The organism is Parapedobacter sp. 2B3 (assembly GCF_041925275.1).
GTDB classification, from domain to species: Bacteria; Bacteroidota; Bacteroidia; order Sphingobacteriales; family Sphingobacteriaceae; genus Parapedobacter; species Parapedobacter pyrenivorans_A.
Genome location: NZ_JBHEUZ010000016.1, coordinates 57,672 through 115,342 on the forward strand (window position 1 = coordinate 57,672; position 57,671 = coordinate 115,342).

General features: G+C 52.5%; 39 protein-coding genes and 1 tRNA gene (2 of these 40 cut by a window edge). 23 read left to right on the forward strand and 17 right to left on the reverse strand.

All coding sequences use genetic code 11. The features are described from left to right. The 17 genes from ACEVG1_RS16750 to ACEVG1_RS16830 all read left to right on the forward strand — a co-directional run. Positions 1-321, forward strand: the final stretch of a protein-coding gene (locus tag ACEVG1_RS16750) for a DUF6695 family protein (protein ID WP_374744872.1). 741 nt of this gene lie to the left of the window's left edge; only the last 321 of its 1,062 coding nucleotides appear in the window; its start codon lies off the left edge, out of view; the stop codon is at positions 319-321. A gap of 29 nt (positions 322-350) precedes the next feature. Continuing rightward, positions 351-719, forward strand: a complete 369-nt coding sequence (gene panD / locus ACEVG1_RS16755; protein ID WP_374744873.1) for an aspartate 1-decarboxylase — start codon at positions 351-353, stop codon at positions 717-719. 304 nt (positions 720-1,023) lie between these two features. Continuing rightward, complete coding sequence (locus ACEVG1_RS16760; protein WP_374744874.1) at positions 1,024-4,215, forward strand: PVC-type heme-binding CxxCH protein; 3,192 nt, start codon at positions 1,024-1,026, stop codon at positions 4,213-4,215. Positions 4,216-4,546: 331 nt separating this feature from the next. Continuing rightward, a complete protein-coding gene (locus ACEVG1_RS16765) occupies positions 4,547-7,246 on the forward strand; it encodes a c-type cytochrome (RefSeq protein WP_374744875.1) in 2,700 nt (899 codons plus the stop codon). Positions 7,247-7,248: 2 nt separating this feature from the next. Next, positions 7,249-8,334: an aldose 1-epimerase family protein gene (locus ACEVG1_RS16770; RefSeq protein ID WP_374744876.1), complete on the forward strand. Its 1,086-nt coding sequence runs from the start codon at positions 7,249-7,251 to the stop codon at positions 8,332-8,334. Positions 8,335-8,364: 30 nt separating this feature from the next. Next, positions 8,365-9,582 (forward strand): hypothetical protein, encoded by a 1,218-nt coding sequence (locus ACEVG1_RS16775; RefSeq protein WP_374744877.1) that lies wholly within the window; start codon positions 8,365-8,367, stop codon positions 9,580-9,582. Between the two features lie 150 nt (positions 9,583-9,732). Then, on the forward strand, positions 9,733-10,761 hold the full coding sequence (locus ACEVG1_RS16780; protein WP_374744878.1) for a sugar phosphate isomerase/epimerase family protein: 1,029 nt from the start codon (positions 9,733-9,735) through the stop codon (positions 10,759-10,761). A 17-nt stretch (positions 10,762-10,778) separates the two neighbouring features. Further along, positions 10,779-11,831, forward strand: coding sequence for a ThuA domain-containing protein (locus tag ACEVG1_RS16785; RefSeq protein ID WP_374744879.1), 1,053 nt, complete (start codon positions 10,779-10,781; stop codon positions 11,829-11,831). Between the two features lie 33 nt (positions 11,832-11,864). Then, positions 11,865-12,722: a sugar phosphate isomerase/epimerase family protein gene (locus tag ACEVG1_RS16790; RefSeq protein WP_374744880.1), complete on the forward strand. Its 858-nt coding sequence runs from the start codon at positions 11,865-11,867 to the stop codon at positions 12,720-12,722. A 117-nt stretch (positions 12,723-12,839) separates the two neighbouring features. Beyond that, positions 12,840-14,078, forward strand: coding sequence for a sugar MFS transporter (locus ACEVG1_RS16795; protein ID WP_374744881.1), 1,239 nt, complete (start codon positions 12,840-12,842; stop codon positions 14,076-14,078). A 134-nt stretch (positions 14,079-14,212) separates the two neighbouring features. Continuing rightward, positions 14,213-15,367, forward strand: a complete 1,155-nt coding sequence (locus ACEVG1_RS16800; RefSeq protein ID WP_374744910.1) for a Gfo/Idh/MocA family protein — start codon at positions 14,213-14,215, stop codon at positions 15,365-15,367. Further along, positions 15,364-16,128, forward strand: a complete 765-nt coding sequence (locus ACEVG1_RS16805; RefSeq protein ID WP_374744882.1) for a DUF1080 domain-containing protein — start codon at positions 15,364-15,366, stop codon at positions 16,126-16,128. The genes ACEVG1_RS16800 and ACEVG1_RS16805 overlap by 4 nt, the downstream gene beginning before the upstream one ends. A gap of 66 nt (positions 16,129-16,194) precedes the next feature. Further along, positions 16,195-17,022, forward strand: a complete 828-nt coding sequence (locus ACEVG1_RS16810; protein WP_374744883.1) for an alpha/beta fold hydrolase — start codon at positions 16,195-16,197, stop codon at positions 17,020-17,022. A 120-nt stretch (positions 17,023-17,142) separates the two neighbouring features. Continuing rightward, a complete protein-coding gene (locus ACEVG1_RS16815; protein WP_374744884.1) occupies positions 17,143-18,153 on the forward strand; it encodes a bifunctional oligoribonuclease/PAP phosphatase NrnA in 1,011 nt (336 codons plus the stop codon). Between the two features lie 19 nt (positions 18,154-18,172). Next, positions 18,173-19,141, forward strand: coding sequence for an FKBP-type peptidyl-prolyl cis-trans isomerase (locus tag ACEVG1_RS16820; RefSeq protein WP_374744885.1), 969 nt, complete (start codon positions 18,173-18,175; stop codon positions 19,139-19,141). Between the two features lie 111 nt (positions 19,142-19,252). Beyond that, the gene (locus ACEVG1_RS16825) at positions 19,253-20,020 is read left to right on the forward strand and encodes a TatD family hydrolase (RefSeq protein ID WP_374744886.1); all 768 of its coding nucleotides are present in this window, start codon (positions 19,253-19,255) and stop codon (positions 20,018-20,020) included. A 34-nt stretch (positions 20,021-20,054) separates the two neighbouring features. Further along, positions 20,055-21,071: an asparaginase gene (locus ACEVG1_RS16830; protein ID WP_374744887.1), complete on the forward strand. Its 1,017-nt coding sequence runs from the start codon at positions 20,055-20,057 to the stop codon at positions 21,069-21,071. A gap of 5 nt (positions 21,072-21,076) precedes the next feature. Here ACEVG1_RS16830 and ACEVG1_RS16835 read toward each other — a convergent pair whose 3' ends face one another. From ACEVG1_RS16835 to ACEVG1_RS16900, 14 genes are all read right to left on the reverse strand, one after another. After that, positions 21,077-22,384, reverse strand: a complete 1,308-nt coding sequence (locus ACEVG1_RS16835) for a folylpolyglutamate synthase/dihydrofolate synthase family protein (RefSeq protein WP_374744888.1) — start codon at positions 22,382-22,384, stop codon at positions 21,077-21,079. A gap of 31 nt (positions 22,385-22,415) precedes the next feature. Then, complete coding sequence (locus ACEVG1_RS16840) at positions 22,416-23,237, reverse strand: energy transducer TonB (protein ID WP_374744889.1); 822 nt, start codon at positions 23,235-23,237, stop codon at positions 22,416-22,418. A 62-nt stretch (positions 23,238-23,299) separates the two neighbouring features. Beyond that, the gene (locus ACEVG1_RS16845) at positions 23,300-23,710 is read right to left on the reverse strand and encodes an ExbD/TolR family protein (protein WP_374744890.1); all 411 of its coding nucleotides are present in this window, start codon (positions 23,708-23,710) and stop codon (positions 23,300-23,302) included. A gap of 37 nt (positions 23,711-23,747) precedes the next feature. Next, positions 23,748-24,446: a MotA/TolQ/ExbB proton channel family protein gene (locus ACEVG1_RS16850; protein ID WP_374744891.1), complete on the reverse strand. Its 699-nt coding sequence runs from the start codon at positions 24,444-24,446 to the stop codon at positions 23,748-23,750. A gap of 47 nt (positions 24,447-24,493) precedes the next feature. Further along, positions 24,494-25,474 (reverse strand): SPOR domain-containing protein, encoded by a 981-nt coding sequence (locus ACEVG1_RS16855; RefSeq protein WP_374744892.1) that lies wholly within the window; start codon positions 25,472-25,474, stop codon positions 24,494-24,496. 71 nt (positions 25,475-25,545) lie between these two features. Next, a complete protein-coding gene (locus tag ACEVG1_RS16860) occupies positions 25,546-27,264 on the reverse strand; it encodes a hypothetical protein (RefSeq protein ID WP_374744893.1) in 1,719 nt (572 codons plus the stop codon). Between the two features lie 36 nt (positions 27,265-27,300). After that, on the reverse strand, positions 27,301-30,330 hold the full coding sequence (locus ACEVG1_RS16865; RefSeq protein ID WP_374744894.1) for a tetratricopeptide repeat protein: 3,030 nt from the start codon (positions 30,328-30,330) through the stop codon (positions 27,301-27,303). 150 nt (positions 30,331-30,480) lie between these two features. After that, entirely contained in the window at positions 30,481-31,419 is a 939-nt protein-coding gene (locus tag ACEVG1_RS16870) for an aspartate carbamoyltransferase catalytic subunit (RefSeq protein WP_374744895.1), read from the reverse strand. Positions 31,420-31,450: 31 nt separating this feature from the next. Beyond that, on the reverse strand, positions 31,451-32,002 hold the full coding sequence (pyrR, locus tag ACEVG1_RS16875; RefSeq protein WP_374744896.1) for a bifunctional pyr operon transcriptional regulator/uracil phosphoribosyltransferase PyrR: 552 nt from the start codon (positions 32,000-32,002) through the stop codon (positions 31,451-31,453). A 175-nt stretch (positions 32,003-32,177) separates the two neighbouring features. Then, positions 32,178-32,642 carry an RES family NAD+ phosphorylase gene (locus ACEVG1_RS16880; RefSeq protein WP_374744897.1) on the reverse strand — a complete coding sequence of 155 codons (465 nt, stop codon included), beginning with the start codon at positions 32,640-32,642 and terminating at the stop codon, positions 32,178-32,180. A 2-nt stretch (positions 32,643-32,644) separates the two neighbouring features. Further along, complete coding sequence (locus tag ACEVG1_RS16885; RefSeq protein WP_374744898.1) at positions 32,645-33,085, reverse strand: antitoxin Xre/MbcA/ParS toxin-binding domain-containing protein; 441 nt, start codon at positions 33,083-33,085, stop codon at positions 32,645-32,647. An 84-nt stretch (positions 33,086-33,169) separates the two neighbouring features. Continuing rightward, a complete protein-coding gene (locus ACEVG1_RS16890; RefSeq protein ID WP_374744899.1) occupies positions 33,170-34,189 on the reverse strand; it encodes a WD40/YVTN/BNR-like repeat-containing protein in 1,020 nt (339 codons plus the stop codon). Continuing rightward, positions 34,189-37,218, reverse strand: coding sequence for a protein O-mannosyl-transferase family (locus tag ACEVG1_RS16895; RefSeq protein ID WP_374744900.1), 3,030 nt, complete (start codon positions 37,216-37,218; stop codon positions 34,189-34,191). Before ACEVG1_RS16895 ends, ACEVG1_RS16890 begins: the two co-directional genes overlap by 1 nt. Before the next feature lie 118 nt (positions 37,219-37,336). Beyond that, positions 37,337-40,366, reverse strand: a complete 3,030-nt coding sequence (locus tag ACEVG1_RS16900; protein WP_374744901.1) for a DUF2723 domain-containing protein — start codon at positions 40,364-40,366, stop codon at positions 37,337-37,339. Positions 40,367-40,568: 202 nt separating this feature from the next. Between ACEVG1_RS16900 and ACEVG1_RS16905 the strand changes: the two genes are divergently transcribed. The 6 genes from ACEVG1_RS16905 (at position 40,569) to ACEVG1_RS16930 (ending at position 44,847) form a co-directional block, all read left to right on the forward strand. Further along, positions 40,569-40,639, forward strand: a tRNA-Gln gene (locus tag ACEVG1_RS16905). 113 nt (positions 40,640-40,752) lie between these two features. Next, the gene (locus tag ACEVG1_RS16910) at positions 40,753-41,697 is read left to right on the forward strand and encodes a ribose-phosphate pyrophosphokinase (RefSeq protein WP_374744902.1); all 945 of its coding nucleotides are present in this window, start codon (positions 40,753-40,755) and stop codon (positions 41,695-41,697) included. Between the two features lie 84 nt (positions 41,698-41,781). Next, positions 41,782-42,366, forward strand: a complete 585-nt coding sequence (locus ACEVG1_RS16915) for a 50S ribosomal protein L25/general stress protein Ctc (protein ID WP_374744903.1) — start codon at positions 41,782-41,784, stop codon at positions 42,364-42,366. Between the two features lie 108 nt (positions 42,367-42,474). Next, a complete protein-coding gene (gene pth / locus ACEVG1_RS16920) occupies positions 42,475-43,044 on the forward strand; it encodes an aminoacyl-tRNA hydrolase (RefSeq protein WP_374744904.1) in 570 nt (189 codons plus the stop codon). Positions 43,045-43,183: 139 nt separating this feature from the next. Further along, a complete protein-coding gene (locus ACEVG1_RS16925) occupies positions 43,184-44,470 on the forward strand; it encodes a citrate synthase (protein ID WP_374744905.1) in 1,287 nt (428 codons plus the stop codon). Between the two features lie 11 nt (positions 44,471-44,481). After that, positions 44,482-44,847, forward strand: a complete 366-nt coding sequence (locus tag ACEVG1_RS16930) for a DUF2200 domain-containing protein (RefSeq protein WP_374744906.1) — start codon at positions 44,482-44,484, stop codon at positions 44,845-44,847. 103 nt (positions 44,848-44,950) lie between these two features. Here ACEVG1_RS16930 and ACEVG1_RS16935 read toward each other — a convergent pair whose 3' ends face one another. From ACEVG1_RS16935 to ACEVG1_RS16945, 3 genes are all read right to left on the reverse strand, one after another. Beyond that, on the reverse strand, positions 44,951-55,339 hold the full coding sequence (locus ACEVG1_RS16935) for an FG-GAP-like repeat-containing protein (protein ID WP_374744907.1): 10,389 nt from the start codon (positions 55,337-55,339) through the stop codon (positions 44,951-44,953). 597 nt (positions 55,340-55,936) lie between these two features. Next, positions 55,937-56,830, reverse strand: coding sequence for a PorP/SprF family type IX secretion system membrane protein (locus ACEVG1_RS16940; RefSeq protein ID WP_374744908.1), 894 nt, complete (start codon positions 56,828-56,830; stop codon positions 55,937-55,939). A gap of 52 nt (positions 56,831-56,882) precedes the next feature. Further along, a protein-coding gene (locus ACEVG1_RS16945; protein WP_374744909.1) for an MBG domain-containing protein crosses the window boundary here: on the reverse strand, positions 56,883-57,671 show its end. The gene runs 7,041 nt beyond the window's last position; only the last 789 of its 7,830 coding nucleotides appear in the window; the start codon falls outside the window, past its right edge — the gene reads right to left on this strand; its stop codon occupies positions 56,883-56,885.

Sequence of the window (57,671 nt, forward strand, 5' to 3'; positions counted from 1 at the left end):
CGCGAGCCGGGCAACATAGCTGAACCCGAAAGACCGGCCAGGGTACCCGTTGCGGCACAGTGGTTGGGCGGTATCGGTGAAGGCGCTTGGTTTATCCTCGAACGGGATACAGACCGCGATACGCTGTTGGTAATCAAGTATGCCAGCAACGGACGTGAAGAGTACCGGGTCGCGTGCGCCGCCGATCACCCCGTAAACCCGGACATGCCATACCTATTTACGTACCAATGCCACCACAAACGCCATACGGTAACGCAGTACGGCAAGGAAATTGTACTGGAAACAACGGAAAAGCCAAATAAACAGGCAAAGACAGCATAGCAATCAACACAAAGGAAACACACAATAATATGGAGTTAACTATTTTAAAATCAAAAATCCACACGGTTAAAGTAACGGAAGCGAATGTAGCATATAACGGGTCTATAACCGTAGACGCCGACTTGTTGGATGCAGCTAAAATAAAGAAGTACGAGCAGGTCTACATCAATAATGCCATCAATGGAAGCCGCATTATGACCTATGTGCTTCCCGGCAAGCGCGGAAGCGGCGAAGTATGCATGAATGGCGGTGCAGCACTCCACGCCAAAGTGGGCGACACCGTTCACATCCTTAGTTTCTTCAAAGTAACCGAAGAGGAGGCCGACAGCTATCAACCGGTATTGGTATTTACCAAAGACAACAACCAGATAGACAAGATAGACAAGTACACCTATTGATAATGAGATGAAAGGATGAGGGGTGATGATTTTTCTGAGCCCCTCCTTTATTCCTCCTTCAGCCTACCGCCCCCCAAGCCCTCCATTTTTACACCGCTACCGTTTGCATATCAACGCTTCTTTGAGTAAGTTTGGTTGATTTAATTCACCAATTGCCATTCAGGACAGTACAGGATGCTGTTTCATCACAAAAAAAGTAGCATTGTAATCTCCAAATAGCGGCTGTAGATGTTACCCAGCCCGATTATAACACTTAGATAATAGCATGCGAATCAATGCAAACGTCAATAAATTGATTAAATCAATGAGCGTTAAACATAGCATAGGCGGTCGATTCAAACCCTTGGTTTTTGCTGGTATGGTGGCTATGGCCAGTTGTGCCTACCAATGCAGTGCGCCCACGGCACCCCCTCTGGCACTGCGGCAGGGCGACCACATCATCCTGGTGGGCAACAACCTCGGATCGCGCATGATGGACTACGGCTACTTTGAAACCGAGCTGCATCTGCGCTACCCCGACAGCCTGCTGTACATCCGCAATATGTGCGACGGCGGCAACACGCCCGGCTTCCGGCCCCATTCGGGGCGCCCCTCCCCATGGGCTTTCCCTGGCGCCGATACGCTGCAGTCTGACACGACGCTGCTGAACGACCCCGATATGCAGGGCCACTGGGAAATGCCCGATGAGTGGCTGGCCCGGCACAAGGCCGATATCATTATCGCGTTTTTCGGTTACGTTGAATCCTTCCGTGGCGAAGCGGGGGTGCAGCGCTACCGGGAGGAACTCGACGCATTCATCAAGCATACCCTCCAACAGCATTACAACGGCCACACGCCGCCCCGGCTTGCCATCGTCTCTCCCATCGCCTTCGAAGACCGCTCGGCAGACTACGACCTGCCAAACGGCACGGAGGAAAACAAGCGCCTAGCGATGTATACCGAAGCGATGGCGGAAGTAGCCCATAGCAACGGTGTCCTTTTCGTCAACATGTACGGTCCTTTCAGCAAACTATTCCGCCGCAGCGACAGCCCGCTCACCATCGACGGTGCGCAGCTCAATGATGCGGGATACCGGCAATTCTCTACCCAGCTGGCGGATGCCGTATTCGGCCCAAAGAAACAGGTGGACGACGCCCACCGCGGGCTCGTCAACGATGCGGTGATGGAAAAGAACTGGCTCTGGTTCCAAGATTTCAAGCACCCCAATGGCGTGCAGGCCTTCGGGCGCCGGTACGATCCATTCGGCCCAGACAACTATCCTGCCGAATTTACCAAGATACGTGAGATGACCGCCATCCGTGATGAAGCCATCTGGAAAGCGGCCCAAGGGATACGGATGAACCTAGACAGTGCCGACGCGACCACCACGGTACTGCCCAAGGTGGAGACCAACTACCTGACCCGCAACGCCAACGCCCCCCTGCCGAGGTACCTGTACGGAACGGAGGCACTTGCGGAGTTTCACATGGCACCGGGCTATGAAATAAGCCTGTTCGCCTCGGAGCAGGAATTTCCCGACCTCCAGAAGCCCGTACAGCTCACCTTCGACAACCTGGGCCGCCTATGGGTCGCCACCATGCCCTCCTACCCGCACTGGAAACCGGGCGATCCCAAACCTACCGACAAACTGCTCATATTGGAAGATACAGACAACGACGGCAAAGCCGACAAACAGACCGTCTTTGCCGATGGCCTGCACCTTCCCATGGGTTTCGAGCTAGCCCCGGAAGGCGTTTATGTATCGCAGGGGACGAATATGGTACTCCTTTCGGATACGGACGGCGACGATAAAGCCGATAAGCGGGAGGTCCTGCTAAGCGGCTTCGACGACCACGATACGCACCACGCCCACCACGCCTATACGAGCGATCCCTCCGGCGCCATCTACATGGGGCAAGGGGTATTCCTGCTGAGCGACATCGAAACGCCCTACGGGCCGGTGCGCGGCACCAACGGTGGCTTCTTCCGTTATAACCCCGCACGCCGCAAACTGGAATACACCGCTCAGCTCTCCATCCCCAACCCCTGGGGCATTGCCTTCGATGATTGGGGGCAAAACTTCTACGCCGAAACTTCGGGGCCGGATGTGACCTGGATGATGCCGGGATCGCTCAGCCCGGTTTATGGCAAAGCCAATCCGAAGGGCCGCAACCTAATCGAGGATGCCCATCGCGTGCGGCCCACTTCGGGCCTGGAGTTCGTATCGAGCCGCCACTTCCCCGATGAGGTGCAGGGCGACATGCTTATCAACAACACCATCGGCTTCCTGGGCATGAAACAGCATGCAATGGCCGAAGACGGGACGGGCTATAGCAGCCACCACCGCCAGGACCTCATGCGGTCGGACGACCCGAACTTCCGGCCCGTCGATATGGAGTTCGCGCCGGATGGCTCCTTGTATGTAGTTGATTGGCACAACGTGCTGATTGGCCACATGCAGCACAACCAACGCGATCCGCTACGCGACCATACCCATGGCCGCATATACCGGATCACGTACCCATCGCGGCCATTGGTGAAACCAGCCACCATCGCCGGTGCCGACATCGCAGCGCTATTGGATAACCTAACGCTGCCCGAATACCGTACCCGCTACCGTACCCGGCGCGAACTGCGCGGCCGCGATGCCGGCGAGGTGCTTAAGCAGCTCAGCCATTGGCTGGACAAGCTGGACCGGAACGATGCCCGCTATGAGCACCATCTGTTGGAGGGGCTTTGGGTGAGCTGGGGGCTCAACCGCGTTGACCAGCCCCTGCTGCGCAGATTGCTACATGCCAACGACCATCGCGTACGCGCGGCGGCCGTGCGGGTGTTGCGCTACACAGGGCATCAAGTAAATGACCAGGCCGCACTGCTGCGGGAAGCTGCTGCCGACCCGCACGGGCGGGTGCGCTTGGAAGCCATCGTGGCAGCCTCCTGGCTCGACAAGGACAAAACAACACCGATATTGGAGGAAGCCGCCAAACACCCCATAGACAGTTGGATGGCCGGTGCCTACCAGACCGCAGCGGCCCGCATCGGAGCCCCCGCCGCACAGACCGGAACCACGCAGGCCGAAGCCGCCGGCACGGACCTGAAAGGGGCCGACCTCGCCCGCTATAAACAGGGCCAGCTGATTTTCCAACGCGAAGGTTTCTGCATCACATGCCACCAGGCGGACGGTAAAGGGCTACCCGCCTCCGGGTTCCCGCCGCTTGCGGGCACCCGATGGGTGCTGGATGATGACGTTCGCCTCATCAAGCTCACGCTGAACGGTCTGCATGGTCCCATTGAGGTGCTGGGTGAAAAATACCCCGGCCAAGTGCCCATGACACCCTTCGGCGGCCTGCTTGACGACGAAGGGGTGGCCGCCGTGCTCACCTACGTGAAAAACTCGTTCGGCAACACGGGTACGCCCATCAGTCCGGAGCAGGTGAAGGCTGTCCGCGCCGCAATCGCCGGTAAGAAAGGATTCTACTCGCCCGACGAACTGCTTGCGGAACACCCGCTGAAATAGCGGTCTCCTTGGCAGCCCATGGACGAGCCGTGGGCTGCCTGGACCGGTTATTCAGGACAGTACAGGATGAAATTTTACGATAAACATAGTAGCATTGTGGACACCAGTTAGCTATTATTTTATGTTGCCCAATACCAAGTACGATACTAAAATGACATTGCCGGCCACGCGAAAGCCCTTCACGGACATAAAATCCGAAACGAGCCCTTTCCTTCGGAAGAATCGGACTTCCCGCATTCAGGTCGCAAATTATTCGAATTAGTAACAGCTCGCTAGCCGCTTGCCACCTTCAAGGTATTTGTTACACGTATTCTTCATGCTAAACAGATATATGCAAACATTCATTAAAAAGAAAACAGGCCTCGTAACCGCATGTGCCGCTTTGTTGTGCGCAATGGCGTGCCAAACAGAAAACACCGAAAAAGAACCCGTTGCCAAAAAACCGAAAGTGGAAAAAATAACGGTAGCGAATGATTTTGTTGTCGAACACCTCTACAGCCCCTCCGAGAATAAAAAAGGATCGTGGGTGGCCATGACATTCGACGACAAAGGGCGGATGATCGTGTCTGACCAATATGGTGCCTTATATCGCTTGGAAATGCCCGAAATCGGTTCCGACACACTTACCAGCGCGCCCCAGCAACTTGTTTTTCCCGAAGACCAATGGGAAAACGACAGTACCCAAACCAAAATGGGAATGGGATACGCCCAAGGACTTCTTTGGGCATTCAATAGCCTGTATGTGGTGGTAAACCATAACGGCGGCTCCAACTTGGAGAAAAGCAGTGGCCTATACCGACTGAGGGATACGGATAACGACGATCAGTTTGACGAAATAACCCAATTGAAGACATTCGACGGCCACAGCGGTGAACATGGTCCACACAGCATCGTCCTTGCGCCGGACGGGCAGTCGCTCTATCTCGTGTTGGGCAACCATGTGAATGTACCCCAAATGGACAGCTACTTGCTCCCTTCCAATTGGAACGAAGACAACCTTTTGCAACGGATAACAGACCCGCGCGGGCACGCCACGGACCGGATGGCTCCGGGTGGCTTTATCGTCAAGACAGATTCCCTCGGGAAAAACTGGCAGTTCGTGGCCGGCGGGTTCCGCAACACCTTCGATATCACGTTTAACAACGATGGAGAGCTCTTCGCCTATGACTCGGATATGGAATGGGATTTCGGCATGCCCTGGTACCGCCCCACACGTCTATTACACGTTACCAAAGGAGCCGAATTTGGCTGGCGCACGGGAAATTCAAAATGGGCAACTTACTACCCCGACAACCTCCCTTCCTTGCTCAACATTGGCCAGGGATCGCCAACCAACCTGATGGATGGTGGGAAAGCCAAATTCCCGGACAACTACCGCAACAGCCTGTTTGCATTTGACTGGAGCTTCGGCATCATCTACTCCGTACATCTAAAGCAGCAAGGTGCCTCATATACCGTATCGGCCGAAGAATTCCTCTCCGGTGTACCCTTACCGCTTACCGATGGCGAAATCGGACCGGATGGTGCACTCTACTTCCTTACCGGTGGACGGCGGCTCGATTCAGACCTCTATCGCGTATCTTACAAAAACCGCGATAAGGTTCGTGCGGAACCGACGAAAGAAAATGAGATCACCGACGAGATGGCCATCCGAAGAAAGATTGAAAACCACCTCGACCATGCCCCGGACTCGAACATCGTAAACGAGGTATGGCCGTACCTAAACCACAACGATCGCCATGTTCGCTATGCCGCCACCGCTGTGCTGATGCAGCAGCCCGTTACCGTATGGGGTAAGAAAGCTTTCCGCGAAAAGAACATCCGAACAGTGACCCATGCCATGTTGGCCATGGCCAAGACAGACGACTCCATACTCCAGCCAATCATATTCCGCAAATTGATGACCATCAATTTCGGCCGGATATCGAAAGAGAACAAAATTGCCCTGCTACGTGCCGTGGAGGTGGCACTATACCGGATGGGGAATGTAGAACCTGCCATCACCAATCGATTAGCAGCTTATTTCTCTGACCATTACCCGGCCAATGACAACGCACTCAATCGGGAACTCAGCAAGATACTCATCCATATCGAAGCGCCCTATGCCGCCGAACGGACAGTCGCCCTCCTCGAAAATAGCGAAGATGATTCGACGACCACCCAATCAACGTTGACGAGTTCCGCAGACTTGATTTTACGGAACCCCGATTATGGGATGACGATTGCCAATACGTTGGCCAAAACCCCACCGGCCCAGCAAATCTATTTTGCCACGGCATTGAGTAAAGCCTCCGCGGGATGGACGCCGGAATTATACGAGCGTTACTTCAGCTGGTTCCATGATGCCTTTGGCTATAATGGGGGCAACAGCTATGTGGGTTTTGTAGATGCTGCACGGAAAAGAGCACTGGAAAAAGTGCCAGACGACCAACGCGAACACTACAACGTCATTTCCGGCGATTCGCTATTGACCGAATCGGGTAAAGACCTATTCGTCGATATCGTCCCGCCGAAGGGCCCCGGCAGAAATTGGAAAATCGAGGATGCCTTGAAAACCATCGAAGAGGACGAAACAAACGGAACCCGTAGCTTTGAAAACGGAAAATCGCTGTTTGCAGCCGTAAGGTGTGCTTCCTGCCATACCGTACAGGGCGAAGGGGGTGCCATAGGTCCCGACCTTACCCAATTGGGTACCCGATTTTCAGTACGGGACATGCTGACGGCTATCATCAAACCCGGTGATGTGATTTCCGACCAGTATGGCAGCAAGGTGTTCGTACTCAAGGACGGTACGTCCATAATGGGCAGATTAATCAGCGAGGATGACCGTAACTATTCGGTATCGCAAAACCCCTATGCACCGCAAGAGCTGAGGGAAATACCGAAGAAAGAAGTAACAGAAGTCAAGGAATCCACGATTTCGATCATGCCCCCGGGCACATTAAATGTGTTGAACCCCGAGGAGCTCAAAGACCTCATGGCCTATTTGATGGCTGGTGGCAACGAAGATAATCCGGTTTACAAAAAATGATAATGGGTGGCGGCGTAACAGATTGGACAGAAAAAATATCGAATCCGATACAGGTGGGTGGCATCGAAACCGCGGTACTTGATAACGGAACGGGAAGAGGGACGCGGGTTGCCTGGATAAATACCGGTGCAGGGCTCCGGTACAAAGTGGTGATAGACCGTGGAATGGACATAGCCGATGCCCATTTCAACGCCCATGGCCTGGCTTGGATAAGCCATGTTGGCATAACGGCTCCCACACTCCGCCCCTATCGCGGCATCGAGTGGCTCCATGCATTCGGTGGCGGCTTACTGACCACCTGCGGCCTCGACCACGTGGGTGGACCGGAGGCTGATTCGTACGGGGAGCGGGGGCTCCACAGTCAGTACAGTGGCATTCCGGCAACGGTCGAGTCCATCATCCAACCCGACCCCGCTGCAGGCCGGCTCGACATGCAGATTACCGGAGTGGTGAAGCAATCCCAACCCCTTGGTACACAACTCACCCTGCGGCGCACCATTTCAGGCAAGTTGGGCGAAGCCGTCCTCCGCATAGACGACGTGGTTACCAACGAAGGGAATACACCGGCACCGCATATGTTGCTCTACCATATGAACCTCGGGTGGCCGTTAGTAGACGAAGGCGTCGATATCGGTTGGCAAGGCCCTTGGACATCGCGCGAAGGAAATGAAAAGGCGAAGATTTTTAAGGAAGGATTGCCATTTAAAAAGGGTAAAAAACCATTGGAAGATCATATCGGCGGTGGTGAGGAGGCCGCGTTCGTTGACATAGCAAAAGATGCCGACGGCCTATGCCACTGCGGGGTACACAACCCCCGATTGGGAATCGCGTTGGATATCGCCTTCGAAAAAAAACAACTACCTTGGATGACCAATTGGCAGCACTGGGGGCCCGGAGAGTATGTGCTGGGATTGGAACCGGGCACCCACCCACCCATTGGACAGGCACAAGCGCGGCGCGACGGGAGCTTGATCATGCTTCAACCTAACGAACGGAGACATTATGGGATAACCGTTAGGGTACTCAATAACTCGGATCATATCGCTACGTTTCTAAAAAAAACCGGTATGGCAGCAAACAGCAAATAGCAAATAGCAAATAGCAAAAAACAACAAATTATGAATACGAAACAGTTAATTCGAGATGCATTTGATTCCGGTTCGGGCATATTACGGCTGGCCCCCACGTGGGTACCACGCTCCTTTTGCGTGCCAGGGCGGCGCATCAAACTTCATCCCGATGATTATTATGTACTCGGCGGGGTCCGCGGCGGCATAGACGAACGCTGGCTATCGTCCACCACCCCGGCAGAAAACGGACCACTTACCGGCGAACACGAAGGGTTGAGCCAAGTGGTTTACGAAAACGATGGAAAAACGGCGCAGTTCCTGCTCCGTGATGCCGTAGACGAGCTAAAGGGCGAGTTGATTGGATCGCGGATATGGGACGAACACGGCAGCTGGCCCATGTATTCCAAATTTTTTGACAACATGGGTCCCCTGCCCCACCATGTGCACCATAACGATGAGAAAGCAGCGCTTGTGGGTCAAAAAGGGAAACCCGAAGCCTACTATTTTCCGCCGCAACTGAATAACCACGGGGGCGACTACCCTTATACGTTCATCGGTTTGGCCCCCGGTACCACCAAGGAGCAGATACGCGAATGCCTGGAGAACTTTACCAAAGGCGACAACAAGATTACCAATTACTCGCAGGCTTACCGCTTGGAGCCCGGTACGGGGTGGGATGTTCCTCCTGGCCTGCTGCATGCACCCGGCAGCCTGTGCACCTATGAGCCTCAGAAAGCATCAGACGTATTCGCCATGTACCAGTCGCTGGTCAACGAAGCCATCATCCCCGAGGAACTCCTGTGGAAATGTACGCCCGAAGACCGGCTGGGCGACTTTGATGAATTGATTGATGTGCTCGATTGGGACCTCAACCTCGACCCCAATACGATGCAAAACCGATTTATGCCCCCCCTGTCTGTACGCAGTGAGGCAGAAATGAATGCTGCCGGCTACTCGGAAAAATGGATATGCTACAAATCGGATGCATTCAGTGCCAAAGAACTGACCGTATTCCCGGGTGCCACGGTAACCATCCACGATGCGGCTGCCTACGGCATGATCATGATGCAGGGACACGGTAAAATGGGCGTGTGGGATATCGAGACGCCCGCGCTGATCCGCTACGGACAGCTCACCTATGACGAGTACTTCGTGAGCGAACCGGCAGCACAAGCTGGAGTCAAGATTACAAACTTGTCGAAAACCGACCCCATCGTGATGCTGAAACATTTCGGACCGGGGAATCCCGACTTAGTGATATCGTAACAAGGTGGCAACAGACAACTTCCCTTTATATGCAACGTGATTATATTGCATCTAAAAGCAAACTTAACGTAGCGGTTTCATTGATGCCAAAAAAGCAAACAAGCTATCAATAATTTATCTAAGTTTACCTTTCAATAATAAATAGAAGATATGGACGCAACGAACAGCTTTCCGAAATTACACAACGCCACTTGGCCGGGCATCGTGGGCAAGGGGCCCGACTCAGAACCTGTTATCCCCTTCGATGATTTGCTCGCCTACACCGCAGCAGCGGAAGTGGAGGGCATTAAATTCGACGGAGTCGATATCGGGTTACTGGAGCCGCACGTAGACATCAATGGCGGTGCTGATGAAGTGAAGCGCCTGGCCGATAAAGTAGGTGGCTACGGGCTGAACATCGGTTCGCTCGTAGCCCCGATTTGGGCCGGCTCGGCCATGGGTAGCGAAGAAAGCCGGAAAACATTTGTTGAAATGGTACGGAAAGCCTGCCAATTCGGCCAGCGGCTGCGCGACCAGGGCATCCGCCCGTACGGCGTTGTACGCATCGACTCCTCATGCTCGCCCGCGGCGTGGGCGGAAGACCCTGCTGGCAACACCCAGATTATTGCAGAAACCTTTAGGGCCGCATGTGATGTGGCAGCGGACTACGGCGAACAACTCGCTGCAGAGGGCGAAATATGCTGGGGCGGTATGCAGAGCTGGCGTGCCATGCTCGATACCCTCGAAGCCGTAGACCGGCCGAACATCGGCTTCCAGGCCGACATGTCGCACACGTTCCTCTACCTGCTAGGGTATAACAAACCGGAAGACCGCATCCTTCCTGCGGATTTTGAATGGAGCGACCGCGACACACTTACCGAAGGACTGAAAACGCTGACCCGCGCACTGCGCCCGTGGACCATCGACTTCCACGTAGCACAGAACGACGGTACGGTATTCGGATCGGGCTCGCACGACAAAACCGGACGCCATTGCCTACCCAATGATCCAAACGGGAAACTACACATCGCTACAGATGCCGGCCATTGGCTAAGGGACGAGCATGGGCAACTAACCAAAAAGTTCAATCATATCTGCTGGGATGGTTGCATGTTTCCGAATGCCATATTAAACAAGCAAGAAACGTGGAACGATATACTGGCCGCATTGGTAAGTGTGCGCAATGCCCACGGATGGTAAAAAAATAATGTAAAGCAATGCAAAGCAAACTAATCGTTTCCTTTTGTTCGTTTGTGGCCTTATGGCTCGGTTTCATCTGCTGTGCAGGTGAAACCACTTCCAAATCCGAACAACAGCCCCAACCATCGGAACAGTGGGTCACCTACACGGGTGGTGCCGGGCCGGGAAAAGGCAAACAGATCGTGCTGATAAGCGGCGACGAGGAGTACCGCTCGGAAGAGGCCCTGCCCATGCTGGCGCAAATCCTCGCCAGCCGGTTGGGATTTACCTGTACCGTGTTGTTTTCCCTCGACCCCGAAACCGGTGAGATAGACCCCAATCAGCAAGCTAACATTCCCGGGCTCCAAGCCTTGGAAAATGCAGACCTCATGATCATCTTCACCCGGTTCCGAGAGCTCCCGCAGGAACAAATGCACTACATCGACGACTACCTCACGGCAGGGAAACCCGTCATCGGCCTGCGTACCGCCACCCACGCTTTCCATTATACCAGAAACAAGGAAGACCAATACGCCAAGTATGATTTCCAAAGCAATGTGCCGGGCTGGGAAAACGGTTTCGGCAGCCTCGTGCTTGGCGAGACGTGGGTAAGCCACCACGGCAACCATGGCAGCGAAGGAACAAGGGCCGTCATCAACGATGCCCATGCCACACACCCCATTCTGAAGGGCGTTGAAGATATCTGGGGCCCTACCGATGTATATACCGTAGGGCCACTGGACGATGCGACCGTATTACTGTATGGACAGTCTACCAGCGGAATGAGCGCAGATGCACCGATCAACACTGAAAAGGAGATGCTACCCATCGCCTGGACAAGGACATACCAGCTGCCGGGCGGAAAAGAAGGAAAAGCGTTTACGACGACGATGGGGGCCTCGGTAGACCTCCAAAGTACGGACTTGCGGCGATTGCTCGTGAATGCCTGCTTTTGGGCCACCGGGTTGGAAAAGGCGATATCCGAGCAGGTCGATGTATCGGTCGTTTCACCTTATACCCCCACCATGTTTGGGTTTGACGGCTTCAAGCGTGGGCAATTTCCAGCAGACTTCCGTAGGGTCGCAGATTGAAGATGATAAAAGTGGGTTGCTAAACATACAAATATGCTAAAAATAGGAGTTAATACGTTTCTGCTTACCTCGCCATTTACCAGCGAGCAGGTGGATATCTTCGGGCAATTCAAAGCATGGGGATGCGATGCGGTTGAAATAGCGTTGGAGGATGCCTCACATATTGATGCGGCTATCATCAAACGGGCACTGGAAGAATATGATCTTACCTGCTCGTCCATTTGCGCTGCAATGGGCCCCGGCCGCGACCTCCGGGGTACGCCGGCCGAACAGCAAGCGGCCGTTGAATACATTACCCAAGGCATGGAATTGATGGCTCAAATCGGGTGCCCGGTCATGGCCGGCCCCATGTACTCCACCGTGGGGCGGGCCGAGCAAACGCCGGAAGACCAGTACCGCAGGCAATGGGATACGGTGGTGGTCCATTTGAAACAATTAGCGGCCAGGGCCGATGAGCTGGGGGTAAAGCTGGCCATGGAACCGTTGAACCGCTATGAAACCGACTTTATCAATACATGCGAGCAGGCCGTGGCACTCGTAGATGACGTGGGCCATCAAGCCATCGGCATCCTGTTAGACACCTACCACATGAACATCGAAGAAAAGGACTCGGCAACAGCTATCCGGAAAGCCGGCCACCGCCTGTTGCATGTCCATGCCTGCGGTTGCGACCGGGGGGCACCCGGAGGTGACCATATCAATTGGGACAGCATCCGCGACGCACTGAAGGAAGTCAATTACCGCGGAAGCCTGGTCATTGAGTCGTTTACGCCGGCTGTCAAAGTGGTAGCCAAAGCAGCCTCTATCTGGCGCAATTTCGAACCTTCCCGCGAAGATATCGCTATCAAGGGCGTAGCTTTCCTACGTAACCAATTTATGACGGATTTCTAATTTTATGAACAAAATTTAGAAACTGACAATAAACATTGTATTTTCAACGCTTTATTTACATCACAAATCGTATTAGAAAAAAACAAACAAGGATTAACCAGTTAAAACATTAAAAAAATGAACGAAAACGTTAACAGAAGTGCCCTATTCAATGGGTCTTGTTTCGCGCTGATTACTACAGCTTTCACATTCTCCATCAGGGCGGGAATCTTGCCCCAGCTTGGTGCAGAATTTAATTTGACCGATACGCAACTTGGGTTTATTAACTCCATGTTTTTCTTCGGGTTCCCGATTTCCATGATATTGGGCGGGCTGTTTTACCACACGTTTGGCCCGAAAAATATCATGCGGGTGGCGTTCATCGCACACACCATTGGTATTATCATGACCATCTATGCAGGCGGCTATACCACACTTCTCCTGTCCACGTTGTTCATCGGTTTCGGAAACGGATGTACCGAGGCGGCTTGTAATCCGATGATTGCCGATATGTACTCCGGTGTGAAAATGGACAAGATGTTAAACCGGTTCCACATGTGGTTCCCCGGCGGTATCCTGCTGGGTGCGTTAATCTCACAAGCCATGACCAGCTTAAACTTAGGTTGGGAACTGCAAATGTGGATCACTATGGTACCTACCGTTATCTATGCGTTCCTGTTCTTCGGGAAAACGTTCCCCAAACCGCTGGTGGAAGCAGCAGCTTCATTGGGACAGAACGTCCGCGCCATGTTTACCCCTACCTTCCTGTTTATTTTCTTCTGCATGTTCCTTACGGCAATTTCCGAATTCGGCCCCAACCAATGGGTAAGCGTCATCATGGCGGCCAGCGGGGCAGAGCCCATGTTGATATTGGCATTGACCAGCGGACTAATGGCCGTAGGTCGTTTCTTCGCCGAGCCGGTGGTGCGGGGCCTTGGCCAAAACGGCGTGTTGCTGGGCGGTGCCATTCTAACAGCCATCGGCATTTATATGTTTAGTAGTGTCACCGGACCGATGGCTTACGTCGCGACGGTTATTTTCGCCATCGGCATCTGCTGGTTCTGGCCAACGATGATTGGCGTAGCCGCACAGCGCGTACCCAAAAGTGGTGCACTGGGAATGTCCATCATTGGTGGTGCGGGTATGTTCTCGTCAGCTATCTTCCAACCGATTATCGGAAGCTGGATCGATGGCGCCCGAGCGACGAATGCGGCAACGGGACTGACCGGAAACGCACTTGAGCTTGCTACCGGACAGGATGCCATGATGAAGATGCTTATGTTCCCGGCACTCCTCGTTGTATTGTTCCTTATCTTCTTCTTCTGGCAGAAGAACAAAAAATCAAACGCTGTGGAAGAAGCCGCGGCTACCGCGTAAGCCACTTACGCCCAACCGTAAAAGCTCGGTGCGCACGTCGCAATCCGCTTCCACGGTTTTAATCGGATATAACGACTGGTTATTGCCGACGCAATATCGGCAATAACCCAGTTATGCACTAATAAATAAGTATGATGGATACAAAAAAACAATTGAGAATTGGATTGATAGGCTGCGGCTTTATGGGTCGAACCCATTCTAACGGCTATAACCGCATACCGAACTTTTTCCCCGACCTCGAATACCAGCCGGTACTCCAGGCAGTGTGCTCCCGGCGTGAGGAAAAAGTGAAAGCGTTTGCCACGCAATGGGGATTCGCATCGTACGAAACCGATTGGCGGAAGCTCATTGCCCGCGATGATATCGATGCCGTGGATATATGCACACCGAATCACTTACATGCAGAGATTGCCATCGCCGCCGCCGAAGCCGGAAAAATCGTGTTGACGGAGAAGCCGCTGGCGAGAAGCCTGGACGAAGCCAAAGCCATGGTCGACGCCGTAACCAAAGCTGGCGTTGCCAATACCGTATGGTACAATTACCGGCGGCTACCAGCCGTTACACTGGCAAAAAAAATCATCGATTCGGGCAAGCTGGGGAGGATATTCCACTATCGGGCAAACTTTCTGCAAGATTGGACCATCAACGCCGACCTACCCCAGGGGGGTGATGCAGCGTGGCGCATGGATGTAGACGTAGCGGGTTCGGGCGTGACCGGCGACTTGCTTGCCCATTGCATTGATACCGCCATGTGGCTCAATGGCGGCATTACCGAAGTGTCCGCACTGACCGAAACGTTCGTGAAACAACGGGTGCACCTAGATACGGGAAAACTGCAGGATGTCGGAATCGATGATGCCTGTATTTTCCATTGCCGTTTTTCAAATGGCTCGCTGGGGTTATTCGAGTCCACGCGTTACGCCCGCGGCCACAAAGCGTTGTATACATTTGAAATCAATGGTGAAAACGCTTCCCTTCGGTGGGACCTGCACGACCTGAACAGGCTGGAATATTTCGATAACGCCTGCGACTCGGATGTGAAGGGCTGGAGCTCCATCCACGTAACCAACGGCGATCACCCCTACATGGACAAATGGTGGGTGCCCGGCCTGGGAATCGGATATGAACACAGTTTCATCCACCAGGTGGCCGATTTCCTGAAAAGTTTGGAAACCGGCGAACCTTGCCAGCCGGATTTCGGAAATGCGTATGAAACGCAGAAAGTGTGCGACGCAGTGATTGAATCGGCCAACTCGAAATCTTGGAAAAGCACAAACGTAGAACTATGAACATATTGACAATCGGTACAGTTACTTTATCAGCCCTGGTGATGTCTGCCTGTGGCACAGGTAATTCACAAAACACGGAAAATTCATCCGATGCAGCAGAATACATAGCGCTGTTTGACGGCTCCAGTTTAACAGGCTGGCGCGGCGACACCAGCCTGTGGCGGGCCGAAGGTGGTGCCCTGGTGGGCGAAATTAAACCCGGCGGGGAGCTAGCCAACAACTCCTTCATCATTTGGGAAGGTGGACAGCCGGGAGATTTCGAACTGATTGCCGAATACCGCATGACGGGCAACGGCAACAGCGGTATCAACTACCGGAGCGAGGAACTCGCCGAACCCCCGTTCGCGCTGAAAGGCTACCAGGCAGACATCGACGCGGCAAACACCTATACCGGCCAAAACTACGAAGAGCGTGGGCGCACCATCCTTGCGTTCCCTGGGCAACATATGAGGCTTCCGGAGGTCGCTGGCAGCGTCAGCGACTACGCCAAAGGGAATATATGGACGGCAGGGGAAGAAGTAGAATCGCTGGGCAACCGAGATTCCCTACGCCTACTCATTAAGGAAAACGATTGGAACGAAATCCGGATCGTTGCAAAAGGCAATCAACTCGAACATTACATTAACGGTACCCTGATGAGTAAAGTCGTCGATAACGATGCTACCAATCGGAAACTTGAAGGTGCCATCGGTTTCCAGGTGCATGTAGGCCCTCCAATGAAAATCGAATATCGAAACATCCGGTTGAAAAACATCGACTAAGCCACGGAAGGGAAGTTTCGAAAACCAACTGATGCGATTTTTGTTAACAAAAAAACGTTTGTCATCATGCCAGTAATTCAGAACAGAACAGCCACGCAGGAAGTAGGTATCAATTATGTCGATTACGGAAGTGGCCAGCCGGTCATCCTCATCCACGGTTGGCCGCTGAGCCACAAAGCCTGGGAAAAACAAATTGCGGCATTGGTAGACGGTGGTTACCGCGTTATTGCTTACGATAGGCGTGGCTTTGGCCAATCCGATGCGCCTTGGCAGGGATACGACTATGACGTGCTGGCAAGTGACCTCTATGCACTGATTACGCAGTTGAACCTCCCGCAGGTAAACTTGGTTGGTTTTTCGATGGGCGGCGGCGAGGTGATTCGGTACCTGACACGGTACGGTCAGGAAAACATCGGCAAGATAGCGCTTGTTGCATCGATTATCCCACTGGTCAAACAAAAGCCCGATAATCCGGATGGAGTGCCCGAGGCCGGTCTCAAAGATATTCTGCAGGCATTGGAAACTGATCGGTTAAAGTTCTTATCCAATTTCCACCCAGCTTTTTACAACTATAAGGGCGATGGAAAACCAATAAGCGAGCAGCAATTGGAATACGATTTCAGCATCTCATCCCACGCTGCCCCACAGGCCACCATCGAGGCGGCAAAAGCATGGATGGATACGGATTTCCGGGCAGAGTGCAAGCAGATCTCCGTGCCAACGCTCATCATCCACGGCAAGGTAGACGAAACGGTACCGATCGCAACGTCAGCAAACCAAGCAGTGGCGTTAATACCAAACAGCAAGCTCATTGTCTATGAAGATGCGCCCCATGGCCTCAACATTACACATGCCGACCGACTGAACAACGACCTGCTGGCGTTCTTCAAATAACAGTGACAATGGAACACCAAAAAGGCGCAGGAAGGTGCACGAATTTATATTGCTGTTTTCCTGTCCAAAAATTCCGTAATCGGATTTTTTGTAGTAGGTTTGCAACCTTTTAGCAGTTGAATGTTTACACCGGAAACGCTTAGGGAGGAACTGGCCAAACCGAAGCAGATTGTTGTTACCACACACCACAAACCCGACGGAGATGCACTGGGTTCATCGTTGGCCGTATACCATTGGTTGAAAGCCAAAGGTCATGCTGTCCACGTGATCGTACCATCGGATTTCCCGGCATTCCTCAACTGGATGCCCGGTCGGCAGGACGTAACAATATACGCTGAGAAAAAGACGGATAGTGATAGGCGCATTGCGGAGGCAGATTTCATCTGCTGCTTGGACTTCAACGGACTGCCTCGCATCCATGCCATGGCGGATAGTGTGAAAAATACGGCTGCTGTAAAAATCATGATCGATCACCACCTGGACCCCGAAGGCTTTGATGACTACCGGCATTGGGATAGTAGTGCCGCAGCAACCGCGCAATTGGTCTATGATTTTATTGTGAACGTCATGGGCGACCATCAAGCGATTACACCCGACATAGCCACCTGTCTATACACCGGACTTATGACCGATACGGGTTCTTTCCGGTTCCAGACCACTACCCCATCGGTACACCTTATCGCGGCCGACTTGATTACACGGGGTGCCAAAAATTGGGAAATACACGAGCACGTATACAACAGCTATACAGAGAATCGATTGAAGTTTCTCGGATTCTGTTTGGTAAATCGTCTCGAAGTACTGCACGAATACCGCACGGCCCTATTCAGCGTGTCGCGCCAAGACCTCAGTCGGTTCCGCATCACCACGGGCGATACAGAAGGATTGGTGAATTATGCGCTGTCGATTAGTGGCATGAAGCTTGCCGCGTTGATCGTCGACCGTACCGATCAGGTTAAGCTGTCGTTGCGGTCTATTGGTGACTTTCCCTGCAATGAAGTATGCAGGGACCATTTCAACGGTGGCGGCCACCGCAATGCGGCGGGCGGAAATTCGAACGAGCCGCTAGCGGATGTCGTGCAAAAATTCAAAGCTCTATTGCCGGAATATAAAACACGTTTAACACAATAATTAATCACATACAAAAAACATGAAGAAATCAATTTTTAGTTTAGGGCTTGCCATAGCGATTTTGGGTAGCGCCTGCCAGCAGTTCGAGAAGGGAGAAGGCGGCCTGCAATATAAAATCGTGAAAGACAACGGCCAGCCCAAGGCACAAGCCGGAGATTTGCTTTCCATACACCTGACCGTTACGACAGACAGGGACTCCCTGCTGCAAAGCACGTACAAAATCGGGCTCCCTCAAATCATCAACATAGCCCCCGATTCTACACCGGGAGTTTATCCGGGCGATTACAACTCGATGTTCCGGATGCTCGGTGACGGTGACAGTGCGGTGTTTAAGCTCGACCTCGACACCATGGCTGCCAAAACAATGCAGCCTAAACCCGACTTTGCCGACAAGTACGTTATATTCAATGTGAAAGTAAACAAGCACTTCCAAAAGGGTGAGCTGACCGATAGTGCGCTGTATGCTGAAGTGAATACATACTTCGATTCAGAAATTGAAAAATTAAAGACGTCGGAAGAGGGCAAAATTGCCAGCTATATCAAGAAAAACAACCTTGAACCGCTGAAAACGGCTTCAGGTCTGCAGTACATCATTGTAGAAGAAGGCACCGGCGAAAAACCGGTTGCGGGCGATACCGTGCAAGTGAACTATACCGGTGCACTCATTGCCAATGGTGAAGTATTCGATACATCCGTCAAAGCAGTGGCCGAAGAGCATAAAATATTCAATGCTATGCGGCCTTACGAACCGGCCAAATTCGCCATCGGCGTACGTCAGGTTATTCCAGGATGGGACGAAGGCTTGCTGCTGCTCCCCAAGGGAAGTAAAGCAAAGCTGATCATTCCATCCGAACTGGGGTATGGCGAACGCGGCGACGGCCGTGGTGTGATCCCGCCGTTTGCTCCGCTGGTATTCGACATCGAATTGATCGACATCCTGAAACCCGCCGTACCTGACTCATCGGCACAGGACAATACCGAAGAATAAACGAGCAGCAAAAACGCCCTCCCAATAACGGAGGGCGTTTTTGCTTAACGGCCTTGGATACTTGGTTTTGAAGGCCAAGTTAATTAAGTTTGCAGCGACCCGCAATTGACTATGGAACTTACGGATACACATACCCATCTCTATTACCTTTACGGCACCCCCGAATTGGCCGCCCAGATGCAGCGGTGCGCCGACAATGGAGTAAGGTATTGTTTGCTTCCAAATGTAGATAGCGATTCCATCGCCAAGGTCTTCGGTACCGCCGCCGCCTACCCCCACAATTGCTATGCAATGATGGGCTTGCATCCGTGTGACGTGAAAGCGGACTACCGGCAGGAATTGGGCCTGATTGAACAGGCAATTTCCAAAAACAAGATCTACGGAATCGGCGAAATAGGCATCGATCTACATTGGGACAAAACAACGCTTCCGCTGCAACAAGAGGCTTTCTGTATCCAAACGGGATGGGCCAAAGACCTGGGACTGCCCGTCTCCATCCATTGCCGTAACGCGTTCGATGAGCTTTTCGAATTGCTGGAGGAAATCCAGGACGGCCGGCTAACCGGCGTGCTGCATTGTTTTACCGGAAATGCCGAGCAAGCTCAACGGGCGATTGGATTAGGTCTACACCTCGGCATTGGCGGCGTGGTGACCTACAAAAATGCGGGCTTGGATGCCGTAGTGGCCGGACTTGACCTCCGCCATTTGGTATTGGAAACAGATGCTCCTTACTTGGCACCCATACCGTACCGCGGCAAAAAGAACGAAAGCAGCTATTTGCTTTATATTGCCCAAAAAGTTGCAGATTTACACGGAACTACCGTCGATGCCATAGCGGCCGCCACGACGGCAAACGCTAAACGGATATTCGGGATTTAAATTTGCCTTAGCGGGCACTGCTAACACTGACTAAATGAACAATGTTTTTGTAATCTACACAGGAGGAACCATCGGGATGGTCAAAGATGAGCAGACCGATACGTTCATGCCTTTTGACTTCGACCTGATTGCCAAAAACATCCCCGAGTTAGCCCGGCTCAACTACAACCTAACGGTGCACTCCTTTACCCCCATTATCGATTCGTCCAACATGCAGCCTTCGATATGGATCGAAATGGCAAATATCATCAGGGAGAACTACGATACCTACGACGGGTTCGTTATCCTCCACGGATCGGACACCATGGCTTTTTCGGCCTCAGCACTCAGTTTTATGCTAGAAGGATTGCAAAAGCCGGTTATCCTTTCGGGATCCCAGTTGCCCATCGGTGAAATCCGTACCGACGCGAGGGAAAACCTCATTACCGCGTTGGAACTTGCGTCGGCAAAGAAAAAGGACAAATCACTTATACATGAAGTATGTATTTTCTTCGACAACAAACTTTTTCGCGGCAACCGCTCATTCAAATATAATTCGGCCAAGTTCGAAGCCTTCCGGTCGCCAAACTATCCGGTGTTGGTAGAGGCGGGCGTACACCTCAAATACAACCGTGGCGCTTTGCTCGATAACAGTGGCAAGGAGTTTATTTTGCATACCCGGCTGGATAATTCCGTATCCGTGCTCAAGTTATATCCGGGTATCAGCCCCGAGGTGGTACGGGCAGTACTCGAATCGCCCGCCCGGTCGGTTATCATGGAGACGTTCGGATCGGGCAATACCACCACCAACCAGTGGTTTCTCGACCTGATCGACCTAGCTATACGTAGCGGCAAAAATATCCTCAACATCTCGCAGTGTAAAGTGGGCAGCGTAGAGCTGGGACGCTATGAGACCAGTAAGTACTTGAAGGAAATGGGGGTCATCAGCGGGTACGACATGACATTCGAGGCCGCGGTGACCAAACTCATGTACCTACAGGGTGAGTTTCAGGGTCAACGCGAGGTAGCGTACTGGGCTGAGCAGAATATACGTGGGGAAATGACGGTCTAACGACCTTACACCTGAAAACCTTCGGCTACTAACGCATCGGCCACAATAAAAGTACTGCCACCGATGAATATCAGGTCGTTTGCTGTCGCAGCCTGTTTCGCAGCTGATACGGCTGCCGCCACGGTATCAAATGCTTCGCCCTGCAATCCGTACCGGCCAGCGACCGCACGCAGCTCAGTAGCGGGGAGCGCCCTTGGCATGGCCACTTGGCAGAAATGATAACGGGCCCCTTGGGGCAGCAAGGGAAGCATATGGTCCAAATCCTTGTCGCGCATTACGCCGATGACCATGTGGAGTACCTGGTACGGCGTAGCTTTGATATTCACCAACACTTCCCGCCAACCGTCTACATTATGACCGGTATCGCAAATAACCAATGGGCGGACAGCCATTGTTTGCCAGCGGCCCATCAAACCGGTAAGTGGCTGCACATGTGCCAATGCATAGGTTACGTCAGCATCCGCAATAGAAAAGCCCTGGCGCCGCAATTCCTCCACCGCACACAACACCGCGGGCAGGTTCTTGGCTTGGTAACTTCCCGTTAAATCCAATGCGTAGGTCGTACTTTCGGCCCACTGCTGCCGTGCGACCCGTAGACGGAGGTGTTGCCGGCCCCTGCCCAAGGTATCCACTCGCCATTGCGTAGACGCAAATACCAAGGGGCTCTCTTTATGGGCTGCCATACGCTCGAACACATCGGCCACCGCCGATTGCCATTCGCCTACCACCACAGGAACACCGGACTTAATGATCCCTGCCTTTTCACCGGCGATTTCAGGGAGCGTATCTCCCAGCATGGCAGTGTGGTCCAAACCGATATTGGTAATAACGGACAACAGCGGTGTGATGATATTGGTGGAATCGAGGCGACCACCCAGACCCGTTTCCACGACGGCAATATCTACTTGCATTTCCGCGAAATACGCAAAGGCCATCGCTACCGTAACTTCGAAAAATGAAGGTTGGATGGTTTCCATCAACGACCGTTGCGCATCAACGAATACCGCCACCCACTCCCGCGGAATCATTGCGCCATCCACGCGGATACGTTCACGGAAATCCAACAAGTGGGGCGACGTGTACAGACCGGTCCTATACCCCGCCCGTTGCAATACCGCCGCGAGCATATGCGAAGTAGAGCCTTTGCCGTTCGTGCCGGCTATGTGGATTGATTTGAAACGTTCCTGCGGGTTGCCGAGTGCCCCGCAAAGCCGATAGGTATTGGTAAGGTCTTTCTTGAACGCCGAAGCACCGTCGCGCGTAAACATGGGTAACCGCGCATAGAGATAATCAACGGCCTCCTCGTAAGTCATAGCAGATCCGGCAGGTTTGGTAAATGATATACTATTTCAGTTTGAACCGGAAGGGAATCAAGCCGCGCTGCTCCCGTGGGGCGCGCTCGATCTCATTAAACCGGGCAGCCCGCACGGCCCGCTCGCACTTATCCCAAAGCGATTTATCGGTAAGGGTGGTCCCCTTCAGGCTCACTCGTGCAAAAGTAATCCGACCGTCGCGCGCCACACGCACTTCCACCATCACCACCCCTGCCTGCTGGCCGTTGTCTTCGATATCCGGCGCCACAGCCCATCCCCTGTTTTGGATGGAAAGGCCTATATCACCGTCGCCCGATCCGCCATCGCCATAATTCGATGCCAACGGATCGCCCTGGTTACTACCTTGGTTGCCCCCTTCTGTACCGGTACCATCACCCCTTCCAGTCGAATTATTGCGTTTTCCAGTATATAAGGCATTCGGATTGACCGCGGGCTTACTTTCCACCTTCTCAGCCGTAGCCTCTTCCGCATTGGCCTTTTTCTTTTCATTGGCAACCACGGCCGGCGCATCTTCCATATCCTGCGTGGCCACGCTTTGCTCCGTGACCTGCTGCGACGGGGTTTCCTGTATTTCCTGCTGCGGGTCGATCTTGTCGGGCCGCACATTGTTGGCATTGGGGTCCATCGATGCCTCGTCTACCGTCATGTAATCATCGCCCATCCCTACGTCCGAGGTGCCGTAATTCACAATAATACCCCCGGTGCCGATTTCCGGAAATGCCGATCCGATCATGATAAGGAAACTAAGCACCACCAATCCGCCCATGATGCCACTCGATATCCATAGCGCCTTGGGATAATTATTGTCTTCCTGTAAATGATAATAACCCATCTTATTCGTTATCTTTTACGTTTCCTTTAAGATGCTTAACTTAGTTGAATTCCATAATCCACCTATCTATCACGCAATGCCTCGGTAGCCAATACCAACCGTATTTTCAGTTTGTTGGCAACATCCATCACCGAGATGACATTTTGGATAGGTACCGTGCTGTCTGCATATAACATCACCGTAAGTTCCTCTCCCGGTTGTATATACGCTTGCATAGCACCCAGCAGATTTTCATAAGGCACCTCCTCCTTATCAAGGTAATATTTCAAATCCTGGGTTACCGATACCGTGATGGTCTTTTTGGCAACAGATTGCTCTCCCGCACTCGAACGCGGCAACAGCAACTTCACCACCTGCGGGTTTGCCACCGCAGAGGCCAACAAAAAGAATAACATCAAGAAAAACATAATGTCATTCAGGGAGTCGGTAAAGACCCGCACCTCCGATTTATTTCGCTTCGCTTTTAAGTTCATTCGTCAATCAACTTTCTTATGGCCTCTTCGCCACGATTTATGAGCCGGGCTCGTCCAATAAGTCAACAAATTCTATGGCATCCGTTTCAATGCGGAGAATCAAGCGCTCAAGCATGGTGTTCAGCCAGTGGTAACCGGCAAATGCCAGGATACCGATTGTCAACCCTGCCGCCGAAGCGATCATCTTCACATATAAACCACCCGACACACTCGCTATGTCGATACCACCCGCTGCCTCCACATCCCTGAAGATGATAATAACGCCGAAAATCGTTCCCACGAAACCCAACATCGGAGCAACACCAGCGATGATACTTAGCAAGTTGAGGTTCTTCTCCAACCGGGCAACTTCCAACTTACCGATGTTCTCGATGGCTCCTTCGATATCCTTGATCGGACGGCCGATACGCAATAGCCCTTTTTCGAGCATCCTTCCCAGTGCACTATTGCTCGCCCTGCAAACCGACAATGCCGAGTCCAGGCGTCCGGAAAGCACACTTTGCTTTATGTGCGACATCAAGCTCGGGTCGTATTTCGCGGCCTTCTTGATGGTGATATAACGCTCTATAAATATCACAAGCGTAGCAAAAAGCAAAAGCAAAAGGGGAATCATGATCCACCCCGCCTTGAAAAGCAATCCGATAAGGCTTATTTTCTCGTTTGCAAGTTCTACCGTCTGTTGAGCTGCCCCCGCTAACGTGTCAAGCGGATAAATGGTGTCTTGTAAAAGTGACATAAATTGCTGTATGATTTTTCTGTATTGTTTTGTTTACTATATGATCCTTAATTATGCTCCATTTTCGCTATCCATGCGCCAGGTTCAAATGTCTTCTGCACACGCGCAAGTTCCTTATAAGCCTCCTCCTCAGTGGCAAATGACCCCCAACTAATCTTCTTACGATTGCCGGGCATCCGGCTATCAATGGCATGGAGGTCGTATCCTTTCGCTTTCATTTCAGCCACAAACTTATCCGCCTGCCGCATGGTTGCAAAAGAACCGACAATAATCTCATACGTTACCGACGGCTTGGTTGCGGGGGCAATCGCCTCCGACACGCTGTCAATCGGCGTGGGGTCAACAGCGGCAACCGAACTCGAATCGACCATTGCCGAATCTTGCACGGCATCAGCCAATGGCAGGGCCTCAAGGGATGGGGTTTGAGGATCTGCCGGAGGATCAGATACTACCTGCGGGTCGACCAGCGCTGTAAACCATGCGGGTCGGTACTGCCAAATCGCTACCGCGGCTATCAACATCGCAGCCACTGTCCCCCATACAATCCATGGGATATAACGCTTTCGGGCAGGGGTTTCGTCTACTTCCACCTCAGTCGTCAGGCGGACCTCTTCCTCTTCGGCTGCAGAAACTGGCCGGTCCATGACCGGTAACCTTGCGGGAATTGATTCCGGTGCAAACCGGCCGATCTCGAAAGGTTTGAATACAAACGATGCCCCGTCGGCAAACAAGTAACCCAAGCCGTCCAGCAATGCCTCACCGTTCCGGCTGATGGTATCCATCATTTCCGTCACTGCTGCCTCCAGCATGGCCGTAGCCGTAGCCCCATCCACCTGCTGCTGTGCTTTTAGGTAGTCCGTTAGCTGAAAAACATCGCTCGCTTCTCCAACCAGTTCGATATGGTCTGCCGGCGGAAGAAAGGCCGACCGGACCTTATCATACGAGGCCGATCGATGGGTTTTCCTGAACACGCCAATCCCCGGTACGCCGACCGCCGGATACCGTCTCAACAGGTTCGCTATACTCACACCCAAATTCATCTCCTCATTTCATTACTCAGCCTACCTTACAAACCCACTACCTTGCAAGGTTGGTCATTTCAAAATGAAAAATTAACACCCCCGATCACGTTCATGCCCAAACGTGGATAAAACAAATACCGTTCATACGTGGTACCCGTCATATTATTCAACCGCATGTAAATACCGATGCGATCCGTGGCGCGATACTCTACACCGGCACTAAGGTCGGCGAAAGAAGGAATGGTCGTTTTACGCATACCTGCATCGCCCACTTCCGTGATCGCATAGCCAGAAAGGTCGATCGTGGGGTCCTGTACCAGTCCATATGTCTGTCCATGGAATAGCAACTCGCCATCTATATACAGTTTATCGCTGATATTGAAACGGGCATTGGCCGCTAGCCGCATCTTGGGCATATACCAAGCCTCTTCCTGCTGTTGGAGGTCAAATTCATTGAAGTTCACCCGGCCACCCACTGTCACCACCTCCGATATACGCACGTTCAGCTCGCCCTCCAAGCCGATAATGGTACTGGGGTTTTCGCCATCTTCATACAGCATATTAAATGCATAGGGCGTTCCCGGAGCAACCGCATAAAACGGCATGCTCTCGATACGGCGGTAAGACGCCTTTACTTTATAGCCGAAAGTGGCTCCGGCATTTCCCTTTATACCACCGAAGACATTCAAGCGATCCACGGAATTACGGATACCGTTCGTTGGTCCCAATGCCGCCAACCAAGGGTTCTCGCGGGTCAGCATTTTGAACGACGTTTTATTCACATCGCCGTTGATGCCTCCGAAAAGGTGTGCGAATTTCGGGATCAGGGCAAAATCGACCTCAGCGGATGGAAAGATATTGGTCCGCGACGAATCGCCAAATTCCGCAACGAAATTGGCACCCAGCGTGATGTTGTAATTTGGCCCCTGGAAACGGATATACGGATTAACCCGACCGATATGGTTGGCGAGGCTATAGGAGGCGTCCTTTACCGTCGTGAAGTCACCCGAAACGTTGAGTCCCACATTAAACACATTGATTTGCTTATTGATATAACCCGTCAGTGCAAAAGCATTCTCTTTGGTATCGTACGCATTGCCATATGCATAAGCATCTGCCTTCAATGAATAGTCAAAGGCATCTGTAGACTGGTCATCGTAATTGCTGGTCACTTCGCCGGTAAAATAGATATCGTTGAACACTTGTTTCGCCGGATTGACATTCAGTGATGCCCCGTCTAGGTCTGCCACCGTACCATAGAACCGTGTACCATAGCGTTTAAAACCTACTTCGCCATCCAATGTGACGGGCCCATATACCGTGCGGCCGAATACGCCGATGTGCTGCGACGAAAACTTCTGCTCTTGGAAGGTCCCTTGCTGGTTCAAGTGCTTCAAATAACCGCCCACGCGGGTATCTACCCAATAGTCAGAACTGAGGTATACTTCACCTAGCAAGGTACCCAAGTTACCGGCACCGATCTTGGCGTAATTGTTGGTCAAATCCTGGCTGCGCGAAAACGGCATCTCTTGGATGGTCAACTGCTTTGTACCGGTATTGATATCGAGCTTTTTATCGATAATGCCATACGTGAACTCAGGCTGGTAGCGCCTTTTGTTAGTCATATCGGGGCTTTGCCGTATTTTCACCGCATCAGCCAATACCGGCCGGTAATCACGCACCACATCGATAGAATCAATAGTAGCGGGCGGGTCATCACGCCTCGTTTCCTCCTGTGCGTATCCAACCATCACCATCCCCCACAGCACCCCGGTGAGTACAAACCTATATTGCATTGATTTCTGAAAGCTCATAAGCCGTAAAAACTCCTGTTACTTATTATTCAATTTCTGTAAACGCTCCTTGGCCGATGGGATGATATCATCTTCTCCTTCATAGTTTTCAATGATACTCTCCAACGTACTCTTGGCCTGGAAATCATCCCCTTTACCTGCATATGCATCAGCTAGCAGGATAAAGCTCTTTGCTACCCAATACTCGTAAGAGCCCATGTTGTTGATCACTTCGAACGCCGATTCGATGGCCTCGTCATATTTGTCTGCTTCATATTGCAGCTGGCCTACGCGGTAACGGGCTTCTGCGCCCACCACCGTCTGGCTTTTCAACGCGGCAAGATTGAGTTCCTTCAATGCCGGCGGCACCTCCCCCCTGCGCAGCAGCACACGGGCAGTGTACAAATGGGCTTTAGCGATATCTTCTTCCGATGACCGGTCATAGGCCTTAATCAAATCGGCGTATTTAACCACCTGTTCCATATCGCCGATCTTATCATAGCAAACCAGCAGGTTATTCACCGCATAGCCATAGTTCGCTTTGTATTCCGAGGTAAGTTCCAATTTTTTGAGATGTACAATAGCTTCGTTGTACTGTTCAAGCCCAAGGTAAAGTTCGGATACCGTAAGCAGCGTATTTTCCGTGTACTGGCTCGTCCAATCGTTCAGTATGATATTGAGGTCGTGCAACGCCTCCTTCGGATGTCCGGTACGGTACTGGCTTACCCCACGGATATACCGGGCATGCTTCTCCCGCAACGGGTTGGGAAATTTATCGAAATATGCATTGATAGCTTCCACGGAAGCCTGGTATTCGCCCCGGGCGAACAACGTATGGGCCGCTTGGAAAGCCAGGTCGTCTTGCTCCGCCTTTGAAAGGTCACCGATGTTGGCACTGGTGGCATAATTGATATAAGCCGACGCATCTCCACGCTCCAAATAGATATTTTCGATGGAACGCAAGGCCTGTCGTGCCTCATCGGTGGTCGAATGCTCCTCAACCACCTTCCTAAAAGTAGCCATCGCAGCATCGGTATCGTCGTTGTTATATTGCACGAGCCCGATGGTCATCAACGCCCGCGGGGCATAGCTACTGCGCGGATACTGCGCAATCATTTGTTGCAGGCCGCTGATGGCCGTCTCGTAGTCGCCCATCGTGAAGTAGGTGTATGGCACTTCGAAGGCAACGTCATCCGCATAATTGGAATTGGGGAACTGTTCAACAACAGAATGCAATGTGCTGATTTTCGCAGCATTGTTGCCCTGCAACCCCTGGATAATTCCCCGTTGGAACAATGCGTAATCCTGGCTTTGCGCCCGGCTATTGATCAATCGGTCATAGTACTGCATCGCCCGACCGTAATTGCGCATCGAAAAATAGGAGTCGCCCAAGCGGGCAATCGCGTCGTTGCGCACATTGGTCTCTATGGTATTTCCACCTGTTGACAAAAAGCGTTCAAAATAATTGGCGGCGGTATTGAAGCTGTTATTGCGGAAAGCCGCATACGCCAATGCGTAGTTTGCATAGCTGTACACCTCGGTTTCACGGGCAGCCGGAAGCCGTAGGAAACGTGAAAATGCTTGCACAGCTTCCCCGTACTTACGTACTTCATACATGGCTTCGGCTTTCCAATAGGTTGCCAACGCAGCCACGCGGCCATCTATAGGGTATTGCTCAGACCGCATAAACAAGGAAATACTATTCTCGAACGCACGCTCATTGTAAAACTCCAACCCACGGTAGTAAGTAACCCGCTGGTAGGCAGCATCCGCTTCAGGACCGCGGTTACCGATCGATTCGAGGATATCCACTGCCGAGCGGTAGTTACTGGTACCCAGCAATGTTTCGGCATATAGCGTTTTTGCTTCTTCCAGACGCCGCGTGTTGGGATACGTATCCAAGTATTCCTTGGCCGCATCAAGCGCCACTTGGTGGAACTCAAGTTCAGACGACAGCTTTGCATAGTTAAATAGCCCTTCTTCCTTCAATGCCGGGTCGAAGTCGAGCTTCGACGCCTTAAAAAATGCATTGCGCGCGCTCTGCTTGTTACCGGTCTTCAAAAAGGCATCGCCCAACGCTATCATCGCACTTTGATAATAGGCATCCGGTTCCTCCATCTTCTCCAACTCCGAAATGGCCCGTTCATAGTCGCCATTCTTATAGGCAATGTAACCGATTTGGTAACTATCCTGGTTATTCTGGGTTTTACCTTGGTCGCCTGCTTGGAATCGATCATAATACGCCGCCGCTTTCTCAAAATCGTTCTTGGCAAAATAAGTTGCCGCTATGATACGGAACATATCCGTCTCATGGGCCTGCTTGGTCCGCTCCAGAATCGGCAGCGCATAGTCCAGCACGTCATCGTACCGGTTGTCCAGGTAATAAAGGGCTGTAATGTAATAGGGATACGTAGCCTCGTACGTTTTCGATCCCTTCAGTTTCTCAAATTCGGCCAGTGCAGTTTTGAATTCGCGATCCAGGTAACAAAGGTAAGCGTAATAGTAAATGGATGCCTCCTGGTAGGTGCCGCCTTCATCTTTCAATTGCTCGAAGAGCGGTTTCGCCGACGCATAGTCATCCGTTATGAAAAACGAATACGCCATCTTATAGCGGAATTCCTTACTCTCCAAACCGGCCAGATTCCGGCTATCCAGCTTAGTGAACCATTCCAATGCCCGCTCATAATCTTTCTTCGCGAAATAAGACCGGCCTACCTGGAAGTAGGCGGCTTTTGAATTTGCGCTAGCCGGGTAATCCTTGATATACCGGAGGAACTGGTTCTCGGCGTCAGACTCTCCGAGTTCCAATGCACATATCGCTTGGTAAAAACGCGCATTCTCTTTCAGCAGCGTCAACTCGACATGTTCATCCTGCTGCAAGGTCGATTTTGTCCGTATAGCCTCTACTTGATCAAAGAACTTCGCAGCGGCGGCATACTTCCCTTTTTCATATAACTCCATCCCCGTTTTGTAGGCTTGGTTTACTTCCTGCCAAGCACTCTGCTGCGCTACCGCAACCGATACCACCAAACTAAAAATAATGACTAACTGATAGATCCGATTAAACATGCCGTCAAATTATGCTACTGTTTTCCCCAATTCCACGCAAAGTTGGGGCCACAAAATATACCTTACCCAATTTAACCCGCTAAATTAACGGGAAACCCAGAAGTTTTCCTCAAAAGTTGTCCACAAATGTTGATAACGTCGTCGCGACACCTACCCGCGCTTACCCGCAAGGAGGTATAATACCGCCATCCGGACCGCCACCCCGTTCTGTACCTGGTCAAGGATAATCGAGTGGCGGCTATCGGCCACGTCGCTCGTGATTTCCACCCCGCGGTTGATCGGACCGGGATGCATAATAATAATCTCCTTGTCGAGCGAATCAAGCAATTGCTTATTCAGCCCGTATAGCATGGAATACTCGCGCAGCGATGGAAAATAAGCGATGTCCTGACGCTCCAATTGTATACGGAGCATGTTGGCAACGTCACACCATTTCAGTGCGTTAAGCAGGTTATATTCAACCTTCACTCCTAATGACGCAATGTATCTCGGTATCAACGTCGTGGGTCCGCATACCATTACTTCTGCCCCCAGTTTACGGAGGCAAAGAATATTGGATAACGCCACCCGTGAGTGGAGGATATCACCGATAATAGCCACCTTCTTACCTGCTACATCCCCGAGGCGCTCACGGATCGAAAAAGCATCCAGCAGCGCCTGCGTAGGGTGTTCGTGCGCGCCGTCGCCCGCATTGACGATCTGGGCGTCCACATGTTTGCTCAGGAAAACCCCTGCTCCGGGATATGGGTGGCGCATCACGATCATATCGACCTTCATGGCCAAGATATTGTTTACCGTATCGATCAGCGTCTCGCCCTTGCTCACCGACGACGACGAAGCCGCGAAATTAATCGTATCGGCAGACAGCCGCTTCTCGGCCAACTCAAAAGACAGGCGTGTACGGGTAGAGTTCTCGAAAAACACATTCGCAATCGTAATATCCCGCAACGAGGGTACTTTTTTGATGGGCCGGTTCAGCACATCCTTGAAATTGTCAGCTGTTTCGAAAATAAGCTCGATATCGCTTGTTTGGAGATCCTTAATCCCCAACAGGTGATCGGTACTGAGTTGCCTAGTTGATGCTGTCATTTCTTAATGGGAGCGCCATCATATGGTCGCGCTAATTATCTTTTTCTGTCAATAATTCGATACGGTCGTAGGCATCTACCTCGTTCCAACTAACGATTACCCGCTGGGAATCGATCGAATCCACTTGGATACCGATATAATCGGGCTCGATAGGCAACTGCCGCGAAAACCGGCGATCCACCAATACCAGCAACTCGATCTTCGCAGGTCGGCCGAATGCCTGCAATGCATCCATGGCGGCCCGTATCGTACGGCCCGTCCACAACACATCATCCATCAGGATCACTTTTTTCCCTTCCACGATGAAATCCATATGGGTACTGCTCGGCACCAATGGCCCGCTGTCCTTCCGCCGGAAATCGTCGCGGAAAAACGTGATGTCCAATTCGCCATAGGCAACCTCCGATAAACCCGGTATTTGGTGTAACTCCTCGGCTATCCGCCTCCCCAGATAGGTTCCGCGCGGTTGGATGCCAACGATAACGGAATCGGAGAAATCAACATGGTTTTCTATCAATTGACGGCACAGCCGCTGGATGGTGATTTGGAACTTTTGGCCTTCTAATAATATGGATCGTTTCATTCGAAAATAATCTTCCTTTTTGGCCTCATGAAACCTGCATTTTCTTGGCGCACTGCCTACCGCGCTGTCTTGGCAGGTTTCATCTGAGCTGCACTTTCAAATCGGACACGGAATATAGGTGCAAAATTACTATATTTTTTTGATTTTTACGGGCGGGCGGGTATATTTTTACGGGCTAAACCAACCGATCCGAAAGCCGGGCATCGACATCGAATAAGGTGGGGTTGTGGAATTTCACGGCATCAAAGCGGGCAGCCTGTGGATTGATGATGATGTTGCGTTCGGTGGGCACAATTGCCGATGGCACCGAAAACGCCACAAATCCCGGCTCTGCGAGCAGCTGCTTGCCCAACCACTGGGAATAGTCGAAATTAGCAGCCCAATCGGTTACCATACGCGATTCATCCACATGATACACCGAGTCATCGTCAGTTGGTATGTCGATGGATAAAAGCATCAATCCTGTCATATCTTCCTTTCCCCGTGCATGGACGAACTTTTCCAGCAATGCCAACGAAATGTGCGCGCTGGCATAGAGGCAGGCAACACCCTTGGGGTTCCATCTACCGCCGTACAACCGGGCGCCCATTCCCGTTATATCCGCTACATAATCCCGGTATGCCAACCGATAGACCATCATGGCTAGCTATAAACACCGTAGGCCATGCGGCCCAGCTCGTCGAGAACAAGTTGTGCGCCACCGAAAGACCGGAGTGCCTCAAGGCCTACCTCATTGCCGAGAATGTACTTCGGTGAGCGAAGCCAGGCCTCGAAACCCGTAGCGCCCCCGAATACAACCAAACCGATATCGACCAGGGCGTTTAGTTGGTGTAGGTGTTCTGCATGCAGCCCCTCGAAGGGTTTCCGGTCTTTGAGGTACCGTTGCAATGTCCGGTCACTGATATGCAGCATATCGGCCCACTCTTGCTGGGTAAACGGCAGCTTCTTGTTGAGGGCAACGAACTTCGAGACAGGGAATGAACTTACATTGGCCGAAGATAGGTACATCGCCAGTGGCTCAGCCGCCATCAACGGACTGGTGGCGGATGAATCAGGCTTATCGTAGCGGATAGGTTTCATCATTGCGTCTTTTGTTACTCAAATGTACGACAATTATCCGGATTTCCCAATTCATTTTCACTTTTTTTCCAAAACGGCAACTATGTGCTACAAACGGCTTGCTAGGGTAGCTATCCGACCATCGGCTCCGGCAAGGAGTATCCATGAGCCATGTTTTGCCTTACGTACCACGTGGAAAGACTCACCCGATAAGGCATGCCAATGCAAGCCACCATCAAATGAAATATCAACCCCCGATGTCCCACTTGCCACAACGGTATTGGCGTTAAGGTATTCCACCGAAGAGCGATAGCCGTTGGTTCCCTTCCCGGGAGCAACCCAGTTGGTGCCACCATCCGATGTGAGGTACACGGCATCGTTTGTACGCTCATCCCGCTGGTAGTCCCCTCCTACCGCGATGCCTTGCCGGTCGTTCCGGAACGCAATGGAGAAGATACCGGTCGACGCCGATCCTTGGGCCATGGGGCAGCCGTTCGCCGCCCATGTATCGCCTCCGTCTGCGGAATGGAGCAGCCTTGCCCGGCTTCCGCCCGTGGCGATGAATACATGCCCACCATCCAACGTACGGATACCGGTCCCACTGGCGGCGAAACCTGCCTCTCCATCTGCCAACCGGATGTTGGCGGTGTGGCTTATCGTTTGCCAGCTTGCACCACCATCCGTTGTTTTCAATAGCTGCATCACGCCGCCTATCGGGTCGCCATAGGCGATACCTTGACGGTCGTCCCAAAAGTCCATCCCATCAAAGAAAACCTCGGGCCGTTCGTCTCGATGGGTTTCCCGCCACGTTTGGCCGCCATCTTCCGTAAGGAGGATAACCAATGGCGACCCGGCACTGATGATAACGGCTTCATTGCTTGAAAAAGCCTCGATATCCCGGAAATCGGTGGTTTCATAACCCACGGTCCGTCCCCAATGCCACGTCTCACCGCGGTCTGCCGTACGCCCTATCCAACCGTCGCTCCCACTCACCCATGCTACGGAATCGTCTACCACGGATACCCCCCTTATGCTTGTAGACCGTCCTTTTTGCAGTATGGTTAACTCCACATCTTGCGCCTGGCTACCCGTAGCGCAAAGCAACAACGCGGCGATTAGCCGTACCATCACGATTGCCCTCCGAAGAACAATTGCCGATAGTTATCAAACAGGGACTGTAGTTGCTGGTATCGCTTTTCCTCGCCGCGCATCGCTGTCGCGTGCGCGAATTGTTGCAAAGCATACAGGCTATTACTGATTCCCATTTCCTCCGACCGCCCCAACCGATGCGTCTCTGCGATATCAGCATAGTAAGCAAGCTGCTCAGCCAAAAACCGCTGGTTGCGGTCTACAAGCACATTGGCTTTGTCGGTTTCGCCCAACGCGTAGAGCTGATCTGCCAATACGGGGTAGCGCACAGCGATATCCACGTGGCCGATGTGGGTTGGCAGTACCGTTACCGCCCGATTCACAATATCTCGGGCCGCTTCGGTATTCCCCTCGGCAATCAGCATTTCGGCCGTATCAGAAAACACCTTCACGGTTTCCCCGACCATCCCCCGGGAAGTAGGATCTAGATAAGTTGCATCGTTCATGTTGCCCCAACGGTACTTGTGCATAATCGCCCCATAGGTGGCCTCGGTATTGACCAAACGCGCATGCGCTTCCCCACCAGACCCGGCGTTAACCGGCATGAGTCGCAGTGCGAACCCTTCAGACACCAGATAATCTTCAAGCCCCAACCGTTGGCTTTCCGGCACAGTGAACGCAAAATACACCGGCCGTTCCCAATTGTTATGCACCAACACATCCATCATGACAAGCTCAGCCCGGGTAACGATATCCTGGTTATAGGTCCACTCCATGGTATCGACCACCCGATCCTGCCAAGCCGACGGGACAACGTCGTTGGCCACCACCTGTTGCCGGTCCACGGCAAGCTGGAAGCGTTTCGTGGGTAAAAAGTTCCTCGACGAGCCATCCGCATACTGAAGCTGGTCGGCAGGGTTATCAGACAACAGCAAGGCCAGGATTTTCTGCAGCTCCACCGAATCCTGTATTCCATAATCGTGGTAATATAGGTAGTCCCGGGTACCTTTTACGTATTGCCGATCTTCAATCGTCAATGGCAATGCCGGTGCGTCGTTGACAGGGAATTTTAGCTGATCAACGGCCCAATCCATCCCCAGCAAACTGAGGTTAATTACCCGCACATCGGTCCGCACACCCTCCACCTCCTGCAGATACCACAGCGGAAAGGTGTCGTTGTCGATATATGTAAACAAAATCGCATTCGGCGCACACGATTCCAGGTAGTTTCGGGCCATATCGCGCGCCATGTAGCGATCCGACCGGTCGTGGTCATCCCAATTCTGGTAGCCCAGTAGTACCGGTGCCACCATACAGCTTACTACCATCGCCACGGGAACTGCCATACGCGTCCGGAAACGGGTTCGCAGTGCCTCGGCAAGGCCAACCACCCCCATACCGATCCAGATAGCGAATGCATAGAACGAACCCACATAAGCGTAATCACGCTCGCGGGGTTGCAAGGGCGACTGGTTAAGGTAGAGCACGATGGCCAACCCCGTGAAGAAAAATAACAAGCCGATCACCGCTGCATCCTTACGGCTCCGGCGCACCTGCCAAACGAGACCAATCAATCCCAGTGCCAGCGGCAGGAAATAGTACGTATTACGTGAGGGGTCGCTTCGGGCAGCCTGCGGCAATGCCGCCTGCCCGCCCAGCCTTAACTGGTCGATCGGCGTGATGCCGCTTGCCCAATTACCTTCTGTCCGCCCTGCAAACCGCGCCTCCATATCATTCTGCCTACCGGCGAAATTCCACAGGAAGTAGCGCCAGTACATATGGCCAAACTGGTAGGTAAACAAAAACTTCAGGTTTTCGGCAAACCGTGGCTGCTCTCCCTCGCCAAGCCCCAACCACAACCGATAGGCGAATGGATGGCTATCCCGGTTGCTATAAACACGCGGAAAAAGGGTCGTCCGATCGTGAACTGCCCGGTCTGCTGTACCGGCCAACTCGTATTTGGCCATACCTTTGCGGTATTCGTTTGGCCCGCGTTCAATATCGACGACCTTCGAATCGAAAAAGGGACCATTCACCAATGGTTCACTGCCGAATTGCCCCCGGTTCAAATACCAAAGGAAAGAAAACATATCATCGGGAGCGCTGTTGTTCAACGATGGATGCGCATTGGCCCGTATGAGCACCATGGCGAACGATCCATAGCCAAATACGATGAATCCCAAACATACCAATGCGATGTGAAGCAACGGTTTAACCTTGCGTATGGCATACCAAATGCCGTAGGCGATACTCCCGATCAATAAAACGGCAAACGCCACCGCTCCCGCACCGAAACCCAACCCAAGTGTATTGACGAAAAACAGGTCTGTATACGCGGCAAACTTAACCATGTATTGGATAACACCCCACAGAATAAAAGCCAAAATGGCGCAGCCTACCAGTAGCGCCTTGGTTGCGCCGCCTACCGTGGCCCGCGACGTCCTACGGAAGTACACCACCAAGGCCAGCACCGGTATGGTCAGTAAATTAAGCAAATGCACGCCGATAGATAGGCCCATGATATAGGCTATCAACACCAGCCAGCGGTCGGCACCCTGTTCATCAGCTCGTGCCTCCCATTTGAGAATGGCCCAGAATACCACCGCCGTACAGAGAGATGACCAAGCATACACCTCAGACTCTACGGCCGAGAACCAGAAGGAATCGGTAAAAGCGTAAGCCATGGCACCCACAAAACCCGCACCCATGATCTGCGCCAGTTGTACCGACGCGGGTGCGCTCCCCGGCTTGCATACCAGCTTACGTACCAGTGCGGTAATGGTCCAGAAAAGAAAAACGATGGTGAGACCACTGGTTAATGCCGATCCGAAGTTCATCCAATAGGCTATCCGTGCGGGATTGCCCATTGCAAGGTTGGCGAAAAGATTCTGAAGCATCAAGAACAACGGCGCTCCAGGCTGGTGAACAATCTGCATGCGGTATGCCGCGGCAATAAATTCGCCCGTATCCCACCAGCTGGCCGTGGGCTCCATGGTCAACACATAGGTGGCCGTAGCCATCACGCCGCAAAGCCAGCCTATAAAATTGTTGCTTTTTTGGTAATTCATTGCTTACGATGGTCGTTTATCGCTTAAAGATAAACGGCCAAGCCGAATTACACGCCATCCGAATCGGATTTTAACAAAATTTAACACACCATGGAGCAACCGGCCAATGTCGTACGCACTACGGATTGGCGGTTGGCATCCCGCCGAAGAACTGCGCTTCGAACTGGCCGAAGATACCCGATACGCGGGTCGCCAGCTCCTCCTGCCCGTGTTCCTTGGCTGCTGCCGAAAACCGGTTCAACGTAAACATGCTGTATTGGATGTTCTGCATCTCAAGGTTGGGTTTGGTCTCGGCAATCGCGGCGTAATACCGGAGCTGTTCCTCCAGGTAGTCGACATTACGTTCAATCAGTGCGTTCGCCTTTTCGGTCTCGCCGACCGCGTACAGATTCTCGGCAACGAACGAATAACCGTAAGCATCCATGATACGATAGATACGGGTCGGCATGTTTTCGAGGGCATTGTTCAGCAATTCCTTCGCTTGCTCGGTTTTGCCGGCAGCAATAAGTGCCTCTGCCGGTGCGGCATAGATGTTATTCAATATCAAACTGATCATCCGGTACGATTCGGGATCGATATAGGAAGCGCTTCCGATATTGCCCCACGCATATTTATTCATCGCATGGTCATAAATGGCATCCGCGTTGACCAGTCCCTGTGGCGTATTCGGCTGCATGTTTATGGGCATCAACCGAAGGGCAAAACCTTCCGAAACCAGGTAGTTGTCCAGTCCCATGAAATTCTCACTGGGCACCGTGGTGGCGAAGTAAACCGGCCGTTCCCAATTGTTATTGACCAAAAGGGCCATGATGGCCAGTTCCGCGCGCGACACATAATTGCGGTTGTATGTCCACTCCATGGCATCCGCAATACTGTCTTGCCACATTTCCGGCACCACCTGATTGCGAATCACCGCGTCTTTGTCGATCGTCAATTTCAAGTTCTTCGTCGGCAAAAAGTTTTCCGGCTGTTCGCCCTGCATCGGTCGTTTATCGTTGGGATTATCCGACAGCATGAGAGCAACGATATTTTTCAGTTCCACCGCTCCGGGAATACTAGCATCTTGATAATAGATGACATCCCGCACCCCCTTCACATATTTCTCCTCCGGAATATGGATGGGGAGTCCATCAGCTTCGTTCACCTTCTTGGTCATTTGCCGCACATACCAATCGGCACTCAATAAACTCAGGTTTACCACGCGTACGTCCGGCCGAACATTTTCCACCTCCTGCACATACCATAACGGGTAGGTATCGTTATCGCCATAGGTAAATAAAATAGCATTGGGCGCACACGATTCCAAGTAATCCTTGGCAATATCCCGGGCGAGGAATTTCTGCGAACGGTCGTGATCATCCCACCCTTCCTTGGCAAGGATTACCGGTCCGGCCAGCAAGCCGATGGCGGTGGCTATACTGGCGGCAACCTTGGCATCCAGCTTTTTCAGCCATTCACTGATACCGACCACGCCCAGCCCTACCCAAATGGTAAACGCATAGAACGACCCGGCATACGCATAATCCCGCTCACGCGGCTGCAGCGGATTTTGGTTGAGGTAAAGTACGATAGCCAACCCTGTGAAGAAAAACAGCAGGCCCACCACACCTGCGTCCTTCTGGCGACGCTTGAAGTGCCAGAACGCCCCGATCAGCCCCAAAATAAGCGGAAGGAAATAATATCGATTACGCGATGGATCGGTCTTCAACGATTCGGGCAACGCATCCTGGCCGCCCACGTGCAATTGATCGATTAATTTGATACCGCTGATCCAATTGCCCGACGTTAAATCGCCGTGGCCCTGCTGGTCATTCTGCCGGCCCACGAAATTCCACAGGAAATACCTGCCATACATATGCCCCACTTGGTAGCTGAAGAAGAACCGAAGGTTATCGCCGAAGGTCGGCTGTTCATTCTCACCCAAATTGAGGTAGTTGCGGTAATACTGTTGGTGCGACGCTTCCCGGCTGCTGTGGATACGCGGGAATATCGTTTCCCGGTCGTACACATAGTCGAAGTTGCGGCCAGCCACTTCGTACTTCGCGGCCCCCTTACGGTAAATATCACCACCATAGTTGATATCGACGGGCCGCGCATCGAAATAGGGCCCTTTTACAAGCGGGCTATCGCCATATTGCTCACGGTTGAGGTAGCTGAGGAATGAAAACGCATTGTCCGGATCGCTGTTATTCAATGTCGGGTCTGCCTTCGCCCGGATGAGGATCATGGTGAACGAGCTGTAACCGAAAGCAATGAATGCGAACGACAACAGGATGATGTTGAGCAACGGCTTAGCCTGTTTGATGGAATACCATATCCCGTACGCGGTACCGCCTACTACCAGCAACGCAAATACCACCACGCCCGTGCCGAAGCCCATACCCAACGTATTTACGAAAAACAGGTCGAAGTAGGCAGCAAACTTAATAAGGTATTGGATAATGCCCCAGAGAACCACGGCCACCACCACGCAGCCAATAAGCAACGCCTTGATGGCACCCCCGCTCGTTGCTTGCGTGGTGCGCCGGAAATAGATAACCAATGCAATGGCCGGAATGGCCAACAAGTTCAACAAATGAACGCCTATGGAAAGGCCCATGATGTAAGCGATAAACAACAACCACCGATCCGCCCGGGGTTCATCGGCATGGGCTTCCCATTTCAGGATGGCCCAGAATACCACCGCGGTGCACAGCGATGACATGGCATAAACTTCCGACTCGACCGCCGAGAACCAAAAGGTATCCGTAAAGGTATACGCCAATGCACCGACCGCACCAGCGCCCATGATCTGGATCAATCCGCCTTGCGAAAGTACTGTGTCAGGTTTCCAAAGCACCTTGCGTGCCAGGGCGGTGATGGTCCAAAACAAAAATAGGATGGTCAATCCGCTGGACACCGCCGAGCCAATGTTCATCCAATAGGCGATGCGTTCGGTATTGCCAAAGGCCAGGTTGGAAAAAACGTTCTGCAGCATCAAAAACAAGGGCGCACCCGGCTGGTGCACAATCTGCATCTTATAAGCTGAAGCAATAAACTCACCTGTATCCCAGAAACTGGTGGTGCGCTCCACCGTCATTACATAGACCGCGGTGGCTATCAATCCACATGCCCAGCCCAAAATGTTGTTGATTTTATTATAGTTCATAACGTTTTTTCGCGTACGTTCCCTGTAAATTCACGCCCCGAAAATAAAGAATAGTACGATAACAGCGACATAATATTTAGATTTTTAACACATTGCACATACAATCAATGCTTTCCACTAAAAAATAAAATATTTTTGCATTAATTATTCCATCCTCCTATATTTGCAGACCCATTCGAGAGGGTGGCACAATAGTTCGGATTGCCCGATAGTATAATGGTAGTACGACAGATTTTGGTTCTGTTTGTCTAGGTTCGAATCCTGGTCGGGCAACAAAAAAAATTACGGATTGTCAGTTGGCAATCCGTAATTTTTTAAAGTATATTTATCGCACGAATAGTACAACACCCCAGTCCATTGCTAACCCACAAAATAACAACAACGCCATGCCATTGCAATTCAATCCGGTGAAGCTTTTTTCGGGCACCGGTACGACAGAATTAGCCAAGAAAATAGCCACTGCTTACGGCAAAGACCTCGGCGAAATGACCGTCTCGTGTTTCAGCGACGGCGAAATCCAGCCCTTTTACAATGAATCTGTCCGCGGGTGCGACGTATTCCTCATCCAATCGACCAACCAGCCAAGCGACAACCTTTTCGAGTTGCTACTCATGATCGATGCCGCAAAACGGGCCTCGGCGCATTACATCACCGCGGTGGTACCTTACTTCGGGTTTGCCCGCCAGGACCGCAAAGACAAGCCCCGCGTGGCCATCGGAGCAAAAATGATCGCCAACCTCATCACGGCTGCCGGCGCCCACCGCTTCATGACCATGGATCTCCATGCCGCACAGATTCAGGGTTTCTTCGATATCCCTGTAGACCACCTCGATGCCTCGGTTATTTTCGTGCCGCATATCAAATCGCTCAATCTGCCAAACCTCACCATTGCGTCACCCGACATGGGTGGCTCATACCGGGCCCGTACGTTCGCGAAATATTTCAATGCCGAAGTAGTCATCTGCGACAAGCAGCGTAAACGGGCCAATGAAATCGAATCCATGTCGATCATCGGCGATGTGGCTGGTCAGGACATCGTATTGATTGACGACATCTGCGATACGGCACGCACCCTGTCCAAAGCGGCATCGCTCATCATGGAAAATGGTGCGGCCAGCGTACGTGCCGTGTGCACCCACCCTGTCCTGTCGGGCGATGCGTATGACACCATTGAAAAATCAGCGTTGACGGAGCTGATTGTTACGGATACCATTCCGTTGAAACGCCAAAGCGATAAAATCAAAGTGCTTTCTACCGCAGGCTTGTTTGCCAATGCTATCAAAAACGTTAACGAGCACGGGTCTATCAGCGATTTGTTTAAAGTGGATTAAAGAATCAGCGCGTTCATTTCCAATAACTAAAAATATTGCATACCTTTGCGGCCTTAATTTTTACAAAAAATAATTCAATCAAAAATGAAATCAATTGCTATTAGCGGTTCTCTGAGAGAGAACGTAGGGAAACGAGACTCGAAGGAGCTGCGTTACCAAGGCAAGGTACCCGCAGTACTCTACGGTGGTAAAGAACAGTACCACTTTTCCGTGTCCGCAACTGATTTGAAGCCGGTTATTTACACGCCGGACGTTCATTTCATCGAACTGGATATAGACGGAAAGAAATTCCAAGCTATCCTCCAAGAAGCCCAATTTCATCCGCTTACGGACCTAGTGCGCCACGTCGACTTCCTCGAACTTAACGACAGCAAAGAAGTAGCGTTGAACATTCCCATTAAACTTACCGGCACTTCTCCTGGTGTGAAGGCCGGAGGCAAATTGGTACAGAAGCTCCGTAGCCTACGGGTTAAAGCGCTACCCGGCGATCTACCACAGTACATCGAGGTGGGCCTAGAATCCCTTGAGGTAGGTAGCTCCGTGCGCGTGGCTGATGTGAAAATTGAAAACGGGAAGATTCGCAACAACAGCGACGACACGATTGTTTCGGTCATCATGTCTCGTGCATTGCGCCAAGCCGAACAAGAAGCCGCTAAGGCCGGCAAATAAATTCGGTTATCCATATCGATTACATAAAAAAGCACCGGCAACACAATGCGGGTGCTTTTTTATGCTTATACCCACCGAAACACCAAATAATTGTATGTTTGCACCCATATGGCAGCAAAAAAACAGTTGATCGTTGGCCTCGGCAACATCGGCCAAGAATACGCCGACACTAGGCACAATATTGGCTTCATGATTGCCGATGAGTTGGCTAGAAAGGCTGGTGCCACCTTTTCCACCTTGCGGTACGCATATTATACGGAATACCGCCAACGCGGCCATAGTGTATACGTTATCAAGCCCACCACGTATATGAACCTGAGTGGGAAAGCGGTCAACTATTGGATGCACGAATTGAAAATCCCCCTTCAAGACGTATTGGTCATCGTCGATGAGATAGCTTTGCCGTTCGGCAAGATACGTTTGCGGGCCAAAGGCAGTAGCGCGGGTCATAACGGATTGAAGAGCATCGAAGCGCTGTGCGGCGGCCAGGGATATCCACGGCTCCGTTTCGGCGTCGGCAGTGATTTTCCGAAAGGCCGCCAGGCAGATTATGTGCTCAGCGGGTTTGACAATGACGAGCTGGCGGAGCTTCCGGCCTTAATCCATCGCTCCGTCGAAGTGGTCACCAGCTTTATCAATATTGGGGTAGAACTAACGATGACCCAATTCAACGGATAAACCGGACGCCCTCCGCTTAAATCCCATTGCTCACCCTGGTAGACAGCGAAAAAAACTGACAAAACCGTGTTCATATGCGCCATAATAAGTTGCATATAAACGCTAATTTATCTATGTTTGCACTTCATCCAAAAAAAATATGTCAGAAAAAGCCTCCATCTCGATAAACGGCAAATCTCATGAACTGCCCATTATCACGGGTACAGAAAACGAACAAGCCATCGACATTTCGAAACTGCGTGACGTATCGGGAGCGATTACCCTCGACCCAGGCTTTAAAAACACAGGCGCAACAAAAAGTGCCATTACCTTTCTGGATGGTGAGCAGGGTATACTGCATTACCGTGGATATCCAATTGAACAGCTGGCAGAGCAGTCGACGTTTTTGGAAGTAGCCTATTTGCTGATATATGGCGATCTGCCCTCGGCCGATACGCTGAAGGACTTCAGAAGTAAAATCAGTAGGCACACGCTGATCCATGAAGATATGAAGAAATTCTTCGACGGTTTTCCATCGAAGTCTCACCCCATGGGACAGCTTTCCTGCCTGGTAGGCGCACTTTCGGCCTTTTATCCGGAGTCCCTCGACCCCAATCCCAGCGAGGAGGATGAGAACCTGACAATCATGAAGTTGTTGGCCAAGATGCCGACCATCGTATCATGGATATATAAGAAATCACTCGGCCACCCGGTCATGTATCCACGGAATGAGCTGAACTACGTGCACAATTTCATGAACATGACGTTCGGTCAGATTACGGAGGAAACGACCATTGATCCGGCAGTGGTGCGAGCCATGCACAAGCTATTGATCCTGCATGCGGACCATGAGCAAAACTGCTCTACATCCACGGTACGTATTGTCGGCTCGTCCAACGCTAACCTATATGCGTCGATATCTGCAGGCATTTCGGCACTCTGGGGGCCGCTGCATGGCGGAGCCAACCAGGCAGTCATCGAAATGCTCGAAAACATCCGAAACGATGGTGGTAACAGTGCGAAGTGGCTCGCCAAGGCAAAAGACAAAAACGATCCGTTCCGGCTGATGGGTTTTGGCCACCGGGTGTATAAAAACTTCGACCCACGTGCCAAGATCATCAAGAAAGCGTGCGACGATGTACTTGAGAAACTAGGCATCGACGATCCTGTATTGGATATCGCCAAAGAACTCGAGGAAGCCGCGTTGAAAGACCAATATTTCGTAGACCGGAAACTATATCCCAACGTCGACTTCTATTCGGGTATCATTTACCGGGCATTGGGCTTCCCAACCGACATGTTTACCGTGCTCTTCGCATTGGGCCGCTTACCCGGTTGGATTGCGCAGTGGAAAGAGATGAAGGCCAACAAAGAGCCTATCGGACGGCCCCGGCAAATCTATACCGGTAGCACAAAGCGGGATTATGTTCCGCTCGATAAACGATAGCATAAAAAACCATGGCAACGAAAGCGGAAAATATACGACGGGTGTACAGAATGCCCTTTGCAAGTGTGTACCCGCATTATATCGCCAAAGCCGAAAAAAAGGGTCATACCAAAGCGGAAGTAGACGAAATCATCTATTGGCTCACAGGCTATGACCAAAGAGCCTTAAAGCAACGTATCGACGATAAAACCGACTTCGAAACGTTTTTCAACGACGCACCGCAAATCAATCCGAATGCATCAAAAATCACCGGCGTTATATGTGGCTATCGGGTGGAAGAAATCGAAGAGGAGTTGATGCAAAAAATCCGCTATTTAGATAAGCTGATTGACGAATTGGCCAAAGGAAAGGCCATGGAGAAAATCTTGCGGAAGTAAGTCCGCTGTCACCACCTGCTTCAGAGCAACTTGGTATCCCCGCCAATCCGTTAAGGCCGGTCCATCGTCTATTGTTTCACGTCTAGCGTCTCATGTCTCACAACTAATACCTCAACACAAACCATCCCTTCTCATATTTCCACTCCCCGCCTGCGCGGATTTCCGCCACGTAGAAGTAAGTTCCGGCAGCTACCGGTTGCTGTCCCGTGCCAACACCGCGGAACGCTACCGTGCCGTTGTTATAGCCGCTGGCCTCATACACCACCGTGCCGTTACGGTTAAAGATGCGCACGCGATTGTCTGGATGGTCCTTGATGGCCTCGATGATCAGGTATTCGTTGATACCGTCGCCATTGGGCGACACTGCCTTCGACACCCGCACCGGAAAGTCCGACGACGGGTCGGTAACCCGCACCGTTACTGTCACGGGCGCTGCCGCTTCATGATTGGCATCACCTCCCTGCCGGGCGGTGATACGCACCGTGCCCAGCCGGTGGATAATGAGCGTGGTTCCATCCAACGTGGCCACCTCCGGATCGTCCAGGGCCAGCGTGACTGGCAGGCCGCTGGAAACCGATACCACCAGCGGTACGCTACCCGCATCCCGTCGAATTTCGGCCGGGGCATCCAGCACGATGGCCTGTGTAGCCTGATGAACGGTCAGCGTCTGCGATACCGTGGGTTGATTGCTATAGTTCCCGTTTTCCGGCACTACCGCCGTAATCGTGGCTTCTCCAGCCCCAACGATGCGGATACGGCCGTTCACAATCCCGGCAACTGATAGGTCGTCACTGTAATAGCCGATGGCCTCACCGCTACTGGCCGTGGCCCCTGGATCGAAGTCCGCATCCCCATAGGCCTTCTCCGGCAATGCCGGGAAAACCACACTCCGTGTGGCCGGCGTGATGAGCAGCGCCCCACTCCGGTACTCCAGGGCATAATTGGCTGTCTGTAAACCGGAAGGTATGATATCATAGCTGTCGGCATCCACAGCCCCTTGCGCACTGCCACCGTATACCAGCGTACCTGAAAGGACGGAGGCGTCTTCGCCCGCAATGAAACCATCATAGGTCACCCCGTTGCCGCCACTGAAGGGTGCCCCATCATATACCTTCGTGCGGCTACTTGCGGTTACCGTCAGCAGCCTCTTCGTAACGATGCCGATGGATGCCGTGATATCTGCCATGTTGCCGACACTGTAATTGCCTGCATCGTTACCAATCAGCGTGATATCGGCCAGCGGCAGTGTCACCGGTTTAGCCTCACCGGCATCCGCTGTACGATAGGAAACCGTACCGGCCGACAGTGATACCGACAGGTCATCGCCATTCACTACCTCCCCCACCGCAACGCCCAATTGATTTGCCGTAATCGTTCCCAGGGTTGCGCCATCGTATTCCTTGCTAACAGCCGCATCAGGGACAAACCTCACCGTCACCGGCTTCTTGGTCACCGACAGGCTCCCACTCCGATACTCGATGGCATAGTTAACCGAAGACAGTCCCCCCGGCTCGATGAAATAACTGCCCACATCAATGGCGCCTTGTGCCGTGCCGCCATACGTCAGCGTACCGCCCAGCACCGAGGCATCCTCACCGTAAACAAATCCGGTGTACTGCACCCCGTTGGCCGCTTCGTAGGGCTCTCCGTCATACACCTTACCGGCGTTGTTCGCCGTCACCACAAGGGGCTTGCCAGCCACGCTGAGGGTAAAGGATATCGACGTCGCGGGACTATGGTTCCCGTCACCCGGCTGCTGTGCTGTGATCACAGCAGTCCCCACACCGCGAATCACTACCCACCCGTTGGCGTCAACCGTGGCAACCGATTCGTTGCCGCTGATATAGCTCACCGGAAGACCTTTCGTGGAGGTGGCCGCTGCCGAAATCGACTCCCATCCGTAAGTTACGCTGACGGTACTTCCAGCCAGTTGGCTATTGAACGCCAGCGTGTTCCCGTCCGCCGGCGCGATAATCAGTGTACCATTAGCATAGCCTATTTCGTAGTTGGCGGACGACAGCCCCTGTGGCTCGATAGCATAGGTCCCTGCTTCGATTGCACCCTGTGATGTGCCACCGTAGGTCAGCGTACCACCCAGCACCAACGCGCTTTCACCGGGAATAAAACCTTCGTAGCTGACCCCATTCCCGCCGCTGTACGCCTCGCCGTCATATGTTTTTATCGCATTGTTCGCCCTTACCTCCAGTGCCTTTCTCTCCACCTCGATGCGGAACGCAAGGGGTTCAGCCGGTGCGTAGTTCACGTTCCCTTCCTGGCTGGCACTGATCACCGCCGTGCCCACCCCCCGGATGCTCACCTGACCATTGCCGTCAACCGCCGCAACCGCCTCGTTGCTGCTCGCATAACGGACTGCCAGGCCTGAGCTGGCGATGGCCGAGCCGTCCACATCCGCATCGCCGTAGGTACGCGTGACCGTTCCGTTTTCCTGCTGTACATTGAAAGAAAGCCTGTTCTCCGCTCCCCCGGAAATGGTCAGCTTCCCGGCAATGTAGGCAATCACATAGTTGCCCGATACGTGACCCGAAGGCTCGATGGTGTATTCGCCCGCCTCTACTGCACCTTGCGATGCACCACCATAGACGAGTGTCCCCGACAACACCGAAGCGTCCTCGCCCGGAACGAATCCATCATAGGTCACCCCATTGCCACCGCTGTATGCCTCGCCGTCAAATAGTTTCGTATGGTTGTTTGCCGTTATCGTGAGCGCCCGCTTGGCAATGGTGCCGGCATTTGCCGTGATCGCCGCCGTGTTGCTGATGCGGTAATTCTTCGCATCGGCACCCGCCAGCGAAACGTTGGCCAAGGGCAGTGTCACCAGTTTATCCGTTCCCGCTTCTTCCGTGTCGTACGTGGCCGAAGCAGTCGCCAAGCCAATCCGTACTTCATCGTCGGCCAATACATCGCCAACCATGAACAACAGTTGGCCAACCGTTACTTCTGCCCTTGTTGTGCCGTCATATTCCTTTGATACCGCTGCATCTGCCGCGAAGCCGATGGTCACCGGTCTGCGCTCGACGGTCAATGTACTTGTTACATCCGGGGCTGGCAGATATTCCGCATTGCCCGCCTGGCTCGCCGTAATGGTTGCCGTTCCGGCACCGGTAATCTGTATTTTGCCGTCTACGATGGTCGCTACGGCCGGATTGTCCGATGCATAAGCGATCACAAGACCCGAACTGGCTGTAGCACCGGGATCCATATCCATATCGCCGAAGGTGTATGGTGCCAGGGCCGCAAACGTGATGACTTGCGTTGCTTTAGCCCTCGTGATGGTCAGTGTATAGTACTGGGTTACCGTGCCGTTTTCCGAAGTCACAGCGACCTCAATGGTGTTGGCACCGGTGATAAGCGTCACCGGCGGTGACGCTGTGCCGCTGGCTACTTCCACGCCGTCGACCTCGATACGCATTTCTTCACCCGCCGTCGGAACAAGCGTTACCGAAGCCGTTGCGTAAGGAACCGAAGCCGCATACTGGTATACCGTGGGCGAGAATACGGGGCTCAGTGTGCCGCTGCTCAAGGTCAATGCCTGCAATGCGGCGGCCGATGAAAGTACGGTAACGCTACTACCATCGGTCGTAGCGGCCACCGTTGCCCCGGTATTGCCAATTAAATCGCTGTAAGTGATGCTGAACGGCACGGTATCCTCCGCATCGGATGCCGTCAACGTATAGGAAGCTGTCCAATTGTTCCCGCCCGTATGGGTTGCCGTAACGGTATGCGTGGCAATCGTCACTGTGGGAACCGCAATCGGTTCGCTGGACGTGAAATCCAGCGTGATGACGTCGTCTACCCCTGCCCGCGACGCATCGGCGTTGTCCGAAACGATGCCTACCGCCGTAAGCACGGGTGTTGTTTTATCAATCGTATACGTTTCCCCTACCACCGGTAACGTATTGGTCAATCCGGGTGTCAATCCCATTGCATCCGAAAGTTCCAGTGTAATATCCCCATCTTCGCTGCCAGTACCAACGGTAATCGTATAGCGCTTTTCATCCGTACCTACAGGCGAAACCGATACCACGGATGCATCGGCAATGCCGGTTGTCAACGAGAAATTGGCCGGGGTTAGTCCCGATACCGCAGAACCGAACGTCACGGTATACGCTACCGTGGCGGCGTTAGTGGGATTGGCGTCCGCCCGCACAATCGCGTCAAGCGTAGCCAGCGTAGTGAAGTTAACCGGATTATCGGCGGCCACCGCGGTTTGATACCGGGCTTCGCCAGCCAGCCCGTTATCATTGTATTCAACGACCATTATCCGGTACGTTGTGGAAGGGCTTAAACCGGAAACAGCTACTGTATTACCGGTTCCATTATATAGGGCATACCATCCACTGCTTCCCAGCTGATGGCCGGAACCGAAATTACTATCAGCCTCATAATCCATGCCGTCAACCGGGGAAGCCGAGCCGGTATCGCCTTCCTTCATCAATACCATGCGCCCGGCGCCATTGCCGCTTGTCCAGCTGATGGTAGCCGAAACGGCGCTCCTATCCGAGACAACAATGTCTGAAGCCTGTGTAGCGGGGCGAAGCAGCAACTGGTTCTGCAATACCGAGACCGTGTTGCCTGTATAATTTGCTGTTGCCAGGTCGGGCTTTCCATCACCATCCAGGTCGCCGATGGCAGCATATGCCGGCCCCACTCCGGTTGTCAATGCGATAGGGCCAGCAAAACCGATCGTACCGGCACTCCCTGTATTCGAGAATACGGAAATGGTATTACTGTTATAATTAGGTATCGCCACATCCGGTTTACCATCGCCGTTCAGGTCGCCGATAGCAACCGAATACGGGCGATCCCCGGTTGCCAGTGTTACGATAGGATCAAAGCTAAAGTTGCCTACCGTGCTGGTATTCCGCAATACGGAGGCCTGTTGGTCCAATAAATTCGCAGTGACCAGGTCCAGCTTCCCGTCGCCGTCAAGGTCGCCAACGGAAACCGAATAGACGCCCGGAACCGCCACATCCGTTGCTGCGGCAAAATCAATAGCACCGGGAACCGAAATATTCCGTAAAAAGGATAACGAGCCATCTGCGTAATTGGCTGTAATCAGGTCGGGCTTATGATCGCCGTCAATATCCCCGACGGCCAGAGAATAAGGCTCTGCACCCACGGCATAATCCCGGCTAGGATCAAAAACGATATTCCCTATGCCCCCCGTGTTCCATAATACCGAGACCGTATTACTCAGCTTGTTCGCCGTAGCGATATCGGCCTTCCCATCCCCATCCAGGTCCCGGATAATCAGGAAGAACGGGCATCCGCCTACCGCCAGGTCCAGCCTGCCCGCAAAACTAATATTCCCCGGGGTGCTGGTATTGCGATAGACCGTAACCTGATCGCTGTTGAAATTAGTGACGGCCATATCCGGCTTGCCGTCCCCATCGATATCACCGACGGCGACCGATGCTGGGTTTGTTCCAGTCGCATAATCCACCCCATCGGCAAACGACATGCTGCCCGCACCGCCGGTGTTGTAAAACACCGAAACCGTATTTCCATCGTAATTGACCGAAGCCAAATCGGGCTTCCCGTCGCCGTCAAAATCAATAATTGCGACCGATTCCGGCTTGGCCCCGGAAGGCAGATCTATTTTCGGCTTAAAGTCAGCGGTGATCAAGTCGTCCTTATTCGGTTGAAAACCAGGCAGAAAAAAATCGCTGCTATAAGCGCTCAAACCGTTGCCCGTATTCAAAACAGCAACAGGGGCGTAAGCAGCACTTACGGGAACCGTTACGGTTAACGAGGTAGCTGTTCCGCCCGTAACCGTTGCTTTTACCGGACCGAAGAATACGGTATTATCGGTTGCTGTCGTATGAAAACCAGTGCCGGTAAGGATCACGCTCTCCCCGGGTGTAGCCGTGGCAGGAGCGAACGAGCTGATTACCGGTGGCTGGGCCATCGTTGTAAAATTTACCGGGTTATCCATAGCGCTAATCGCTAAATAATCTTCCCCATTGCTCGCCAGCGTTTCGTTATATTCCACGACCATCACCCGGTATGGGGTAGCCGCGCTTAAGCCGTTAATCGCTACCGTAGTACCGGTACCGTTATACACGGCATACCAGCCCGAACTACCGATTTCCGTGCCTGCGCCGAATACGGCATTGGCAGTATAGGACGTTCCATCAACCGGAACAGGTTCGCCCGTACTGCCATCGGATACGAACACGACCCGTTTACCGCCGTCGCCGTTCGTCCAGCTTACGGTCGCGCTTGCACTGGCCAGATGGTTTACCGTTACCGCAGAAGCCTGTGCAGTTGGACCATAATCTTGCAATTCATAAGCCCCGGCATCCACTGTAAACCATTTACGCGGATTACCCGCAATATCGGTCGTGATAGCCGAGAGATCCGGTGTTTGCCCGGCATCGAACACGGTATTGTTCCCCGCATTGATCACGGGATTGGCAGAAGAGTAGTTTAAAGCCAGGCCATCATCTGCCGTACCCCAGGTACCATCTGCACCAACAGGATTAATAGGGGCATCAAAGATACCGGCCAGGGTGATACCGCTAGCATCTATATTGCCGTTAGCTGTATCTGTGCTGCCTTCAATCAGGCTATTGGCTGTGGCAATACTGCCGGAAGCGGTAATGCCCCCAAAAACGATACTGTTCCTGATATCGACCGGCGCAGTGCTTATTTTATGGAAGGCTACACCACCGCCAGTATTCCCCGCCATGGTCATATTGATAAACGTTCCTTTTCCGGAAGCACCTGAACCATGATATATACCCATCCCATCAGTGCCGGCATGATTCCCCGAAAACACGGTATTCGCAGCAACGAGATCAGAGGCGCCGTGCACATATATACCAGCGCCATCAGCGCCGCTTTTATTTCCCGAAAACACCGAATGGCTGATCATCACAGAAGAGTCGTGGATATAGCTTCCCGCGCCATTGTTTCCCTGATTTTCTGAAAATACCGAATGGGTGATCGTAGGGCTGGAGGACTGATTAGACATACCTCCGCCCTTAAGACCAAAGTTGTGTATAAACTTCACGTGACTAATTTCCGGAGAGGATCCATTCAGATGAAGCCCCCCGCCATACCCCTGATTAATCGTAGTAATGGTATTGACGGTAATATCGCCTATACCATCTGCATAACCTCCTGTAACCGTAAAACCATTCAACCCGGCTGTGCCCACTGCATCTGCGGAGATCACTACATGGTAAGCATTATCATCAAAACCGGCAATGTTCAATGTGATTCCGCTGCCGGTTACCCCATCGGCAACGCCATCGATATCTCCACTCAGAATGGTTTCATTGGTACCATCCAATGTACGGTCGTCGATATCGGTTTCCGTTCCATCGCCGTAGAAGCCGCCATAGATTTTCACATCGGGTACCAATACAAAGGCGTTGTCACGGCCAGTGGGGTTGGCTCCGCTTAAATCATCTGCACGGTATTTAGGTTTATAGGTTCCTTTGGCTACCCATATCTGCCGGATGGAGGGGTCGGTTTTTGCCGCTGCCAGCACAGGCGCCAGGTCGTGATACGCGCTAGCCCAGCTGCTGCCATCGCCTGCCGGTGCGGGGGTATTAGCATTTACATAAACAATGCCGGATGCATCGGGAATGATGGGCGCATTGCGGAAGAAGGAAACGGTATTTGCACTTTGATTGGCAACGGCGATATCCAATCTACCGTCACCATCCATATCGGCAAGGGTAGGATAGCGGGCTCCGGCACCGGATGCCAGCTCAAGACCTGCCGCAAAGCTAATGGTTCCAGTACCCGTACTGGTATTGCGGAGGATGGATATACTGCCTGCCGTTTGATTCGCCGTCACGATATCCGGCCTGCCATCACCGTTGACATCACCGTAGGCGATACCAAAAGGGTTATCGCCTACGGGAAAGGGACCTGCATCGGTAGCAGTGATGCTGGTCGCACCACCGCTTAATCCCGTGTTCCGGAATACAGAGATATTGTCTGTATTTCCATTGGCAACAGCGATATCCGGCATTCCATCGCCATCGAGATCGCCGACTGCCACATACCGTGCGCCGACACCTGCGGTAGTACGTGCAATGGCAGCATCAAAGCTGACACTTCCGGGCGTGCTGGTATTGGGGAATATCAAAAGCTGGTCGCCAACATTACTGGTCAACAACTCGGCCTTGCCATCCCGGTTGATATCCGCAATGACAATGCTGACGCCGGTGCCAAATGCCGGCCCCACGGAAAGTGTTGTATAAGCATTATCGAAGGCAACACTGCCCGGGCCGCTGCCCAGGTTGCGATGCACATAAACATAACCCATCCCGGCAGCCTCTCCCGTTACGGCCACATCAGGCCGCCCGTCGCCATCAATATCGCCGATAGCAACGCTTATAATATTGGCGCCTGTCGTAAACCACACATCGCTGAAACTGAAATCGCCACTGCCGCTGCTGGTATTCCGGAACACATGTATCCTTGCACTTGTTGGATCCGTAACGACCAGGTCTGGTTTACCATCCCCGTCTATATCGCCAACGGCAACCGAGCGGGGACTATTTCCTGCAGTGAGGGTGCCGATTAATACCTGTGTATAACTAACCGTACCGGCGCTGCCTGTATTCTGAAAAACCGACACATTCCCCGGACCTGCAATGGCATTCGCTACGGCCATATCCGCCCTGCCGTCCCCGTCAAAGTCACCGTAAGCGACTGAAAAAGGAGTGGACCCTGCGATACCTGGTTCAGCCGCAAAATCAAGGGCAGTGATGCTGCTCTTATTCGGCGAGAATGATGGGGAAAAAGGCACGGGGCTGCTACCGGACAAATTGTTCGCCGTATTCAATACGGTAATGCGATCATGCGTAGCGCCAAGGGGGACGGTTACGGTCAGTTGGGTTGTGCTTGCCGCAGTAATCGCGGCCTTTACGCCGCCGAAACTCACGATGTTGTTGGCAGTGGTGGTATTGAAATTAGCGCCTGTCAGGGTCACACTTTCACCGGGTGCTGCAGTAGCCGGGCTAAAGGATGTAATAATGGGAGGAAACTGTAGGGTATTCCGATACAACCCAATCCGGCCCGTATTCGTGGCGCCGGCAAGGACATCCTGCTTCCCATCCGCATTCATGTCAGCGATGGCCAGGAATCTGGAGTAGCCATTTATCCCCCCTTGCGCAACCCGGTCTCCCTCACCGAAACTGATGGCGCCCGGTGTACTGGTGTTCCGGAAAAGAAAGAATCTATAATCCGCAGAACCAAAGTTTTGGTCGGAACTGATTGCAAGATCCGGCTTCCCGTCGCCGTTGATATCGCCCAGGGCACAGGCTTGTTGCGAATCACCGATCGGGATAGCTATGACCGTACTAAAATCAAGTGAACCGGAGACGCCATAACGGTTGTGGAATACCTGGGCCGTCGTCGCACTGCTATTGCCCGAAGTGACCACCAGGTCGTTGTAGCCATCGCCATCGATATCCCCGGCAATGATCCGGTTTGGGCCGGCATTGGTGGCAATGATCCCGGCGGAAGTAAAACTGATATTGCCTGGGGTGCTGGTGTTCAGGAACACAGCAAAGCCATTGCTGTTACTTCTAAGCGTGACTATATCGGGTTTCCCATCCCCGTTGATATCGGTAAGAACCATGTCTAAACCCTGCCCTATACCAGTCAGATCGGGCGTTAAGGCGAAGTTTATATTTCCAATACCGCTGCTCGTATTCCGCAAAATAGATACAGAGCCCGAATGATAATTGAGGGCAGCCACATCGGTCAGCCCATCGCCATCGATATCCGCCGTTCTGATCACTTCGGTACCCAGACTGGTTGTAAATGGTCTGGAAACGATGAATGTTCCATTGCCCTGGTTCCTGAGCACAAATACATCACTTAGGGTAACCGTCTGAGGAGGGCCGACATCTATTAGGTTAGCCGCAGCAATGATATCCAGCAAACCATCCCCATCCATATCGCCAAGGGAGGCGATCGCCTGTCCATTGTACCCGGCGAAAGTAAAAATCTGGGGTGAGTTACTAAATGACATTGCACCACCCGTTGTACCTGTATTGTGCTGGATAAGCAACGTATTCTCTAACGTTGACGTCCATCCGTTATCATTGATAACCAGGTCCGGCTTATTATCCCCGTTCAGGTCGCCCACTACTCCCCCGTATATCCTCGATATCGGCGTGGTCAATCCATCGAATGTAAGGTCTGCCTCAACCAACGTGGGTTTGAAAGGGGATTGTGTAGGCAGGAAGTACTGGCGTCCGGATCCGCTCAGCCTGGTCGCCGTATTCAATACGCTGATCGGACCGTATGAAGCGCCGGCCGGAACCATCACGGTGAGGCTGGTCGTGCTGGCCGCCATTACAGATGCTCTCATCCAGCCGACGTATACGATATTATTAGCGAGCGTGGGGTTGAAACCCGTGCCGGTAATTGTCACGCTGCTACCTGCGGCGGCCCTGGTCGGTGAAAAACTCGTGATGACGGGTGGCTGTGCATTGGCCATTTGCGTTACAAACAACCCAAGACAGAGCAATAATAAGCGGCAAAAATTGCAGGAAGAAGCAATGCTCATAACAGGTTATCTTTCAGGTTTTTAAGTTTGCATTTTTATATTAGCATCGTCAGTGTCGACAGGCTCGTGCCACAACAAGGTGCATGCCCAGCGGCTGGGCAACATCGGCGGGGCGATACTTCGTTGGCAAATACCTGCATGCGGACAACTATATTAGTTCTGTCGGTGGTTACTACTGGTCAGGAAAACGCTGAGAAAACTTAACGTTTCGCAGGAACCGAATATACATTTTTTTCTAACCATCCGGATGTTTTTTTCACTTGTGTTCCCTTTGTATTAACTAAGTTTGTGTCATGTCAGACTTTCGATTAAACCGAAATGTCTTTAAAGAGTAGTCTGCTTCCGAAGCCAGTAATCATGCTGCCTTCTACAAAAGCAAAAGTTGGTTAGAAACGCCTTAACCGCACCAAATTTAGCGCTAAGGGAAGAGATTTACATGATGACATTATAGGGCGGGTAGGCCAAAGGATTTGAATGACCTTGAAAATATACAGTGATAAAGTATTAGAAGCTAATACATTGTATCTACTACAGCAGTCCAACCTGTCTGCCAAACCGATAACTAAGTCCAATCTCATGCGTGGTGTTGTTCATCCGCCGGTCGAGCGTTTTACTTCCCGGGTTGAACTGGTAGCTATACCCTAGTCCGATACCCGAAAAGTTAAACTGGGCCATCCCCGCAAACTCTCCATAAGTCCGCACATTTGCCCCTACCCCAAAGACCTCCTTCACGAAGAACATCGCCGAGGCCTCCGCCTGCGGCCGCAAACTTTCCGAGTATGTAACCAGTAAAGACGGCCGGAACCGGAAGTCCGTCCCCAAAGGGAACAACGCCCCGGCCGTCAGGTGGTAGATGTTGGTGAATTCGTATCGGCTATCGCCCGTCAACCCCAGGTTGCCGAGCATCAGCCGTGGCAATGACAATCCCACGTAGTAGCGCTCCGGACGGTAAAGCATCACACCGAAGCCCACCAGCGCATCCGTCTCCCGGATGTCTTCCCGGAACGCCGGGTCCATCGGGTCGAGCTGCGAAAACCGACCGTCAAGGTAACTGAAGCCCGCATTCAGCGACAAGCCCAAATATTCGCTTTCGGAAATCCGGACCGATTTGGCAAAGAACGCGCTTGCCTCGGTGAGTTTTTCCACGGCAAGGCTCTCGTGGCGAATAATCAGTCCGGCCGTAGCGCCCATCCCTGCGAACCCGATATGCCCGTTCCCCCAGAACACGGCGGGCGCCCCATCGATGCCCACCCATTGCCGACGGCCGATTACCGACACCTCGCCGCCCAGGTGCATCAGACTCGCCGCCGGATTGACAACCGTACGCAATTGCCCATGCTGCGTATGCGTGAGTGGCTGCTGGGCTTGTAAGCCGATGGTTATCAATAAACCCGCTAATGTTATGAATAGATTCCGTTTCATCGTCTGTTGTCTAGTGTCTAATGTCTCTTGTCTAGTGTCTCTTGTCTCACAACTAGTACCTCAACACAACCCATCCCTTCTTATGCTTCCACGTATTCCCATCCTTTACCTCCACGATGTAGAAATACGTACCTGCCGGCAATAGCTGTTGCGCCGTACTGATACCTCGGAACGCCACTCGGTTATTATCGTAGCCACTGGCTTCCCACAGCAGGGTGCCGTTCCGGTTGAAGATGGTCACCCGGTTTTCCGGGTAATCCGTTACTGCCTCGATCATCAAGAACTCGTTGATGCCGTCGCCATTGGGTGATATTACCGGATGCACGCGTACCGGCAGGTCCGATGTCGGATCTACTACCCGGATGGTCAACGTAACCGGTTCGGCGGCTTCGTAATTGGCGTCGCCCGTCTGCGTAGCGGTGATGGTGACCCATCCCAACCGCAGGATATTCAACGAAGTACCTGCCAACGTGGCCACCTCGGCGTTGTCAGCGGTCAGCGTCACCGGTAACCCAGTCGTGCTCGATGCCGTCAACTCAATACTGCCCGCATCACGGTCCACCTCGGTCGGGCCGTTCAGTGTGAGGGTCTGGCGGGCCTTGCGCACTATCAGTGTTCGGTGCTCCTGCGGCCTATTGCCGTAGTTCGCGTTCTCGGGAACCGTTGCCGTAATCGTGGTCTCACCCGCCCCGATGATGGCAATTTCGCCTTCGGCGGTTACTTCCGCCACATCGGGATTGCTGCTTACATAAATGATCTCTTCTCCGCTGGTTGCTGTTGCGCCTGCATCGAAAGCCGCATCGCCATAGATTTTCTCGGGCAGTGCCGGGAAATCCACCCT

Excerpts from the sequence above, each read along its gene's own strand:
- panD (WP_374744873.1), top strand. The coding sequence starts at position 351 with ATGGAGTTAACTATTTTAAAATCAAAAATCCACACGGTTAAAGTAACG.
- ACEVG1_RS16760 (WP_374744874.1), top strand. The coding sequence starts at position 1,024 with ATGAGCGTTAAACATAGCATAGGCGGTCGATTCAAACCCTTGGTTTTT.
- ACEVG1_RS16765 (WP_374744875.1), top strand. The coding sequence starts at position 4,547 with ATGCAAACATTCATTAAAAAGAAAACAGGCCTCGTAACCGCATGTGCC.
- ACEVG1_RS16770 (WP_374744876.1), top strand. The coding sequence starts at position 7,249 with ATGGGTGGCGGCGTAACAGATTGGACAGAAAAAATATCGAATCCGATA.
- ACEVG1_RS16775 (WP_374744877.1), top strand. The coding sequence starts at position 8,365 with ATGAATACGAAACAGTTAATTCGAGATGCATTTGATTCCGGTTCGGGC.
- ACEVG1_RS16780 (WP_374744878.1), top strand. The coding sequence starts at position 9,733 with ATGGACGCAACGAACAGCTTTCCGAAATTACACAACGCCACTTGGCCG.
- ACEVG1_RS16785 (WP_374744879.1), top strand. The coding sequence starts at position 10,779 with ATGCAAAGCAAACTAATCGTTTCCTTTTGTTCGTTTGTGGCCTTATGG.
- ACEVG1_RS16790 (WP_374744880.1), top strand. The coding sequence starts at position 11,865 with ATGCTAAAAATAGGAGTTAATACGTTTCTGCTTACCTCGCCATTTACC.
- ACEVG1_RS16795 (WP_374744881.1), top strand. The coding sequence starts at position 12,840 with ATGAACGAAAACGTTAACAGAAGTGCCCTATTCAATGGGTCTTGTTTC.
- ACEVG1_RS16800 (WP_374744910.1), top strand. The coding sequence starts at position 14,213 with ATGGATACAAAAAAACAATTGAGAATTGGATTGATAGGCTGCGGCTTT.
- ACEVG1_RS16805 (WP_374744882.1), top strand. The coding sequence starts at position 15,364 with ATGAACATATTGACAATCGGTACAGTTACTTTATCAGCCCTGGTGATG.
- ACEVG1_RS16810 (WP_374744883.1), top strand. The coding sequence starts at position 16,195 with ATGCCAGTAATTCAGAACAGAACAGCCACGCAGGAAGTAGGTATCAAT.
- ACEVG1_RS16815 (WP_374744884.1), top strand. The coding sequence starts at position 17,143 with ATGTTTACACCGGAAACGCTTAGGGAGGAACTGGCCAAACCGAAGCAG.
- ACEVG1_RS16820 (WP_374744885.1), top strand. The coding sequence starts at position 18,173 with ATGAAGAAATCAATTTTTAGTTTAGGGCTTGCCATAGCGATTTTGGGT.
- ACEVG1_RS16825 (WP_374744886.1), top strand. The coding sequence starts at position 19,253 with ATGGAACTTACGGATACACATACCCATCTCTATTACCTTTACGGCACC.
- ACEVG1_RS16830 (WP_374744887.1), top strand. The coding sequence starts at position 20,055 with ATGAACAATGTTTTTGTAATCTACACAGGAGGAACCATCGGGATGGTC.
- ACEVG1_RS16835 (WP_374744888.1), bottom strand. The coding sequence starts at position 22,384 with ATGACTTACGAGGAGGCCGTTGATTATCTCTATGCGCGGTTACCCATG.
- ACEVG1_RS16840 (WP_374744889.1), bottom strand. The coding sequence starts at position 23,237 with ATGGGTTATTATCATTTACAGGAAGACAATAATTATCCCAAGGCGCTA.
- ACEVG1_RS16845 (WP_374744890.1), bottom strand. The coding sequence starts at position 23,710 with ATGAACTTAAAAGCGAAGCGAAATAAATCGGAGGTGCGGGTCTTTACC.
- ACEVG1_RS16850 (WP_374744891.1), bottom strand. The coding sequence starts at position 24,446 with ATGTCACTTTTACAAGACACCATTTATCCGCTTGACACGTTAGCGGGG.
- ACEVG1_RS16860 (WP_374744893.1), bottom strand. The coding sequence starts at position 27,264 with ATGCAATATAGGTTTGTACTCACCGGGGTGCTGTGGGGGATGGTGATG.
- ACEVG1_RS16865 (WP_374744894.1), bottom strand. The coding sequence starts at position 30,330 with ATGTTTAATCGGATCTATCAGTTAGTCATTATTTTTAGTTTGGTGGTA.
- ACEVG1_RS16870 (WP_374744895.1), bottom strand. The coding sequence starts at position 31,419 with ATGACAGCATCAACTAGGCAACTCAGTACCGATCACCTGTTGGGGATT.
- pyrR (WP_374744896.1), bottom strand. The coding sequence starts at position 32,002 with ATGAAACGATCCATATTATTAGAAGGCCAAAAGTTCCAAATCACCATC.
- ACEVG1_RS16880 (WP_374744897.1), bottom strand. The coding sequence starts at position 32,642 with ATGATGGTCTATCGGTTGGCATACCGGGATTATGTAGCGGATATAACG.
- ACEVG1_RS16885 (WP_374744898.1), bottom strand. The coding sequence starts at position 33,085 with ATGATGAAACCTATCCGCTACGATAAGCCTGATTCATCCGCCACCAGT.
- ACEVG1_RS16890 (WP_374744899.1), bottom strand. The coding sequence starts at position 34,189 with ATGGTACGGCTAATCGCCGCGTTGTTGCTTTGCGCTACGGGTAGCCAG.
- ACEVG1_RS16895 (WP_374744900.1), bottom strand. The coding sequence starts at position 37,218 with ATGAATTACCAAAAAAGCAACAATTTTATAGGCTGGCTTTGCGGCGTG.
- ACEVG1_RS16900 (WP_374744901.1), bottom strand. The coding sequence starts at position 40,366 with ATGAACTATAATAAAATCAACAACATTTTGGGCTGGGCATGTGGATTG.
- ACEVG1_RS16910 (WP_374744902.1), top strand. The coding sequence starts at position 40,753 with ATGCCATTGCAATTCAATCCGGTGAAGCTTTTTTCGGGCACCGGTACG.
- ACEVG1_RS16915 (WP_374744903.1), top strand. The coding sequence starts at position 41,782 with ATGAAATCAATTGCTATTAGCGGTTCTCTGAGAGAGAACGTAGGGAAA.
- pth (WP_374744904.1), top strand. The coding sequence starts at position 42,475 with ATGGCAGCAAAAAAACAGTTGATCGTTGGCCTCGGCAACATCGGCCAA.
- ACEVG1_RS16925 (WP_374744905.1), top strand. The coding sequence starts at position 43,184 with ATGTCAGAAAAAGCCTCCATCTCGATAAACGGCAAATCTCATGAACTG.
- ACEVG1_RS16930 (WP_374744906.1), top strand. The coding sequence starts at position 44,482 with ATGGCAACGAAAGCGGAAAATATACGACGGGTGTACAGAATGCCCTTT.
- ACEVG1_RS16935 (WP_374744907.1), bottom strand. The coding sequence starts at position 55,339 with ATGGCCAATGCACAGCCACCCGTCATCACGAGTTTTTCACCGACCAGG.
- ACEVG1_RS16940 (WP_374744908.1), bottom strand. The coding sequence starts at position 56,830 with ATGAAACGGAATCTATTCATAACATTAGCGGGTTTATTGATAACCATC.